We start from the raw sequence: 41212 nt of genomic DNA on the forward strand, positions 1-41212 counted from the left end.
GCGATGGTGGCGGAATTGGTAGACGCGCTAGCTTCAGGTGTTAGTGTTCTTACGGACGTGAGGGTTCAAGTCCCTCCCTTCGCACCACGTTGTCTTACTTTCCTGGCAGTCAATTCCCAATGTTGAATTAAACCAAAAAAATCACGCGCTAAGCGTGTTTTGTCGTTTCTGCCGTTCGAAAACGGCATCAAATAATGTGGAAGTTCACCGTAACGGCCGCAGCGCCCCCGGCCAATGCCAGGCAAGAAGGCAGCAGCAGATAGTGACGCAGACGATGATGGAACAGCATCACTACCGTCAGCAACAGTGCCACAATCATCACCACGCGCCACTGGCTGAAACTCGGCTCCCACAGCGCGAAAATCGGTAAAGCCGCACAGGGCAATAAAACTCCCCAACCGCTGTCTAGCCGCTTACCCATCATCCAGCTCACGCCCCATAAGCCGCAGGCAGCCATCATCGCCATGATCATCGCGCAACCCTCAAATGATAAATATTCGTATTATCATATGACAATATTTCTCATCTTGCAGCGAATTTTTTATCGCGGGATGCGTTGGATGACAGATTTACTGGAAAATGCTAAATTGCCGCCGATAACTATTTCGATAACACGTCAATAACGTGCTCACTATCCGATTTGCGGGAGTATTTCCCACGGGTAGCGCTTTGATATTTCAGGGCTGTAAAGAGTAATAATAATGAAATTACAATCTTATGATGAGTTGAAACACAGCAAATATCGGCTTTCGCTGATGCTCTTTTTGTTTTTAAATGTCGCCGTTTCGCTTTTTTGCCTGTTACCTTTTTTAGGCACAGATAGCCCGGTAAGCTCGCTGCCAGTAGGGATCGTCGCGGCTTTCAGCCTGACATTACTGACCGTTTGTCTGATGATGCCAAAACGGAAATTACCGCTATTAAATCCTGTTGCCATGATATTAGGTGCGCTCTGGGCATGGCACATTAACCACAGGTATCATCAGGTTTTTTATTTTGATGGCAGCTTTTTAATAATCAGCTTGTTAAGCGTATTTTTTGTCAGTGCCATTGCGCTCAGTGATTATTTGATCGCATTTTGTTTACACATTACGCCCCCCGTATTAACCGTATTGTTATTAGATGATGGTCAGCATTTAATGATGATCATTTTTACGATCACGCTGCCGTTGATTGGTTTCTCGCTGCATCATTTAATGCGCCGCCGCTTTGATACTTTTACCCGACGACTGGTTAGCCAGCTATATGAGGAAAAAGAGAGTTTTAGCGATTTGAGTATGCTGGATCCGCTCACTGGTTTGTATAACCGCCGTGGCCTGAAAAATCGCCTCGACACCATCCTGGAAAACCACGCGGGCAGTCATTACGTACTGCTGCTGGATATTGACCACTTCAAAGCCTACAACGACAACTACGGTCATGCGATGGGCGATCAGGCGCTGGCGCGGGTATCGGTTGCCATTCGTGATGCCGTGCGTTCACGCGATGTGGTAACACGGTATGGCGGTGAAGAGTTTCTGGTGCTGATGACCAACGTTAATGCCTCGATTGCGATGAAGCTGGCGGAGCGCATTCGTCAGTACGTAGTGGACCTCGAAATCCCGCATCGCTTTAATGAAAAGGTCTCCACTCATGTCACCATCAGTGCCGGGATCGCGCCTATTTTTGGCGATGAGTTTGACCAGGCGGTGGCAAATGCTGACCGCGCATTATACGTCGCGAAAAATCAGGGGCGTAACACCATACTCGCCTGGGAAGATTTGCCGAGGCTGACGCAAGTCAGTAATGACCTGATGTAACCGGTAGATGAGCGAAGCCATTTATCACGGAGCGGCATCGGATCCTGATAAGTGGCGCCATCCCCCTTCTTCGCTTGATGACATCTTGTTCGCATTGACAGTAACGATTATCATTTGTCTCACGATTCCCGTTATCACTCAGGACCGGCATGACCATCATTACGCGTCAGGATCATCGCTTTAGCGACCATCCTCTGATCTTTATGCAGAGCGACCGCAGCTTAGCGAGCGCACTGGAAGATCTGATGCGTGAGCAACGAAGCTACATGCTGGATAACGTCAAACTCGGCCAGGCCGCTCCCGCAGGGACCTTGACGCTGGCCGAGTGGTCCACTCCGCTGCACTATCGTCGCCTGACACAGCGCTATAGCGATTATCTCTATCGCAATCACCCTGATGTGCAACAGGAAGCCAAACCGCTGCAGTCACTTTGGGCACAATGGTATTTTGGCTTGCTGTTGCCCCCGCTGATGCTGATGTTGCTGCAGGAGCCGCGGGCATTGAAGTGCGCACCCCATCTGATTCATGTGGAATTTCATAAAAACGGCCATCCCTGTGCTTTCTGGATTGATGTGCAAGAAGATGAAGAGGCGCGTTACCTGAGTGCACAGCAGCGCATTGACCGCCTGATTCAGCAATGCCTGATCCCGGCTGTCAACGGCATGACGCAGCACGGTGATATCAACGCCAAACTCATCTGGAACAACATGGGTTATTCGTTTTACTGGTTCCTCGGTGAACTGAAAGGCCAGTTATCCGCGCCCGTCATCACTCAGCTGGAACAGGCATTGTTCTTCACCCAGACGCTGCTGGATGGCAGCGACAATCCGCTTTATCGCACCATGATCCCGCGTCATGGCGAGATGGAACGTCGCAGTTGCTGCCAGCGCTATCGCATTCCGGACGTGGAACGCTGTGGTAACTGCACGTTAAAAGTGGTTTAACCTGCGCGCATTCTGTTACAGATTCTCTTTTTATCCCGTTTACACTTTTCCCCCCTTATGGCAGCTTTTAGGCTCTGTTTTTACCGGAGAAAAAAATGAGCCTGGAGTCGGTACGGCACTTCTTTGCCGAACATGCACCGGATATCGACATCATCGAGATGCCGGAAAGCACCGCCACGGTAGAACTGGCCGCACGCGTCCATGGCGTGATGCCGGGGCAAATCGCCAAAACCCTGTCGTTGAAAGTGAAGGATGCCATTGTGCTGATCGTCACGCGCGGTGATGCCCGCCTCGACAACCGCAAGCTGAAAGCCGCACTCGGCGCTAAGGCCCGCATGTTGAGTGTCGATGAGGTGGTGAACTGGACCGGACACCCGGTAGGCGGCGTCTGCCCCTTTGGACTGGAAAATCCGCTGACCGTTTATTGTGATGTGACCCTGCGCGGTTTTGATGAAGTGCTGCCCGCGGCAGGTTCGATTCACAGTGCAGTGCGCATTTCGCCGCAGCGCATGGCTGAGCTGACTGCGGCGAAATGGGTCGACGTCTGCGAGGCGCTTTAACGCTGTTCGCGCGCCACGGCACCGGATATTTCAATACCCCGCGTCTCTCGCCCGAAGGCGACAAACACGCAAATCAGCACCGCCACCGTACCGGCAACGATTGCCATCCCCAGGCCGTAGTTGCCGCCGTGAGCCTCGGCAATGCGTGACTGCAAGGTCGCATTGACCGAGGCAATCAGATTACCCAACTGATAAACAAAGCCCGGCAGTACCGCACGTGCATTCGCAGGCACCAGTTCGGTAAGATAGGTCGGCACCACGCCCCACGCGCCCTGCACCATAAACTGCATCAGGAACGCGCCGATGCCAATCATCCAGGATCCGCTGGAGAACGCCCACAGCGGCAACACCGGCAGCGCAAGGAAGGAGGCAAGGATAATCGCTTTCTTACGGCCAATGCGTTCTGACAACGCACCAAAGGTAATCCCGCCCAGCATCGCCGCAATGTTGTAGCTGATGGCGATGATGCTCACGGTGTGCGGATCAAACTGATGCTGCACTTTCAGGAAAGTCGGATAGAGATCCTGGGTGCCATGGCTAAAGAAGTTAAAGCACGCCATCAGCAGCACCATGTAGATGCAGATTTTCCAGTGCTGACGAATAATCGGCAGCAGCGCCGTGCTCTCTTTACGCTCGCGTGCAGCCAGCCAGACCGGGGATTCCGGCACTTTAAAATAGATAAATGGCAGCAGCAGAATCGGCAATGCGCCAATCAGGAACATGCCGCGCCAGCCTACCGACTCGAAAAACAGCCCAAAAATGATCGAGGCCAGCAAGTAGCCACAAGGGTAGCCCGCCTGGAAGATGCCGGACATCAGCCCACGCGAGCGATCCGGAATGGTTTCCATTGCCAGTGACGATGCCACGCCCCAGATGCCGCCCATCGCCACGCCGTAAATCACGCGGAAGGCGAGGAAGGCGGTGAAGTTCGGTGACCATGCAGAGAGCAGCTCAAACAGTGAGAACATCACGATATTGAGCATCAGAATCGGGCGGCGGCCATACTTCTCAGCCAGACGGCCAAAAATCAGCGCGCCAATTGGTCGAACCGCCAGCGTGAGCATAATGGCAACAGAAACATCGGAGACGCTGGTGTTGAAATACTGGGCAAGATCGCTGAGTACAAACACCAGGATAAAGAAGTCGAACGCATCCAGCGTCCAGCTGGCGAAACTGGCAAACGCCACGTTTCGCTGGGTCGCAGTCCAGTTGAACATAGGGGTATCCTGTCTGATTAGCTTCCGGTTCATTGACCAGAATTTATTGGAACGTTATCCGGCGAATGATTTCGCTGGTTATTATTGTGTTAACTATTTGTATATAGCATGTCAGAAAGGGGGGCTGCGGCGGGGAATTGTCAGGGAGTGATTCGCGGTGTAAGGAAGCGTGTCATCGAGTGAAACATTGCACCGCCGTACAGCAGTGCCATCTGAAAGGGCAAATTCCTGGCGGTATGGCAGGAAGACGGGTGCGGCTCAGTGTGCCGCACCCATCTATGGGCATTCAGCGCTGCAGTTGATTAAACGCCTTCTCAATCATCTCCAGCAGCAACGGATTGTTGACGTTCTGCATCACGTGCACCAATGCCCCGGTCTGCTCCGGCACGCCAATGTCCAGGCGCAGTGGCGACCGATACCGCCAGCTCTTGCCGCGCGTTGCGCCAGCGCGTAACTCAATATCGACAAAGTAATCCACCCCATCCGCCACGCGCTGATTCAATAGCCAGGCAATCACCAGCGCATCGGGGATCCAGCAGCCTGGCAGATGGCGGGTGCGAATCGAGTAATCAATCCACGGGCGCAACGTTTCACGGACAAATTGCGGTAACGGATGATCGTTGGTCGTCAGACGATTAAGATCCTGATGGGTCATCAATGTTTGTGTCGTGGCGTCCATCGGCACCAGCGTGATGGCTGCACCGCTGTGCAGCACCTGATGCGCCGCTTCGGGATCCAGACCAAAGTTGGTGTCTTTGATGTAATCATCTAAAGCGAACACACCGCCCATAATCACAATTTCTGCCACGGATTCAGCCATCTGTGGATAACGCTGCAACGCCTGCGCCACGTTAGTCAGCGGACCGATCGCCACCAGAGTAAATTCGCCGGGATTATCGCAAATCAGCTGGCCCATCACACCTGCGGCATCATTGCCATCTGCCGCGAGCAACTGCGGCTTACGCACGCCCCGCCACAGTTCAGCGAGGTTCGCATCCTTGACGCCATCGAGGCGTGCGCGCCAGGGGGCGGGGTCTTCGCGGAGTGCCTGCAACGCGCCCTGCACTACGGGAATATTCAGCCCTAATCGCTGGAGTAAATCTTTGGCAACCTGCGCCCCTACCGCACTCGGCGTATTGCCAGTGACGGTGGTGATCAGTTCAACCGACAGCGAAGGTGATGCCAACGCCAGTGCCAGCGCCAGGCCGTCATCGGTGTTCGCCCCTGCAATTCCATTTCCCGGATCACAATCAATAATCAGTCTTTTCATAATGTTATAGGTTTATTTTTTTTGAGTAAGCAGGCAGCCACAGGACTCACCGATTTCAAGATAGTGAGGGAACTCTGCCAGTTGGGCTTCGCCATCCCCATTTTTCAGCATGGCGATAGCGCTGCGTGCCATTTCCCGCAGCGGTTGACGTACGGTCGTCAATGTCGGGACATGGAACGCGGATTGATCGGTGCCGTTAAAGCACACCAGGGCGACATCCTGCGGCACGCGCAAACCGTGTTCAGAGAGCGCACGGATACAGCCAATCGCCTGGCCCTCATTGCTGGTAAACAGCGCGCGCGGCACCTGTCCGCTGGCAATCATACGTTTTGTAGCGTCATAGCCGCCTTGTCGCGAGTAGCTGGCAGGGAAAATCAGGGCTTCATCTGCCTGCAGGCCTTTCTCTGCCATGGCATCGCGCCAGCCCTGAATACGATCCTGGGCATTCAACATCTCCAGCGGACCGCTGATCATGCCAACCTGTTGATAACCGTGGCTGAGCAGATGTTCAGTCACCTGACGCGAGGCCTCGCGCTCATTGACCCGCAACATGCTCACGCCAGGACGGGGGGCAACGCGATCCAGCATCACCAGCGGTGTGCCACTGGCCTGAATCACATCAATGTATGGGTGGCGATCGACACTGGTATAAAACAGGCCATCCACCTGACGATTCAGCAAGCCCTGAATCAGTTCCAGCTCACGCTTGCGATCATCTCCGGCATCCCCCAGCAGCATCACGTGGCCGTGATCCAGCGACTCCTGCAGCAGCATATGCGCCATCGAAGCCACGAAGGGGTTGCTGATATTCGGCACCACCAGGCCAAAGGTTTTGGTGCTGCCGGATGCCAATGCTCGCGCCACCGCATTCGGTCGATAGCCCGTCTGTTTAATTGCTTCCAGCACGCGCAGCCGCGTGGCTTCCGCCACCGGGCGCGGTCCGTTGTTAATCACGTAGCTCACCACTGCCACTGAGGTGCCGGCGGCTTTCGCCACATCGCTACGTGTTACATTTCCGCCTGGGGATTTCGCCAATGCTCTTGCCTCTGCATGAATGCCATTGGCCGGAATAACCGGCCAATGGCACTGTTTCACTTACAGCGTGTTGCGCGTCAGATCGCATCTTCCGGTAGATTCAGATCGCGCCCACGCGTTTCCGGTGCCACCAACGTGGTCAGAAAACCGATGGTCGCCATCGCCGAGAAGTACACGGCAATCGCCCACCAGTGTCCGGTGAACGATAACAGCGCCGCAGCCACCAAAGGTGCTGTCCCTCCAGAAAGGATAGACCCCAGCTCTTTTGCCACCGCCATCTTGGTGTAACGGTGTTTGACACCAAACATTTCCACACCCCACGCGGCCTGCACCCCAAAAATACCGAGCGAGGCCAGCGCCATGCCTACGACCATCACCGGGATCACAATCGCCGGGTCCCGGCTGTCCATCAGGCTGAATGCCGGCCAGGCGTAAATCATCAGCAGCAGACAGAAACCACGATAGGTGATACGGCGGCCAAAGCGGTCAGACATCCAACCGGCAAACGGAATAATCAGGAAACCCAGCAGCGAGGCAATAAACACCGCCGTCGTTGGCACCGACTTATCGAGCATTAGCACTTTCGCGACATAACCGACGATAAAGCCCTGCGCCAGATAAGAAGGACCGTTTTCGCCGATACGTAAGCCGACCATCGTCCAGAACGCACGGCTGCGCTGCCAGAAACTGCGGGTATCAATCTCGGCGGCGGCATGCTGCAATGTGGCGCTACGCTCTGCCTGCAGTTGCGCCTGCTGGCGCTCAAACACCGGGGTTTCACGCAGATGGCGACGCAGCCACAACGCGACCACGGCAATCAGCACGCTGCTGAGGAACGGAATACGCCAGCCCCAATCCAGCAGGGTTTGTTTATCCATCTGAATCACCGCCAGCCATACCAGCGAAGCGATCAGCGTGCCACTATTCGAGCCGAGGGCAATCACGGAAGAGACCAGACCGCGACGCGCAACCGGGGCATATTCGCCCAGCATCACGGTGCCACCAGACAGTTCCGCACCGGCGCCCAACCCTTGGGTAAAGCGCAACAGCACCAGACAAGCGGGTGCCCAGACGCCGATCGTGGCGTAAGAAGGGATGAGACCAATCAAGGTTGTCGATGCGCCCATCAGGATGATGGTGGCGATCATCACGGTCTTGCGACCTTTGCGGTCACCGATCCAGCCAAACAGCAGCGCACCAATTGGACGTGCAATAAACCCGACGGACCAGGTGGCAAAACTGGAGAGCAGCGCCATAGCGGGTGTGGCATTGGGGAAAAACACATCGCCAAAGATGATGCCTGCTGCCAGGCCATAGAGTGCGAAATCCGCATACTCCATTGCCGTGCCGAGCCAGCAAGAGAAGGTGGCGCGCCAGAAATCTTTGCGGCCAGAAGAGGTTTCCAGCCGCATGTCAGCAGCTGAAGAGGTGCTCAGTGAAGTTTGTTGCGAAACGGACTGATGTACCGTCATGACCTTTTCCCTGAAATAGGTGAAAACAGCAAACGCCCTTCCGTGGGACGGTTCCCTTGCAACAAGCGGAACTCCCCGGTGAAGACGTTCAGTAGGCAAACCTGGATGAAAGTCAAAAGAACTCCCTGGTGTTGGAATTCACTCATTCGCCTGTTCTCGTCGATGTTTTTTTCATCGATCGCATTAATAAGGCAAATGTAACCACGTCATCTCAAGGCCAACTTTGTCTCTGGCACCGTGAGTTATCACTGTGGACACAGTCTATCTACGCGCGTAGATAAATCAAGTGATAAAAGTGAAAATAATTAATTTATCTTCACTATAGCTCGGGATTAGAAAGCAAAAATGGCGTTAATTCATAACATTACAGCTCATTCAAACCAACAGCAGCGCATTAACCTCAATGCAATTAACGAGCGTTGCTTATCATTAGCTGAGTTGTGGCTGATCCTTCATCGCGCTTTTTTTCGCACAAATCAGTTAAGCTTTAATGACAATTGCGAATTAATCTTAAAACCCTTTCGCCAGTGCGGTTCAGCTATCACCTGCATTACACTGGGTAAAAATCACACAGGGCGCCTATGACCATCATCCTCATGCGACACGGTAAACCTGACCATCCGGTCAGCGGGCGCTTTACTGCGCGAGCGCTGGCCGACTGGTGTGAAGGCTATGACCTGGCCGACATTTGCGACTCGCCGCCGCCGCGCAGTATGGCCATCGCTCGAATGGCCCGCGTGATCGCCTCCAGCCCGCTACCCCGCGCGCGTTCATCGCTCACGCGTCTCGGCCTGCAACCGCATGAGGTGGATGAGGTTTTCAGTGAAGTGGCCATGCCGCTGCTGCCGTTCGAACGCCTGCACCTGCCGCTGACTGTTTGGCTCGCTCTTTTGCGCCTGTTATGGTTATGCGGTTACGCCGGGCATGTGGAATCGTTGACTCATGCCCGAGCACGGGCGCGTCAGGCGGCAGCTAAGTTGGTCACGCTATCAAAACCGGGAACGGTGTTACTGGTGGGGCACGGCATCATGAACAAAATGATCGCCCGGGAATTGCGTAAACGCGGCTGGCAGGCGGAAAAACATGCCAGCAGCCGCCACTGGAGCAGCGCGATTTACCACCGCCCGTTTATTTAACCCTGTTACGTCCAATCAAACGTCGCGATCAGGTGCCTGACGAACGTTGCCACAAGGAGATCCCCCGCAGTCAGTTCAACTGGAAGTAACTCAGCACCTCACAGCCTTTTCCGACGTTCGGGGTCGCTATCACTTTCATTTGCAGCAAATCAATCACGCTTAATGATCCATCGCCTTCATTGGCAATCAACAGCGTTCGATTATCAGCACTAAAACAGCCATCCATCGGTTTGTTGCCGACCGGAACATCCCCCAACGGATTGAGTAAATCATCAAACAGTGTGATGAGCGGCTCCTGATCGCCAATTGCTACCAATCGCTCACCGTTGGCGCTAAAACGTACCACCTGGCAGGGCTGTTGATGGGCCGTGAGTTTAATGCGCTGGCGAATACGATGGCTTTGGCGATCGACCACATACAGTAACGGCGCGTCGGCCGCGCTAGCGACCAGATAAGGATGCTTCGGCGAGGCCGCGATACCGGAGATCGGCCCCGGCAGCAGAATGTTGTCAATGATGCGCCCTTCTGCCTCGCACAGATCCACCACCGTGATGCTGGCGTCTTCTTCGTTCTCTGTGAACAATTTACGCCCGCTGGGTGAGAGCGTCAGACGATGCGCATTGTGCGATGGCAGCTTAATCATTTTTTCCAACCTATCGGTAACGGGATCGATGACTGCCACGGCCGCACTGTTTTCACAGCAGAGGTAGACTTTGCCATCGCGGCCCAATTGGCCACTGTGGGGCGACTGCAACGGAGATAAGTCGATAAAACCGCTGATCTGGCGTTTGCGTAGATCGATCACCGCCACTTTGTGACCGGGGTGGGGATTGTCTCCATGAATGCCATCACCATAGATCGGCACATAGGCTTTATCTTGCTCAGGCAACATCAGTAGCTCATGCGGACGCGGCGGAAACGCATTCAGCTCCTGTTGCACGGCAAAGGTGTCGGGATCGAGAAACAGAACCCGATTCCCCTGCTTATCGACCGCCAGTAATCCACGGTTGTGTGGCTGCATAGTGCCTCCTTTGTGTTAACCACCTCGTCTAAGCGTAGTTAACCTGCATCAGGAAGGGGCAAATCCCTGCCAGGCCAGCGAAAAATGTAGCCGCTTTAAACCATTTGAATGCGGGGATTTTTTATCTAAGCCGCAGCCAGCGCCAAGGCCAAGTTATTTTATTAGGAATAGTCCTAATGATGATTAATTATAAAATCAGTCGGCCATTCAATTATTTCCGGGAAATTTTACCCTTAACGGATCCTTCATTTTCCGTTTTATCTGAAAGAAAAAAAAAGTCATAGCCTCTAAGGCCAGAATGCTTTATTAAGCTGATGTGAGTACTTTTTACACACAGCCGTGAGGAAACATAAGAGCGCATAAGCTGCCAGCATCAGGGAATCCTTGCCACCATAATCACAATAATCAGGTGCACCATGAATAAAAAACGTCTCCAGCCAGCGCTCGCGCTCTGGCAGAACTGGAAAAGAATCGCTTTTACCAGCCAGACATTACTGCAGAAAAAACAGCATACTGCGCTCTGCGCGCCGGAGTACGATCCTCGCGAAGAGGACAATATCGTGTTGTTTTCTGGCGAAAAGTCGCTGCCAGAAATACCGAAAAAAGTGTGGATGTATTGGGATAATGAATATTTACCGAAATCCATGATGTTAAATATTCAAAAGCTGCGCAAAGATAATCCTGATCACGATATCTATTTGCTCAATCGATTAACGGTAAAAGAAGTTTTACCTGATTTTATTTTCACCTCAACATTATTAAGCGAACAGCAAAAAAGCGAAGTCATTCGTCTGGAACTGCTGTTGCGCTACGGCGGTATTGCCATTGATTGCAGCACGCTGTTATTTGAAGATCTCTCATGGGTACATCGTGCTCATCAAGAGCGCTGCATGGATGTGATTGGTTATTATCGTGAAAACTCCACCGTCAATTATCTGGCGCCAGTGATTGAAAACTGGTTTCTGGCGGCGGCTCCGAATAACCCGTTTATTCGTGAATGGCAGAAGCAATACGCACCCATCAAACATCTGGGTGAGCAGAATTATTTCAACGAGCTCAACAAGCGCGATGACTTTTCACTCCTGACCCAGAAAATTGATCAACCTCAGCAGCAGTTGGGTTCACTGGCACAACAGGCGGCGATGCGGGAATATCGTCGGGTGAATCTCTATCTGCGCAAGTGTGAAGCCAACGCTTACTATTATCAGCGTTTGAGCGGCTGGAAAAGCGAGGCGTTTGCACATGCCATCCTGTTCAACCAGCGTCCTATGACACCACCACCGGTGATTAAGCTCAGCGGTAACGAACAGATGCACCTCGACTTCAACCTGCGTTTAGGCAATTACAACCGCAGCAGCCTGCTGGGTGAGATGATGCAGCCGCATGCGGCGATGGCGTTGGCTTCACCCATCAACAAAGCGCGCGCGTAGCCAGTGGATAAAGGTGGTCACCGCCCGTGGCACCTGTGCCGCATACGGGCGTACCACCCACAGCCGATCGGCAAAAGCATCCACGGTTTGCCACTGCGGCAGAACCTGTTGCAACGTGCCTGCTGCCAGCGCCGCCGCGGCGCTGAAATCGGGCAGCATGGCAATGCCCAGCCCTTGCAACGCGGCATCGCGGATTGATTCGCTGTTATTGGTGGCAAAATTACCCTGAATTTTCACCTGCACGGATTCACTGCCGCCACTCACCGGGCGGAAACGCCATTGTGGCGATTCCAGACCACGCGGGTAGTAGAGGCAGTTATGTTGCTGCAACGATTCTGGCACCTGAGGCACACCGTTTTGCGCCAGATAAGCCGGCGAGGCCACTAACAGCGCGCGCGTCTCACACAGCGGCAACGCCACATGGGTTTCGGGCAATGTCTGGCTGTGGCGGATGGCGAGATCAAATCCTTCACTGCCTAACGACACTAAGCGATCGGTAACATCCAACTGCAGCCGCACCTGCGGATACTCTCGCAAAAAATCACCGATAATCGGCACCAGCTGCTGACGTGCAAATGCCACCGGCGCGCTGACACGCACCAGGCCGCGAACTGGCCCGGCTTCATCACGTACGCTGAAAAAGCTTTGAGCGATGCGCGCGAAAGGATCGCGCAACTCATCCACCAGCTTCTCGCCCGCCGAGGTCAGACGCACGCTGCGCGTGGTGCGCTGCACCAGTGACACCCCCGCCATCTCTTCCAACTCTTTAATCTTTTGGCTCATGGCCGCTTTGCTGACATCTAATCGTTCAGCTGCACGAGTAAAACTGCCCAGTTCAGCCAGCACCGTTAGCCAGTGCAAATGCACCCAGAGCGCATCAGTTTTGATTTCTTTCATATGGATTGTTCAAAATAATAAATAATCATTTCAACCAGCGCGCTTTTTCTTTCCTGCAGCAAGCGGCAGCATAAAGCCACATCCTACTCTTATCTTGTGAGCAAAAACGAGGGTTTATTTATGCCGTTACTGACTTTTGATGTGATTCAGGGCCGTTCTGAATCAGAAATTCGTACCTTGCTGGACGCCGCGCACCGCGCGGTATTAACCGCGTTCAAAGTACCCGCGCGGGATCGCTATCAGATTGTTCATGAGAATAAACGCTATCAAATGGTGTTTCAGGATACTGGGCTGGGTTTCGAGCGGACCGATAACCTGGTGATGGTGCGCGTGTACACCAGCCCAAGAAGCGAAGAACAGAAAACGCTCTTCATGGCAGAGTTAGCGCGCGAGTTGCAGGAAAATTGTGGCGTGCAGGGCAACGATCTGATGATCAGTTTTATCACTAACAGCAAAGGCGACTGGAGCTTTGCCGACGGCGAAGCGCAGTATCTGACTGGTAAGCTCTAATCCCTCCTCGCCCCTCGCTGGCAGCGACGCGCGCGTTGCTGCCAGGTCAAACCATAGTCAATATAAACCTGCCTTAAACGGATCGGAACCCGCCGCACAATTCTGTGTGGTTATGTTGCAGCACTGTGACAGCCCATATAAATTGACGCATAACCCCCAAAGAGGGCCGAGGGCGCAGGGATGGCGTCACTAATTTATGTGAGGATCAAACCTTGTCCGAGTTGGTTTCGGTTGTACTCTTTTTAGCGGCAATCGCCGTTTACTCCTGTAAAGCCGGGCGAAATAAATTTTGGTTTATCCTGATCTTAGTGCTGCTCACGCTGTTTATCGTGCTCAATGCCACGCTGTTTGCCAGCAACTATTTTACCGGCGATGGCATCACCGATGCGGTGCTGTATACCCTGACCAACAGCCTGACAGGTGCCGGCGTCAGTAAATATGTGGTGCCCGCCATTGGATTAATCATTGGCCTGTTTTTGCTGTTTTGCCTACTTTCCTGGCTGCTACGCCGCCGTAGACGGCCGCATCATTTAGGCTGGAGTTTACTGGCTATCGCCTGCGCGGCAGGTTCGGTGCAAACCACACCTGCTTTTCGTCAGGTGAAAGATCTTATTGCCTCGCACTCACGTCTGGCCGACTCTGATTTCGATAACTATTATAAGACGCCCAATAAAACCATTCCCGAACCCAAACTTAACCTGGTGTACATCTACGGTGAGAGCCTTGAACGCACCTATTTTGATCAAGATGCTTTCCCCGGACTCGCGCCGGAACTGAGTCGCGAAAAAGACCAGAGCATCGATTTCAGTGAAACCGAACAGTTGCCAGGCACCGATTACACCATCGCGGGGATGGTGGCTTCGCAATGCGGTATTCCCCTGTTTGCGCCTTTTGATGGCAACGCCTCGGCCTCGCTTTCCAGCTTCTACCCACAGAATATTTGCCTCGGCGATATCCTGAAGAACTCCGGTTATGAAAACTGGTTTATTCAGGGCGCGGATTTACGCTTTGCGGGCAAGGACACCTTCCTGCTGTCACACGGCTTTTCGCCCGCACATATGTATGGTTCAGAAGAGTTAAAGAGCCGGGTTGCCGATCCTGGCTACCGCAACAACTGGGGTTTTTACGATGACACGGTGATGGACGAAGTGTTTGAGAAGTATGAAGAACTTTCACGTCAGCAAAAGCGTTTTGCCTTATTTACCCTGACGGTGGACACCCATCATCCTGACGGCTTTATCTCGCGCAGCTGTCAGCGTAAAAGTTACAGCTACGATGGAAAACCCAATCAATCCTTCAGCGCTGTGGCATGCTCACAAGAGCATGTCGCGCGTTTGATTGCGCGTATCAAAGCGTCGCCATGGTTTAAAAACACCATCATCGTGGTCAGTTCGGATCATCTGGCCATGAATAACACTGCGCATCAGTATCTGATTAAGCAGCCGCGCCGCGATCTGTTTATGGTGATTCGTGGTGACGAGCCACAGGCGGAAGTGCTGGATGGCAAACGCAGCACCCTGGATAACGGTGCGACGGTGCTGGATATTCTGGGTGGTGATAAGGCAATTGGACTCGGCCGCAGCGGCCTCTCTTCAACATCTTTATCGGCTCAGTTTGAAGACATGGCGCAGAAGGTGACGGCATGGAAAGCCGATATCATTCAGCTGTGGAAATTCCCCAGTAAGATGGATGTCTTCACCATCGATCAGCCCAAAAACACCTTCAGCTTCTCGGGATCAACCTTCAAATTGCCGATTCTGTTCCGCGTCGGGCAGGATCGCGTCGAGCCACTGCCAGAAGGCGAATATTCTGCTCCACTGCGCTACCAGCTCGCGGACTTTACCGCCTCGGATAAATTCGTCTGGGTCGATCGCTGCTTCAAGATGGGCCGCTTATGGCAGCCTGATTTGGCCCTCTCTACCGATCTCTGTGTCGCCATGGGCCAGATGGGCGCAAAACCGACGGTAACGCGCATCGATAAACCGCAGTGGAAGGGCAAAGCGCAATTCCCGAAAGTCGAGGTGAGTGCCGCGACTTATCAACTTAACGAGCAGCAGATTCGCGTGGAAGATAATGCGATTCGCTATAACGCCGACAGCTTCCTGCTGACCGTGCCTGGCGCCCCCACTGGCGTGAAAGGTTTCACCGGGATTTCACGGCCCGAGAGCTGGGGAAGATGGTCGAATGCCAATCTGGCACCGGAAGTGAACATCGAATATGTCGATCCGTTGCCCGCCCGTTTTGATCTGGTGATCACCGCACGCGCCTATGGCCCTAATGCGCATCGGCCCATCCCGGTGCGCGTCGGTGATGAGGAGCAGAGACTGAATCTCGGTGATGAATTCTCTACCACCACGCTGCACTTCAGTAACCCCAACGGCAGCCACAATTTGGTTATCGCACCGCCGGAGCCCCAGCCCTCCAACGATGGCAACATCACGGGCCAGGACCCGCGTAAATTGGGTATCGGTATGGTAGAGATAAAAATAATTCCACAGCCGTAACGCGAACTATTTCTTTCACAAACCAAGGCCTGCCTGTGCGCAGGCCTTTTTATTAGCCATTCACGTTACTCATTGTAAGCATTGATTTTTTCCGAGGTAGCGCGCAAAATCCATATTGTCACATTGAGAAACTATCACCCTCTGGATACGCTTGCTTCTTCATGGAACGACACCAGAGGAAATAAGGATGATATTGACAATGCTTAACACTCATAAAGCCTATAAAGCCTTGCAGGACGCGGGCGTTGCGGACAAGCAGGCCGAAGTCATGGTGGATATTTTTGCTGACATGCAGCAAGAAAATGCCTTAACCAAATTCGACTTGTCGCAAGCAACGGAAATCTTAGTACGAGAACAAAGAGCGACTAATCAGCGCATTGATTCTCTTGAAGGGCGTGTTGACAAGTTCGAAACGGAGGTCAATCAGCGATTTGACAAAATCGATGCAAGGTTTGACAAAATCGATGTGAAATTTGAAAAGATCGATGAAAGATTCGACAAAATCGATGTGAAATTTCAAAAGATCGATGAAAGATTCGACAAAATCGATATGAAATTTGAAAAGATCGATGAAAGATTTGAAAAGATCGATGCAAAATTTGAAAAAATAGATGAAAAGTTTGAAATGATCGACCAGCGGTTTGAGAAAATCGATGAAAAACTCAGCCAGCACGATGCTAAATTTAACGAATTAGATCAACGCATGCAGATTGGTTTTACCGAGCTAAAACAAGACAATGTCTGGATGAGACGCATAATGTTCACTATCGCCACCACAATGATCGCGTTTACCACCAAATATCTGTTAAGCAACTGAGCCGGGTATCCCGCCCGGCTGTCAACATGCTATTAACACTGCGCCTGCAACTTTGCGCGCTGCGTTCCATCCTCATTGAAATTGTCTGCTGCCAGCCAGCGCTCAAAGGCCTGTTTCAACTGCGGCCACTCTCCATCAATAATGGAGAACCAGCAGGTGTCACGGCTGCGGCCTTTGTACACGATTGCCTGACGAAAAGTGCCTTCAAATTGGAAACCTAACCGCAATGCTGCCTGGCGTGAGGGCTGGTTGCAGCTATCGCACTTCCATTCGTAGCGACGATAACCCAATTGCTCCAGTGCGTAGCGCATCAACAAATAGTGCGCTTCCGTTGCCATACGGGTTTGCTTGAGCAGCGGCGAAAAAGCCACATGCCCGATTTCGATTGAACCGTGCGTGGTATCGATGCGCATCAGCGCCAACGTTCCGACGGCACGCTGAGTCTGCAGGTCAATCACCGCGAAATGCATCGGATCGCGACCCTGCTCGATCTTGCTGGCATAGGCCAGATAAGCATCCTCATCGGTGAAAGGCTCAGCAAACATATAGGTCCAGTCACGCCCGTCGCTGGCCTGCGCATAGGCAGCATAGAGTTCGCGGCCATGGCGTTCAGCACTGAGTGGTTCCAGTCGGCAGTAGTGGCCGGTAAAGGTCTCATAAGCGGGCCAACTGCGCGATTGCCACTCTGGCAAAGGTGCGCCTACCGGTTGTCCGTACTGGTTAGTGTGTTGCGTCATCGCTCTATTCCTTTGTCAGAGAATACCTGTTGCACAGCGTGCCAGTTCGCTGGCATGTTAAAAAGCACCACATTCAGTGAAATTTATGGATCCACGAAGAATCATAATGAATGAGAGTGAATTGCACAGCCTGCTACTGGCACCGTTACTTCCCGAGGGCGCACTTACGCTACAGCAGCAGCTGTTACAACGCATTAAACAAGCCATTCTGACAGGCGCACTCTCCGCAGGAACGCCTTTGCCCTCAACACGTCAACTGGCTGCCGACCTTAAGGTGTCACGCAATACCGTAACCGGCGTCTGGGCACAGCTTCAGGCCGAAGGCTTTTTGATTAGCGATCGTCAGGGCAGCCGCATCAGTCCTTTCGCGCAACCGCCATCCTCCCCTAATCACGACGTCAGCGCCAGTGACCTTCTGTTACCGCCAAGAGTGGCGCAGCTTCGCTCCAACCACCGCCCCCTAAGCCAGGAGATGGCGCTGCGGCCCGGTGTTCCCGCGCTGGCACACTTCCCGCTGGCCCAGTGGCGACGAACGCTTAATCGCGTGATGCAGCATCAGCCACAGCAGCTCCTCGGCTACGGTGATCCGCTCGGCGAGCCTGCTCTGCGTGCCGCACTGGCCCAACATCTGGCACTGGCGCGCGGCGTCCGCTGCACACCGGAGCAAATCGTCATTACCGAAGGCGCGCAGCAGGCGCTGACGTTGTGCGTGTCTCTTCTAAGCCAGCGCGGCGACATAGGTTGGGTGGAAGAGCCGGGCTATCGCGGAGCAAAAGCCGCCATGCGCCTTGGGGATATGCGCGTTGAGCCTATTCAGGTGGATGCACAAGGCCTGGCTCCGCAAACCCGTGACTGGCAACAGCGCCCGCCGCGGCTGATCTACAACACCCCAACTCATCAATATCCTACAGGCGCGGTGATGAGCGCGCCTCGTCGTATGGCTCTTCTCGCCACAGCGCGCCAACATCAGTCATGGATTATAGAAGACGACTACGACAGTGATTTCCGTTACAGCGGCGAACCGATCGCTGCGATGCAAGGCATGATGCAGCCATCATCGGTGATTTATGTGGGATCGTTCAGTAAAACGCTGTTTCCGGCACTTCGCATTGGATTTATGGTGCTGCCGCCCCAGCTATTGGCCCTGTTACGTCCGGCCTTGCATGAGTTACTGCGCGGGGGAAATCGCCCCGAACAGCAAGCGCTGGCCCAGTTTATTCACAGCGGGGACTACAGCCGTCATCTGAGCAAAATGCGTCGCCTCTATCGGCAGCGTCAAACCAGCTTGCGCGAAGCACTGTTGCTAACCCTGGGGACGCAGACGTCGTTGCTGGGCGGCGAGTGCGGCATGCATCTGGTATTGCGCCTGGCTGATACACAACAAGATGCAGAAGTGGTGGAGAGGCTGATGGCCAGCGGCTATGCGCCCGGTGCACTGTCGGGGTTTTATCTGGGAGAGGAAAAGCAACAAGGGTTGGTGCTCGGGTATGGCAACAGCAGTACCAGTCAAATCATTGCCGGCGTCGCGCGCATCGCGCAATGTCTGGACGTGAAGTAGCGGCGGCCTGATAGCCGCCGCGACAAAGGATTAACCTTTGAAGAAGATGTCGCCAGATTTACCCATCACAATCTTGCCGCTGTCGTCGGTGATCAGGATGTAGTTGGCATTGATATAAGCCCAGTGTGTACCAGGCTGCGGTGCTGGCAGGTGGCGTGGCTGCCACTCCACAATGGTGTACTGCTTTTTACGATACTCATCGGGTACCACATCACCGACTTTGTACTCTTTGTAGTCGATAATGATGGTATTCAGATCGTAATTATTTTGCCCGGCAGGGGCATCTTGCATCCCGTTCTGCGATGGGCGAATCGGTGCCACATCACCGCTGGATTCGGCTGGTTCATTGCTGGCCGGGGCATCCACTGCCGGAGCCTGAGTTTGTGCGTCGGGTGCGGTCTGCTGCACCTGAGGTGGCGGTGGTACGTTATCCGTTTGCTCGCCTTCAGCCAGTGCGGCTGGAGTCAGGCTCAAAGCGCCCAGAAAAATTCCTGCAGAAAGAAGGGTGACGTGTGTCCTGCGCATTGGTGATTTCCACTCTGGTTAATTATTAACTGTCCAATCTACTGACAAGTGCAGCACGCACAAGGTTCCCCCGGCGCGTTTTGCGCGTCAAATTTCGCTGCACAGCATACCTCAGCAAAAGCGACTTTTGGCGCAGTAAAATTGCAAGCAACCATGTTCGCTACTCTGCCTGATTCTTCTGTGCCAGATCCATCAACAGAGCAATACCCAGATAGTTGCTCCAGTTAAAGGCGTTCTGCAGCACCACAATGGCATTGCCATTTTGCTTATCAAATCCGATAAAGCTGGAGTAACCGCCAATGTAACCCACCTGGTAAGTGATTTTCTGATCACCATAGGTGTCTGTTACCCAGGCAATATTCTGAGACTGATTGCCATGTTGCTCGTAACCGTGATTGACCTGCGCAAAAGCCGCATTGATGGGTGCGCTGGCGTCATTGTGCAGATGCGCATCCAGATAGCGGATTAAATCACGTGCGTTGCTATACAAACTGGCGGCGGCCACCATGTTATTGCTGAATGCCCAATCCGGCGTCAACTCACCACGCGGAATCAGCTTTGGCTGGTCGCCCGCATGGCCCAGCGCACGCATCGGATAGCCACGCAGGCTTTGTGGTTTGAAGCTGCTGCTGGTCATGCCCAGGGGTTGGAACAGATTGCGTTGCGCCAGGCTTTCGATGCCCTGATGCAGACGATGCTTCAGAATATAGCCGAGCAGCGCATAGCCCAGATTGGAGTACTGCGCCGCGGGTTTTGCTGGTGCGTCAAAATCAGCCAGATAGCTCAGCACTGCATCGCTATCGAGGTTGCCGTAAAAATTCTCACCGCTGCGCAGATACGCCATAAATTTCATAAACATCGGTAAATCCATATCCTGACGCGGCAAGCCAGAGGTGTGCGTGACCAGTTGCAGCAGCGTGATGCGTTTTGCATCTTCACTGAGCGGCACCTCCGGCGGCAGCAGCGTAGCAAGCGTATCCTTCCAGCGCAGCTCACCGCGATCCACCAGCTCAATGATCACCTCCGCCGTTATGCCTTTGCTGAGCGATCCAAGCGCAAACAACGTATCGGGTGTGATCGGATAACGGTGTACCGCATCAGTGACGCCAAAACTATAAAACTGCGCAGGCTGGCGCTGATGGATAATTGCAATGCTGATGCCCGACACCTGCTTTTGCTGCATGTAATGCCGCACGATGTCATCGACGTTTTCATTGAAGGTCGCATGGGAGAGATAGACTTTATCGCCGACCGGCGCAGAAGTTTGTGACAGCGTGCCACAGGCGTTCAATAGCAAACTGAAGCACAACAGCAGCGATCGCGGAATGATGCAGCGCATCACCGATTATTCCTGGTGAAAGTTTTCATAGCAATTGATTTATAAGATATTTTTTATTTTTAGCAAAAAGTGCGATGGGTGTTTGTGGCGAAATATAACACAGAAGAGGTGAATCGCCACCTGCCAGAAACAGGTGGCGAGGCGGGATTATGGGTTGACCGGAATCACCGAACCTTGATAGTGCTGGTTGATAAATTCAGCAGTTTGCTTTGACTCCAGATCTTTGGCTAATTCGAGAATCCGCGGATCATGGGCCAGTTTTGGCGTCGTCACCAGCACGTTCGCATACGGATTATCTTTTGGCTGCTCCAGCGCCAGCGCATCTTTCGATGGCACTAACCCCGCCTGCAACGCGTAGTTACCGTTAATGATCGCCAGTTGCGCATCATCCAGTGCACGCGGCAGCTGTGGCGCTTCGATTTCAATGATCTTGAGGTGATGCGGATTGTCACTGATGTCTGCCGTCGTCACCAGTGAACTGGCGTTGCTGCCCTTGAGCTTAATCAGACCGCTATCCTGCAGCAGATACAGCGCACGGCTGAGGTTCGTGACATTATTGGGCACCGCGACCTGCGCGCCATCAGGCAGATCTTTCAGGGATTTCACTTTATGCGAGTAAATACCCAACGGCTCAATATGCACCGTCGCCACCACTGCAAATTTCTCCCCCAACGCTTTTTCTTGATCGCGCAAATAAGGCACATGCTGGAAGTAGTTTGCATCCACATCGCCGCGCGCTAACAGTTCATTGGCGTTAAGATTTCCGTTGAGCTCAATCACCTTCAGATCGAGCTTTTTATCGGTTTGTTTGATGTGGTTGAGGATTTCGCTGTGCGGCACCGGATCGGCCGCCACACGCAAGGCAGCTGCCGAAGCATAAGTGCTGAATACCGAGAGCAGTACCAGGGTTGCTATCACCTTTTTAGTCATGTGCTTTCCTTACTTTTATTATGATTGAACCGTGTTCTGGGCGTCGGCGTAGTAACGCGCTGCCACGTCGCGATGCGATCGCAAACGCCCTTTGAGATAGTTCCAGCCCACTTCACGCAGCAAGGGATTGGCGGGATCGCTGGTCGGCCCGTGCGCTTCTGCCGCCAGCTGCGGCGGTAATTGATAAATCGGCACTTCGGCATCCAGCTGTGCACCGAGGAAAAAGGCGATGGAAACACGCTCTTTGCGTGCAGGTGGCGATACCACACGGTGAACCGTGGCACGCAGATAACCATTGGTCGCAATCTCCAGCAATTCGCCGATATTCACCACAAATGCGCCCGGTTTCGGCAATGCATCCACCCAGTGACCCGGCATCACTTCAACCTGTAAGCCGGGCTGCTCATCCTGTAGCAGAAACGTCAGGAAGCCTGAATCTTTGTGCGCGCCGACGCCCTGCTGGCTGGCATCGCTGGCCTGGCCGGGATAACGAATCAGTTTCACATGCTCGTTGGGATGCGTGCCGTACAGTGCATCAAATGCATCTGGCGGCAGCGACAACGATTTGGCAAACGCACGCAACAGGCGCAGTGCAATCCCGGTCATCGCCTGCTGCCAGGCGTGGATCACTGGCCTGAGTTGCGGCAGCGTCTCTGGCCATAGATATGGCCCCTGCAGACGCTTCCAGGCGGGATCGCCCGCTTGTAACGCTAACGCCACACGTTCCGCGCCAATATCAAACTGCTCGCGCTGGTCGCGTTGCTCACGGGTATATTCCACGCCAGCCCGGTTGTAGCCGCGGAAATGCGGTGAGTGGATCATCGAGACACGCTGCTTCTCCTCATCCGGCAGGGCAAAAAACGCCTGGGTGATGCTTTGCACGTTCTGCAGCAACTGTGGATTGATGCCATGATTGATCAGGTAGAAAAAACCGACATCGCGCGCCGTGGTGCGCAGTTCGGCGAGATAAGGCGACTGATCAGCATCCGGGAGTTCCAGCAGTGCCAAATCCAGCACCGGCAATGTTTCTGCCATACAATTTGGTCCTTAACGCAGTAAAGTTCTGCGTTTACGCTGCCACTCGCGTTCCATTCCAGCCAATACTGTTGCGCAATATGTTATGGCGAATGATTTTTAGGAAAGCTTCAGCAATCTATATGCAAAAAGCGGTAAATCCGTGCCGCTTACCGCTATAATCGCGCCGTCAAAATTTTGCCTACCCGCACCGCACAGGAGATGCCGTATGAACCAAGGCCCGTTAACCGAGAAAGAACTGAACTGGCTGGAAGATATGCTGGAGAAATACGGCAATGAACAGTCGGTGGTGGATACTTCCGAGCTGGATGGCATGCTGACGGCTCTGCTCTCCGGCCCGAACGATATCGAACCGAGTGAGTGGCTGGTGGCGCTGTGGGGCGACAAGAAACACATTCCCAAATGGGCCAACGAGCGTGAAATGGATCGCTTTATAGCGCTGATTTTCCAGCACTTCAACGACATTGCTGAGCGTCTGGCTGATTTTCCGGATCAGTTTGATCCCCTGTTTGGCATGCAGGAGATGGAAGGTCAGGAGTTCACTGTGGTGGAAGACTGGTGTTATGGCTATCTGCGCGGCGTAGCGTTAGATCAAGATTGGGATCAACTGCCTGAAAGCCTGCAACCGGCGATGGCCGCCATCACGCTGCACGGCAGTGAAGCGGAATTGGCAAAGCGTGAAGCGTTCTCGCCAGAGGAGTTTGAGGCCAGCATTGACGCCATTCGCCCGGCGGCGCTGGAGTTGCATGAATACTGGCAGGAACAGCGCATGGCACAGCCCGATCCGGAACCCCAACTGCCACACTTCGCGGGCGAGAAAACCGGCCGTAACGATCCCTGCCCGTGCGGCAGCGGCAAGAAGTACAAGCAGTGTTGCGGTAAATAACGCCTCATCACCGTGAGAGGGCGCCAGGTCGCGCCCTCTCCTCAATCTACTTTCAATGCTGCAACTTCACTGAACCCAACTCAGGGCGTGTAGGGCGATTAGGCCCTTGTGCCGGCTTCACAAAATCTCACAACGCATTAAGAGGCGGGCTTCACCTCAGTGACCAGGGTCGGCAATTGCCATGCACCGCCAGCGCGAATCGCACGACACATGCCGGTGGTAGCATCACTGCTCTGCACGAAATCCTTGCCATCCCATACCCAGGCCGCTGTACTCCAGCAGTCGCCAATACCGCGGCCTTTCTGCGCCTCGGAAATCACGCCCTGGCTGTAATCGGAACCGGAATCGGTGATCAGCTGCGGTTTACCCTGAAATGCACGATCCATCAGCCAATAGCCATAGCCTTCGTTATAGGCACCGCGCCAGCACAGCGCGGCAATCAGCACATGCGTATCATCCACTGGCGTTAACGTGAGCGGCTCAGCGCCCTCTTCAGGTTGATCATCCGTAGGGTCCAGATTATCGCAGCTGTCGTCATCGGTCAGCGAAGCAATCAGCTTCGGCTTGAGCAACGCCAGTTCATCCGCACTCAACGGACGAGGCGCGGCTTTCTCAACTTTGACCTGCTGAATCACCGGCATTGCGACCGCCGCAGGAACACTGTTTTCAGGCTTATTGCCCTTGCGCACCAGCGCGCCAGGCGTACTCAGACGACCCTGTGCATCGTCCATCTTCAGCAGCGTGGCAAAGGCACCATTGCTGGAAAGCTCGAACGGCTCTTCGCCGCCGCGAAACTCCACTTTGCTACTGCCTTTGATGGCATTAATCAGCGCCAGCGTTTGCGCATCGGTCAGCGTCCACTCATCGTTCTCGACTTTGGTGACCTCGCCCTGCGCGTGATCATCAATCCACAGCGCCAGTGCATCCACTTGCCTGGAGTCATCATCGCCAGTATCGGCCAGCACCACGCGTCCATGGGTCGGTGCATTGGGCCCGCCCTCACGTGTGAGCAGGACTGAACCACCCGCGCCCTCTTCAGCGCTGTAACCCGCAGCGCGGCAGGTTAAGGTATTGTCGCAGGCGAGTTCCCAGTCTTTATGGCTGAAGGAGACGCCATCTTCATCTGCCAGCAATGGCACGCTCAAACTGGTGAGCAGCGCGAACGCCAGCAGCAATCGGGTTTTCATGCCATCACTCCATAACGGTAAAGGTGGCTAGTGTGATGATTTTTAGTGCGCGGGAGAAGTGAATTTTTTGCGCTGATAGGTTTTCCATGATCCTGCGTGATAATGACGCCACACCAGTGAATCGGATGCCCCGCAAGAAAATAAAACTCACTATTTCCTCTTTTTTTTTTAATAAGTGAACGGCAACTGGCGCGCTGATATTAGAGCAGAAAAGGAGTCTGAAGTGGCATGACCGCTGGGTTGATGGAAACATCGGCGTTAACGTCTCACGTAATGAGCCACATTGGCTTGAGTGGAACGCGTTATTTGGTCAGGTATTGAACGACTCAAAGCTTGCGCACATACTCTCATCACATTCATTGAACGCCCGATGCCTTATGACAATTGCCAATATTAATCCTGCCATGCTCAGTTGGTCCCGCGAACGGGCAGGTTTTACCCTGGATAAATTGGCACAAAAGTGCGGCATCAGCCTGGAACGTCTACAGGAATGGGAAAGTGGCCAGCAACCCTTAACATTCAATCAGGCAATGGCGTTTGCTGGCAAAGTACATGTTCCCTTTGGCTACCTTTTCCTGCCCCATCCTCCCGAAGAACAACTGCCCATCCCAGACTTGCGCACAATTGGCAGCAAAGGGCCACTGCGCCCAAGTGCTGAATTGATCGACCTGTTGAAAGTTATGCTGATGCGCCAGGAATGGTACAGAGAGTACTTACAGCAACAGTTAATTGCGGCACCCAATATTAGTGGGCGTTTTACCGTCGGCAGTTCAGCTAACGCGATAGTTGAGGATATGCGCCACAAGCTTAATCTACCGGCGCACCCAACACGCGGTACCTGGGAGAGCTATTACAATGAATTGATAAAGCGTATCGAAGATCTCGGTATTCTGGTAATGCGAGCGCCTTATCTCAATCATCATACGCGTCCTTTCAACGTGGATGAGTTTAGAGGATTCGCCATTGCGGATGATTTTGCTCCCATTATTTTCATAAATCATGCAGATACACCCGGCGCTCGACTATTTACGTTAATTCATGAGCTTGGTCATATCTGGATTGGACAATCCGGTGTTTCTGATGGAGGCACATCAACTCACAGACAGGAAGAAATCCTGTGCAATGCCGTTGCTGCCGAATTCCTGGTTCCGGCGAGTGAATTCCTCTCTTTATGGAATACCTATAAGGAAAACTGGCGCGAAAATCTTGCCCCGCTGGAAGGGCATTTTCATGTCAGTTGTTGGGTCATCGCCCGCAGAGCTTTGACACTTCAGTTGATTTCCCATGAGGATTATCAGCAATTTATCCAAGAGCAGAAACTTGCCCATCAACAGCGCAGTAAAAATGATAGCGGCGGTCCCAGTTATTTCAGAACGAAGAAGGCACAAATAAGCCCCTCTTTTTCTCGTGCTGTCTTAAGCCAGGCACTGAGTGGTCAAATGTTATTACGTGAAGCCAGCGATTTGCTGGATGGTATGCAGCCTTCCAGGCTATCAAAATTTGCAGAGGAGATGGGGCTTTGAAATATTTGCTGGATGCAAACACTTATATCATGGCGAAAAACTTTTATTACGGAATGGATATTTGCCCCGGCTATTGGGAATGGCTGGATAGACAGTTTGCATTCAACATTGTCGGCAGCGTAGACATGATCGCCCGCGAATTACGAGACGGAAATGATGAGCTATCAGACTGGGTAAAAGCGAGGCCTGCACATTTCATTGCTAATGATGATCATGATACCCAGCTGATTTTTTAGCAAATAGAGGAAGGTGTAATGAAAGCCGATTTCAATCCAGGGTCACGCGATTTATTTCTGGCAAAAGCTGACCCATGGATTATCGCAAAAAGTAAAAGCATCGGGGCTACCGTTATCACGCATGAACTTCCTCTGCCTGCCAACGCACGCAAAGTGAAAGTGCCCAATATCTGCCGCCAATTTGGTGTTCCTTGCATGACCACATTTGAGTTTTTAAGAAAGCTCAACGCGCGTTTCGTGCTGGAACGGCACGATTATTAACCGCAACTGCACGTGAAGTGATCGCGGGGCGTTGGTATTACTCATACAGCCAACGCCCTGCTTTGGCGGATTCAATCAGCATACCCAGGGTAAAGTCCGGCACCACCGGGACTTCTCGCTTATTGAAGGGATTCAGGATCTGCGCCAGTGACGGTTCTTCCGGATAGTAGGTATCAATCATAAATCCGCCGCGATCCACCTCGAATTCGCTGAAGAACTCGTCCATTAATGCCTGCGCTTCTTCGCGCTCGAAGTTAAGATCGGTATCGATATCGATCTGTGGCGTCAGCGTTTTTTGTTTAAACAGATAGACGCCGTCGTAGCGACGTACTAATTCGTAGATACGCTGGTCGATTTCGTCGGTCATGATCCACCTCCTGTTAAACGAGCGGCTATTCTGCCATGCAATCTCATCCGCCTGGTAGCGTAAAAGATAGCGCGGTGCCGCTACGCTAACGCATCGGTCACAGCATCCATGGCATCCAACTCCTCACGGCTTAGCAGTTTCTCAATATTCACCAAAATCATCATACGATTATCCACCACACCCAGACCCAACAAATAACGGCTGGAAAGCGCTGCCGAGACATCTGGCGTGGGTTTGATCTGCTCGTGATCCAGTGACAACACGTCCACCACGCCATCCACGACAATACCGACAATGCGGTCGCTGAGATTCAGCACAATCACGACGGTGTTCTCATTCTGGTGAACCACCTGGAGGCTGAACCGCACGCGCAAATCTACAATCGGCACGATGACACCGCGCAGGTTGGTCACACCGGTGAGAAAGTCCGGCGCATTGGGCACGCGCGTCGCCCGGTCGCAGCCACGGATCTCCTGCACTTTGAGAATATCGATGCCGTACTCTTCATCGCCGAGACGAAAAATCAGATACTCCTGCGCTGCCGTATCACTCTGAAGCGCTTTCGATAATGTCATGCTGCTACCTCCTGTTGGCTGACACGCAGACGGTCAGCGTTTTCCTGTGGATGCGCTAAGGTTGCCAGCTCAACCACATCCAGAATCAGCGCCACGCTGCCATCACCGAGAATGGTGGCAGCAGACACGCCGGTCACTTTGCGATAGTTTTGTTCGAGGTTTTTCACTACCACCTGCTGCTGGCCAATCAGTTGATCGACCCACAGCGCGTAGCGGCAGCCGGCACTCTGCACAATCACCACGATGCCGTTATCACTCGGGGCTTGCCCGCTTACCGAAAAACGCTGACGCAGCATCACCAGCGGCAAATACTCGCCGCGCACCTGCAGCAAACGTTCGTCACCCACATAGCGGTACAGCATCTCCTCCTGCGGCATCAGCGATTCCATCACCGCACCCAGCGGCAACACATAAATCTCCTCGGCCACTCTGACCAACATGCCGTCGAGGATCGCCAGCGTCAGCGGCAACAGGATGCGCACTGTGGTGCCCTTGCCCTGCCGCGATTGCACTTCCACATGGCCGCCCATCGCCAGAATATTTCGCCGCACCACATCCATACCCACGCCGCGCCCGGAGACATCGGTGACACTTTCTGCGGTGGAGAATCCGGCGGCGAAGATGAGCATCCACACTTCGTCATCGCTGAGCGTGTCGCTAATGCTCATGCCCTGCGAGCGCGCTTTGGCGAGAATTTTTTCCCTGTTCAAGCCCGCGCCATCATCCGTTACTTCGATCACGATATTGCCGCCGTGATGTTCAGCGGAGAGCGTCAGATTGCCGGTGCCCGGTTTGCCCTGGGCAATGCGCTGTGCTTTGGCTTCAATGCCGTGGTCGAGACTATTGCGCACCAGGTGAGTCAGCGGATCGATAATGCGTTCAATCAGGCTTTTATCCAGCTCGGCGGAACCGCCTTTCAGCGTCAGCTCAATCTCTTTGTCGAGACGCGAACCGAGATCGTGCACCAGACGAGGAAAACGGCTAAAAACGTAGTCCATCGGCATCATACGAATCGACATCACCGACTCTTGCAGTTCACGCGTGTTGCGCTCCATTTGCGCCACGCAGTTGAGCAACGCGTCATGATTGGCGTTATCCAATGTTTGGGTGAGCTGAGACAGCATTGCCTGGGTGATGATCAGCTCGCCGACCTGATTAATGATTTGATCGACTTTGCTAACGGCAACACGAATGCTGCTGGATTCCTGGCTGGCCGCACGCGGCGCGGTAGAAGGCGTGGGTGCCGGGGGTATAGACGTGGCCGTAGACGTGGCTGGCGCCGGAGCAGTAGAAGTGCCCGGGGACGCGGTTGGCGCCGGAGCAGTAGAAGTGCCCGGGGACGCGGTTGGCGCCGGAGCAGTAAGCGGCACCGTAGATGTCGGCGCAGAAGGTGCAGCCAATACGGAAGCCGTGGGCTCGGGTTCCGCAGTCAATGTGGGGGCAGCAGGTACGGCGACCACCGGTTCAATAGCGATCTGCGTGTCATTCAGCACAAAACCAAGCACCGCACGAATATCGTCGGCTGGCGTAGCGGTGGCGAGCACCACTTTCAGGCTTTTCGACGTCTGCTCCTGATGGCGCAGCGATCCGAGGTTTTCCAGCTCTTGTCTGAGCAGCGTTTGTTCGCCTTCTTCGACATCACTCAGCGTAATGCATAATTCAGCTTCAGCGGCATCACCTGCTATCGCAGCTGGCTCGGCAGCCTCAAGCGCAATCTGCCGCAGGGCTTCGCAGATGTATTGAAAGCGCGCCTCATCGGGCGGCTGAGACGCGCGGTACGCGGCAAGCTGGTTTTGCATGATGTCTTTGCTCTCCAGCAACAGCTGAACCGTTGCCCGGTTAAGCCTGCGTTCACCGCTGCGCGCCTCATCCAGCAGGTTTTCCAGCAGATGGGTGGTTTTCTGCAGCGCATCAAAACCAAAGGTACCCGCCCCGCCCTTCAGCGAGTGCGCGGCGCGAAAGATGGCATTGAGCTGCTCAATATCGGGCGCGGCAATATCCAGCTGCAACAGGTGCAGTTCCATCTCTGCCAGCAACTCTTCAGCTTCACTGAAAAATATCTGCGAAAAATCATTCAATTCCATCGGAGTGTCCTTCAACAGGCTGAATGGAGGCATCCTGCAATAGGGCATCAGGGTGCTGCGCGAGGGTATTTTCCATCTGGATCTCCTGCTCTTTCATGTGGCTGAGGACAAGAATGCTGATGCGGCGATTACGCGGATCCTCTGGTCTACTTTCTTCCAGCGGCATACGGCTGGCGGTGCCAATCACCCGCAGAAAACGTTCATCCGCCAATCCGCTATGGGTCAGCACGCGTCGCGTGGCGTTGGAACGTCCCGCTGACAGTTCCCAGTTGCTGTATCCACTGACACCGCCCGCGTAGGGCAGCGAATCGGTGTGGCCGGTCAAACTGATCGCATTCGGCAACTCGTTGAGCAGCGGCACCAACGCCTCCAGAATGCCCAACATGTAGGGTTCGGGCTGCTCGCTGCCCAGCTTGAACATCGGGCGCTGTTGCGAATCGGTAATCTGAATCAGCAGACCATCCTGCGTGAGCGTCAGCAGCAGATTTGACTGGAAATTATTCAGTCGGGGATCGGTGGCAATCATCTGCTGCAGTTTCTGTTTTGCCCGCTTCAGGCTCTCCATCTGGCGCTTTAACGCATCCAGCCTGCTTTTATAGACTTCGCCCTGCTGTTTAATCAGATCGTCCCCGCCGCCGGGAATGACGCTGTCGCTGAGGCTGGCTTTGTTGCCCTGCGCCAGCGTGGTTTTTAACGGGGTGCGAAAGTAATCGGCAATCATTTCGCGTTGCTGCGCGGTGGACTGCGACAGTAGCCACATCACTAAAAAGAACGCCATCATCGCGGTGATGAAATCGGCATAAGCGATTTTCCACGTCCCCCCATGATGCGCATGTTTATGCTTTTTACGGCGGCGAACGATGATGACCGGGCTGCCGTCCTTCATGCGCTGGCGTCCGACGGCTTCATTTTGCTGGCGTTCGATTTCACGCTACGCACGTGCTCTTCCAGCTCTTCAAAGGAGGGGCGTTCGCTGGTGAAGATGGTTTTGCGACCAAATTCCACCGCAATCTGCGGCGCATAGCCATTTAGGCTGGAGAGCAGCGTGACTTTGATGCACTGCAAAATTTTGACCTGATCGCTGCTCTTCTGTCGTAGTAGCGTGGCGAGCGGCAATACAAAACCGTACGCCAGCAGGATGCCAAGGAAGGTGCCGACCATGGCGTGGGCGATCAGCACGCCCAGCTCGGAGGCCGGTCGATCGGCGGCGGCCAGCGCATTCACCACCCCCATCACCGCCGCTACGATTCCGAAAGCGGGAAAGCCATCACCCAGCGTGTTCATGCTGTTAGCCGGCACTTCCAGCTCCTCTTCGCAGGTTTCAATCTCTTCATCCATCAGCGCTTCGATTTCATGCGCATTCATGCTGCCGGCGATCATCAGGCGAAAATAATCCAGCACGAAATTTTTTAGCATGGGGTCATTGAGCAGACGCGGATAGGCGCTGAAGATCTCACTGCTTTCCGGTTCTTCAATGTCCTTCTCCAGCGACATCAACCCTTGCATGCGACTCTTCGACAGCAAGAGGAACAGCAAAGCCATCAAATCCATGTAAATCGCTTTGCTGTAGCTGCGGCCAACAAACAGCTTTACCAGCGCTTTGCCCGTGGCCTTCAGCGACTTAATATTGTTGCCCACCAGAAAGGCACCCATACCCGCGCCACCAATGATCAGCAGTTCGATAGGTCGAAACAGCGCGGCCATTTGACCGCCAGCGAGCATAAATCCGCCAAACACTGTTGTTATAACAACAAGATAGCCAAAACTAACTAACAAGATTGCTCCTTGTATTATTGATAGCCCGCGCCAGACTGGCCACGGGCGTATGACTTTCTTGTCACTGAAATAGGGCTAGCGCCTCAGGCAATGACCGGCATAAAAGTGGCGGCGGCCTGAATGTGCCGTTGATTAACGTGGTCAACCTGAGATTTTTTACTGGCGCGTGAGGGTGGGCTGCACAAACTGCAGGTAAAGGGTTTCTTGATGTTCTCGGTGATCACCACATATCCCCCCTGACAGATCCGGCACGCTTTACGGGAAATAATGCCGCACTCAATAAAGCGAACTAACGTCCAGGCGCGCGTCAGACCTAATATGGGCTCCTCATGACTCTGACCGTAACACTGTTCCAGATAGAGCCGATACGTTTTCATCAACACGTTAATCGGCGGACCTTTTTCCGTCACTTTCAAATACAGGTAGATGTTATAAAACATCGACGAGTGAATATTCTGTTCCCACGACATAAACCAGTCTTCGGAGAAAGGCAACATGCCTTTCGGTGGTGGGCATCCACGTAACTCCTTATACAAGCGTAATAGTCGTCGTCGACTTAGAGATGTCTCAGATTCTAAAACCTGCATACGTGCTCCGAGAGAGATCAACTCCATGGCGATTTGAACGTCATGCACTTCCTGCAATAAATTTCTTTCACTCATTCTCGCCCCCTTAATCCACAGCCATAGGTTCTTTATTAATTGAATTAAGCAAATCCGTCGACAAGATAATGCCGGTGTGAATTTTCTGCAGAGCCTCAATCCGCGATTCTTTCGTGAGATTCTCAATCAAGACTTCATCATCAATGCGTAAGCGGCAAATTAATTGATTGGTCGAGGCCAGCTTCATCAATTGGGGTAACGTCAGCGCCTTCAAATTATCAGTGGTAGACTCCGATAATCCAAGGCGAAAACCTGCCGCAAATTTATCCTGTCGAATTAATTGTTGCGCCAGTAGAAGGTAAGATAAATTCATATCGTGGATATGCTGAAGATACTCATCAAAGTCAGACATTGATAACACCTTATATTTATCGTGCAAAGCAGAGGTCATTAAGAGAGGAATATCCATTCCCCATGTGATGCTGATAATCGTGTGGTCGTAGGGTGAACATTTTTGTGACTATCGATCATCCCAACAGCCGACGATTGAGCCGCATCCAGCAATGAAAAAATGATAGCCATCAGAAATTTCCGTAACAACACGTCAGAAAACCCTCACATGAAAAACCCAACTAACCAAATGATTAATAACGATAATAATATTATTAATTGTTATTAATTATCGATGATGTCCTTTTACAACTTTGCAGGTGCTGCATCACTTTAGATTGCTCCATCATAATCCATTCGACTACGCAAACGTTTTATTGCCAGACTGTGAAGTTGACTCACTCGTGTTTCCGTAATGTCGAGAAGTAAAGCAATCTCGCGCATATTGAGATCATAGTGATAATAAAACTGTAAGATGCGCTGCTCCCGCTCAGGAATATAACGTACGTAGTCAGCAATACGCTCAATCAAATCCTCCTGAATAGAGTGATGCAGGGGGTTCAGCAAGGCATGTTCTTCATCAGCTTGTTCCCAAAGATCGGCATAATGCTCTTGCAATTCATCCATGGAAAAAAGTTGGCTGTTGTTATTATCTGCCAGCATCTGTTGAAAATCCCGCAGCGATACGCCCATTCGTTCGGCAATATCTCTTTCACTGGCACTGGCGCCCTGCTCCTGTTCAATTATCTGGATAACCGCAGATATCTCACGCGAATGGGTTCTGACCCGACGCGGCACCCAATCACGTTCTCGCAATTCATCGATTAACGCCCAGCGCACGCGTTGTGTAATCCAGGCGCTGAGCGTGACACCTTTCTTCGCGTCATAACTGTCAACCGCAGCAATAAATCCTATCGCACCTGCCTGAATGAGATCATCGAACTCGACGCTAGCCGGTAATCTTTTTTGCAGGCGTAACACTTCCTGCCGCACCAGATAATGGTAGGTTAGCCACAGTTCGTTTTTATCATTCAGACCGGATGCATTATATAACCTATCCATATTGCCACCCATCTGATAGTCTTGTTATTAATTATCAGCTGAGCGTTATTATTTATATAGCGCAATAAGCTCTTAGTACCTGGGCTATTTAATCTCTTTATTTCACTAATGGATAATACGTTAGAACGATTCCCACTGCGTATTCTCTTTTTCCGATATCAGATCCTGATGGCGGTTATTCACTTTATTGACCAAACGAGCCGGTTGTGCGGAGCCTTCATGAGTTAACACAAACTGTGCCACCAGCTTCTCCAGCGCGTCGGACTGCGCTTCTAATCCACCAGCCGCCATCGCGGCTTCTTCCACCATCGCCGCGTTCTGTTGAGTCACCAGATCCATTTCGTTTACCGCCTGCGAAATCTGGTTGATACCGGTGCTCTGCTCATCTGACGCTGAGGTAATTTCCCCCATAATCTGCGTCACCTGCGCCACCGAGCTGACGATATCCTGCATCACGACGCTGGCCTGTTTCACCTGGCGCGATCCCGTATCCATATTGCTGACGCAGGTGTGGATCAGCTGATTGATCTCTTTGGCTGCATCAGCGCTGCGCCTGGCGAGGTTACGCACCTCTTCAGCCACCACCGCGAAACCACGTCCCTGTTCACCGGCGCGTGCCGCTTCGACTGCGGCATTCAGCGCCAGGATATTGGTTTGATTAGCAATGCTGTCAATCACGCCGTTGATATCGGCGATTTGGCGCGAGCTGACGGTGATCTGCGCCATGATCTGCTCCAGACTTTGCATCACATTGCCGCCCTGCTGCGCATTGTCGCTGGCACTAACCGCCAGCTGGCGCGCGGTGTGGGCGTTGTCGGCATTCTGCCGCACCGTGGTTTTGATCTCCTCCATACTGGCGGCGGTCTGCTGCAACGAGGCTGCCTGCTCCTCGGTACGCGCAGATAGATCGCTGTTGCCCTGGGCAATTTCCTGCGCATTGGTATGAATGTGCTGCACACTCTCACGAATACTGAGAATGGTGCCGGTCAGCGACACGCGCATTTGTTCCAATTCGCTCAGCATAGTGCCGATTTCATTGGCGCTGCCGATCTCGACGCGGCGGCTCAAATCACCTGCCGCCACGCGTTTCAGTACCTCAACCGTGCCTTCCATACGACGCACCAGCGTCTTGCGCAGCCAGATACGCACACTAATCAGTAAGAGTGCCGCCAGAACGGTAACGCTGATCCCAATCACCAGCATGGTGCGGTAATTGCTCGCCGCGTGGCTGACATACTCCTGATTCTGCTTAAAATTAATCTGGTTATAGCCCTCAATGCGTTGATTCAATGTGGTGCGCAACCCCAGTTCACTTTCCAGTGAACCGCGATAACTCTCCTGGCGCTGGAGCTGATCCAGTTTAATCTGCACCACGTCATACACCGCTTTAAAAGCGGTGTTCACCTCTTCAGCGACTTTGGTTTCCTCTTCGCTGTTGAACGGTGAGCTCATAAACTGCTGCATATCTTCTTCAGCGCTTTTCAGGATCAGCGCCGTGGTTTGCAGCAGCGTTGGCGAGGCCGTTTCTCCCTGCGCCTGCAGCAGCATAATGCCGTTGGTGTTAGCCAGTGCTGCACTGATGTTATAGGCAGCATCGCGCATCTGATTATTACTATACGAGGCGATCTGTATTTTATTAAAGTTCTCGTTATTGGAATAAGCGTTAAATAGCGAAAAAGTGACGGTAGAAAAGAGGACGACAGCAAACATCACGATAATCAAGCTGACCGCAGTGTAGATTTTTATTTTATTAAACATAGGATTTACTCTCGCGCTACACGATGATATTGAGAATCAGAAAGGTAAATTTATAATTTATTGAACAAGTTCATTTTTTGCATCGACTGAAAGACCATCATCGACGCATTTAACGCATATTCAGACATCTTAGAATCCATAATTAACGATGTCATGGTGCCGTAATCTGCGCCAATCGCATTTTGTACTTTGACGATGGTGTCATTGATCAAACTCTCACCGCTTAAATCGAGGCTATCAAGTTGCTGCAGATGGGTGCCCAGTTCAGCCTGCGCTTTGCCCAATCGATCCATGCCTTTGTCGACCGCCTGGCTGGCAGCGCTCAGGGCTTTCTCCAGTTCGTCTCTGTCGATAGGATCACGGCTCAACTCCGCCACCGCCTTATCCAGATCGGCAAAGATGTCACCAAATACCGCATCGCCCAGTCGGCTAACCGACATGCCAGTGCCATCTGCTACGGTTTGCTGGCGCGCTTCGCTACCGCCCTGATAATTTCCTGCCGCATCAAAGGGTGCAGTATCACTATGATAACCCGAGAAAATATAGCGTCCCTGACTGTCGCGCGTATTAGCAAGATCAAATAAGGTGCCGCGAATGCCGGATAACTCTTTTCCCAGCGCAGCGCGGTCTTCTGCGGAATAGGTATCGCTTTTCGCCGCGATGATTTTCTCCGTCAGGCTGGTAGTGATGATACTGCCGACGCTGCTGAGAATACTCTCCTCGTGCTCCATGGCACTGCGCGCGCCGGATCGCACGCTGCGGTACAACTCCAGTTTTGCCAGCGCGTCCTGGTTTTTTACCGCGTCGGTGGCACCTTGCGGATCGTCTGATGCGCGTAACAGTGATTTACCTGCCGAGAGGCGCAAGTAAATATTGTTATTCTCACTCACACGCTGCGACATACTTTCCGCATTCTGTTTGAACATATATAAAGTGCTTAATCGCATCGCTGACTCCTTTATTTAATCGATAGCAGCGTGTCAAATAACGTGGTGGCGGTTTGCAATATTTGACTGTTGGCCTGGTAGTACTGCATAAACATCTGCATATTCACCATCTCTTCATTCATATCAACGCCGCTAAGCGACTGTTTGGTGTTGAATTTGTCATCGAGATCTATTTTGGCCGATTCCAGTCCGGAATTAACCGCGCGCGCATTGGAGCCGATGGTGCCAACCAGTTGGGTATAGGCATCGGTGAGCGTATTTTTGCCGATCAGTTTTTCATCCTGAATTTTCAGCATCAGTTCCAGATTTTTGTTATTGGAACTGCCGCCAGCAGGATCATCAGAGGCGGCAAATTTGCTGGCGCTGTCCAGGGCACGGCCAATCCCTTCAGCAGCACCGGCCATCGGATTGAGGCTAAAGCTGTCGCCCGCATTCACGCCAGCAGGTAGATCGATTTCCACGCCGTCAAATGACAGCATGCCGCCCGTCACCGTCGCCGGAACCGTGCGACCATCCGCACCTGTAACATGCCAGTCTGTGCCATCAAAGCTGACGTTATAATCTTCGGCATTCACCGCTTTGTAGTCGGTAACACGGATGGAATCGAGCCGGCCGCTGCCGGTGTTTTGGCTATTAGCGAGGGCTTTGATCTCCGGCAGCGAGAACAGATCCTGACCGGGATTGCCGTCCGCATCGAAGCCCGCATGGTGCTGTTCGTTTAAGCGGCTCGCCATCATAAAAGCGATATGGTTCAACTCATTGCGCGCCACCGCCAGATCGTCATTACGGAACTTAAATAATCCGGCGAGACGGCCTTTGGTGACGCTGGTTTCACTCAGTGGCTCAGGCTTGCCATTGTGACCCACGTAAGAGACCACGGTTTTATTGGGATCGCTGGCTGACGGCGAGGTTTGTAACTTATAGGCGCGATCACCGGCGATAAGGGGGCGCCCATCAGGCAGAGTCACATCCACACGGCCCGAGGCTTTGTCTTCAGTGACCTCAACACCCAGCTGTTCGCTGAGCTTTTCCAGCAAGCCATCGCGTTGGTCCAGCAGATCAGCGGGGGGATTACCGCCCTGCGCCTGCACTCGCTCCAGCTGTTTATTGATATTGGCTAACTGGTCGCTGTAGCTGTTGATGTCCTTCACGCTCTGCTCAATGTGCGTGTTGGTGCTTTTCTCCAGCCCAGTGAGTTTTTTACCGCTGTCGTTAAAGCGCTGCGTTAATACACCCAGCGCACTAAATAGTGCGGAACGCGCTGGCCCATCAGAAGCATCACCGCTCAGCGTGGCCATGGCCTTGAACAGATTGTTAAGTGAAACCGAGACGTTGTCGGATTCGTCGCCGAGCATGTTGTCGATTTCAGACAGTTGCTCCTGTCGCCCTTTCAGCCCGGCCCAGTTGCTGATAGAGCCGCGCAGTTGTGAATTGGCAAATGCGTCATAAGCGCGATCGACGCCATTCACCTGGGCACCGTAACCAAAAAAGCCCAGCGAGGTATTCATGCCGCCTGATTCACCAATCAAAATATTGCGGCGGCTGTAGTTGTCGGACATGCCGTTAGTCAGATTACTGCCCACCACACTCAGGGCCGCCTGACCGGTGCTTAAACCACTTCGGGCTAAATTAAACAGGTTGTTCATCGCTATCCACCGCTTGTCTTTGAGGTTGCTCTCTACCTTTCATCGGTGATTCGCCGATTCTCTAAAACACCGGATTAAAATATTTTCGTCAGATCACTTTGATAGGCGGCAGCAGGTTGTTGCAGCGTGGTCTTAACCTTATTAATCAGCGAGATAAGCTTTTGCGCATAAGCGGGATCGGTGGCATAGCCGCTGGATTGCAGGGCGCTAGCACCCTGCTCCGCTGAGGTGGCGCGCACCACTGACTGGTAGCGCGCGTTGTGGCTTAACAGCGCGGCATAATCGCCCAGCCCCTGCTCGTAAGAGTCATAGACGCGAAATACCGCTTTTACCTGCTGTTTCACGCCATTGATGTATTCGCTGGTGGTAATTTCACTGGTTTTTCCCCGCCAGCCCGCGCTGGCTTTAATGCCAAACAGGTTATGACTCCGGGAACCATCGGCGGCCGGAATTTCACGCTGGCCCCAACCCGACTCCAGTGCCGCCTGCGCCACGATCAAATGCGCATGCAGGCCGGTTTGCTGCGCCACCCGCTGCGCAGCAGGCAGTAAGCGTGCGATAAAGGGATGTGTGCTTTCAGTCTGAGGAGAAAAGGCCAGCGGCGCAGGTAAGCGCAGTGGACCACTGGCGCGGCGCGGCGGCGGGATCGGGGAGCGCATATCGCCACCACCTGATTGCCGTACAATCATTTCGGCAAATCCCAATTGGCCACTGCGGGCGATTTCCTGCGCCACCTGCTGGTCGTGCATCGCAGTAAACATGTCAGAAGCCGCGCTGTGCATTAGTTCATCTTTGAAGGTGGCATCGCGCATGCTCTTCATCATCATCTGCACAAAAATGCCTTCCATCTGCTGTGCAGCAGCCTGCAGCGCTTCAGGTGAGGAGCGCTTTGCTTCGCGCTTGAGCGCATCCAGCGAACGCAGATCAAATGCCGGACGATCGGCGATCATCATTCGAACTCCAGACGCGCGCGCAGGCAGCCCGCATTTTTCATCGCCTGCAGTATCGCCATCAACTCATTGGGCGTAGCGCCTAAGGTATTTAACGCTCGCACCACATTGTTAAGATCGGTGCTGCTGCGTACATTTTGCAGCGCACCGCCGCTATCACGCACCGAGATATCCGTTTGCGGCGTCACCACCGTTTCACCGCCGGCAAACGGCGTGTTGGGTTGGCTGACCACATTACTTTGCGCCACTTCCACCGACAGCGATCCATGCGCCACCGCGCAGCTCTCCAGCGTAACGTGGCGATTGATCACCACCGATCCGGTACGCGAGTTGACCACCACTTTGGCATCCTGCACCGCCACGCGTAGCGGGATGTTCTGGATATTGGCGAGAAAGCGCACGCGGGAAGGGCCATCAGCGGGCGCAAACAGGCGCACCGTGCGCGCATCTTCCGCGATGGCCGCCCCTCCGCTGTAACGCTGATTGATGGCATCGCTGATCTGCTGCGCCAGCGAGAAATCGGAGTGATTCAGCTGCAAGCGCACCACGCTCTGCTGAGCGAAATCATTCGGCACTTCACGTTCAACGGTGGCACCCGCACTGATTCGGCCGCCATTGAGTTGATTGACTTGCACGCGGCTGCCGCCTGCCTGCGCACCCGCGCCGGAGATCAGCACGTTGCCCTGCGCCATGGCGTAGATTTGGTTGTCGGCAGCCTTCAGGGGCGTCATCAGCAAGGTGCCACCGCGCAAGCTTTTGGCGTTGCCCAGTGAAGAGACCAAAATATCCAGTTTTTCACCGGGTCGCGCAAACGGCGGCAGCTCCGCCGTCACCATTACCGCCGCGATATTTTTGAGCTGCATATTGGTGCCGGGCGGCACCGTAATACCCAGCTGCGACAGCATGTTCGTCAGGCTTTGCCCGGTAAACGGTGCCTGCATGGTTTGATCGCCGGTGCCGTCCAATCCCACCACCAGCCCATAGCCCATCAGCGCGTTAGAACGCACGCCCTGCACGGTGGCCAAATCGCGGATACGTTCGGCCTGCGCGGCGGGCAGCACGCTAATGCACAGCAGGCTGACAATAAAAACAACAAAGGCTCTGTTCATGGTGATCTCAGAAAGGGGAAAGGTTGAGAAACAGGCGTTGCAGCCAACCCATGGTTTGGGCTTCATTGATGTAGCCATCGCCGACATATTCGATGCGTGCATCCGCCACCTGCGTGGAAGGCACGGTGTTGCTGCCGCTGATGGTGCGCGGGTTCACCACGCCGGAAAAACGAATGAATTCGGTGCCTTGATTGATGGCGATCTGCTTTTCACCCACTACGCCGAGATTGCCGTTGGGCAGCAGTTGATTCACCGTGACAGTAATGGTGCCAGTGAACGTATTACGCGCCGCCGCACCGCCTTTGCCGCTGAAATCATTCTTGCCTTTGGCATCCAGATCCCACTTGCCGTCACCCAGCCAGCGGTTGAGTTTGTCCGGCACCGACAGCAGCTCCATGCCCGCCGAGCCATTACGATTGGCGTTGGCCGACGCGCTTTTGCTGGCGCTGACGTTTTCCTGCAATAGGATGGTTAAGGTGTCACCCACGTTGCGCGGGCGCCGATCCTCAAACAGCGGCTGATAGCCGTAATTCATGCCCTGCCCCGCCGTAAACAGCGAACCGCCGCTGGCGAACGTTGCCATCGGTAACGGAGCGGCCGAAGTCGGCCCCGCTACTAACGGCTGCTGTAAAATATGTGCACAGCCGCTCGCCAGCAGCGCGGCACTGACAATCACCACACGTCGCATGTTGATTCCTGTGTTGAGCACTACAGCTGCGTGAGGCGTTGCAGCATCTGGTCAGAAGCCGATACCGCTTTGCTGTTGATCTCATAGGCGCGCTGCACCTGGATCATGGTGACCAACTCTTCCGCGACGTTGACGTTGGAGGTCTCAACGTACGTTTGCTTTCGCGAACCGGCATCTTCCATGCCCGGATTCAGCTCGTTCGGTGCGCCAGATGACTGGGTTTCGCGGTACAGATTGCCGCCCACGCTTTCCAGCCCGGCTTCGTTGATAAAGGTCGCCAGGGTTAGTTGGCCGATTTGCTGTGGCTGCGCCTGACCGGGCTGCGTCACGCTGACGATGCCGTCATTGCTGATCGACAGGGTTTTCGCATCCGGCGGGATCACAATCCCCGGCTGCACCGGATGACCCTCCGCATTCACCAACTCACCGTTC

The 41212-nt window shown here is 53.4% G+C and carries 39 protein-coding genes, 1 tRNA gene and 1 pseudogene; 13 read left to right on the top strand and 28 right to left on the bottom strand.

Annotation, left to right across the window (positions count from 1 at the left end; all coding sequences use genetic code 11):
* Positions 1 to 87 (top strand) — tRNA-Leu (locus RT340_RS05755).
* A gap of 100 nt (positions 88 to 187) precedes the next feature.
* On the opposite strand, the gene RT340_RS05760 is transcribed toward RT340_RS05755, so the two are convergent.
* Complete coding sequence (locus tag RT340_RS05760; RefSeq protein WP_034826266.1) at positions 188 to 472, bottom strand: DUF1435 domain-containing protein; 285 nt, start codon at positions 470 to 472, stop codon at positions 188 to 190.
* 229 nt (positions 473 to 701) lie between these two features.
* Here RT340_RS05760 and RT340_RS05765 point away from each other — a divergent pair, with 229 nt between their 5' ends.
* The 3 genes from RT340_RS05765 to RT340_RS05775 all read left to right on the top strand — a co-directional run bounded on the left by RT340_RS05765 (position 702) and on the right by RT340_RS05775 (position 3300).
* The gene (locus tag RT340_RS05765) at positions 702 to 1796 is read left to right on the top strand and encodes a GGDEF domain-containing protein (protein WP_034826268.1); all 1095 of its coding nucleotides are present in this window, start codon (positions 702 to 704) and stop codon (positions 1794 to 1796) included.
* Between the two features lie 149 nt (positions 1797 to 1945).
* The gene (gene fhuF / locus RT340_RS05770; RefSeq protein WP_211729373.1) at positions 1946 to 2740 is read left to right on the top strand and encodes a siderophore-iron reductase FhuF; all 795 of its coding nucleotides are present in this window, start codon (positions 1946 to 1948) and stop codon (positions 2738 to 2740) included.
* A gap of 95 nt (positions 2741 to 2835) precedes the next feature.
* Positions 2836 to 3300 (top strand): YbaK/EbsC family protein, encoded by a 465-nt coding sequence (locus tag RT340_RS05775; RefSeq protein WP_034826269.1) that lies wholly within the window; start codon positions 2836 to 2838, stop codon positions 3298 to 3300.
* Here the strand turns inward: RT340_RS05775 and RT340_RS05780 are convergent.
* The 4 genes from RT340_RS05780 to RT340_RS05795 all read right to left on the bottom strand — a co-directional run bounded on the left by RT340_RS05780 (position 3297) and on the right by RT340_RS05795 (position 8294).
* The gene (locus RT340_RS05780) at positions 3297 to 4550 is read right to left on the bottom strand and encodes an MFS transporter (RefSeq protein ID WP_182057222.1); all 1254 of its coding nucleotides are present in this window, start codon (positions 4548 to 4550) and stop codon (positions 3297 to 3299) included. The genes RT340_RS05775 and RT340_RS05780 overlap by 4 nt on opposite strands.
* A 253-nt stretch (positions 4551 to 4803) precedes the next feature.
* Positions 4804 to 5787, bottom strand: coding sequence for a nucleoside hydrolase (locus RT340_RS05785; protein WP_313374719.1), 984 nt, complete (start codon positions 5785 to 5787; stop codon positions 4804 to 4806).
* Between the two features lie 12 nt (positions 5788 to 5799).
* Positions 5800 to 6822, bottom strand: a complete 1023-nt coding sequence (locus RT340_RS05790; protein WP_211729372.1) for a LacI family DNA-binding transcriptional regulator — start codon at positions 6820 to 6822, stop codon at positions 5800 to 5802.
* Positions 6823 to 6899: 77 nt separating this feature from the next.
* On the bottom strand, positions 6900 to 8294 hold the full coding sequence (locus RT340_RS05795; RefSeq protein ID WP_313374721.1) for an MFS transporter: 1395 nt from the start codon (positions 8292 to 8294) through the stop codon (positions 6900 to 6902).
* Positions 8295 to 8875: 581 nt separating this feature from the next.
* Here RT340_RS05795 and RT340_RS05800 point away from each other — a divergent pair.
* On the top strand, positions 8876 to 9430 hold the full coding sequence (locus RT340_RS05800; RefSeq protein ID WP_313374723.1) for a histidine phosphatase family protein: 555 nt from the start codon (positions 8876 to 8878) through the stop codon (positions 9428 to 9430).
* Between the two features lie 70 nt (positions 9431 to 9500).
* Here the strand turns inward: RT340_RS05800 and RT340_RS05805 are convergent, their stop codons facing one another.
* Positions 9501 to 10451 carry a YncE family protein gene (locus RT340_RS05805; protein ID WP_211729370.1) on the bottom strand — a complete coding sequence of 317 codons (951 nt, stop codon included), beginning with the start codon at positions 10449 to 10451 and terminating at the stop codon, positions 9501 to 9503.
* 416 nt (positions 10452 to 10867) lie between these two features.
* On the opposite strand from RT340_RS05805, the gene RT340_RS05810 reads away from it, so the two are divergent.
* Positions 10868 to 11881, top strand: coding sequence for a glycosyltransferase family 32 protein (locus RT340_RS05810; RefSeq protein ID WP_097118283.1), 1014 nt, complete (start codon positions 10868 to 10870; stop codon positions 11879 to 11881).
* Here the strand turns inward: RT340_RS05810 and RT340_RS05815 are convergent.
* Positions 11855 to 12778, bottom strand: a complete 924-nt coding sequence (locus RT340_RS05815) for a LysR family transcriptional regulator (protein ID WP_045832974.1) — start codon at positions 12776 to 12778, stop codon at positions 11855 to 11857. The genes RT340_RS05810 and RT340_RS05815 overlap by 27 nt on opposite strands.
* Before the next feature lie 120 nt (positions 12779 to 12898).
* On the opposite strand from RT340_RS05815, the gene RT340_RS05820 reads away from it, so the two are divergent.
* From RT340_RS05820 to RT340_RS05830, 3 genes are all read left to right on the top strand, one after another.
* Positions 12899 to 13288 carry a tautomerase family protein gene (locus RT340_RS05820; protein WP_034826287.1) on the top strand — a complete coding sequence of 130 codons (390 nt, stop codon included), beginning with the start codon at positions 12899 to 12901 and terminating at the stop codon, positions 13286 to 13288.
* Between the two features lie 212 nt (positions 13289 to 13500).
* Entirely contained in the window at positions 13501 to 15792 is a 2292-nt protein-coding gene (gene opgB / locus RT340_RS05825) for a phosphatidylglycerol--membrane-oligosaccharide glycerophosphotransferase (RefSeq protein WP_211729368.1), read from the top strand.
* A 199-nt stretch (positions 15793 to 15991) separates the two neighbouring features.
* The gene (locus RT340_RS05830) at positions 15992 to 16609 is read left to right on the top strand and encodes a hypothetical protein (protein WP_313374730.1); all 618 of its coding nucleotides are present in this window, start codon (positions 15992 to 15994) and stop codon (positions 16607 to 16609) included.
* 32 nt (positions 16610 to 16641) lie between these two features.
* On the opposite strand, the gene RT340_RS05835 is transcribed toward RT340_RS05830, so the two are convergent.
* Positions 16642 to 17346, bottom strand: a complete 705-nt coding sequence (locus RT340_RS05835) for a GNAT family N-acetyltransferase (RefSeq protein WP_211729366.1) — start codon at positions 17344 to 17346, stop codon at positions 16642 to 16644.
* 106 nt (positions 17347 to 17452) lie between these two features.
* Between RT340_RS05835 and RT340_RS05840 the strand changes: the two genes are divergently transcribed.
* The gene (locus RT340_RS05840; RefSeq protein WP_313374733.1) at positions 17453 to 18904 is read left to right on the top strand and encodes a PLP-dependent aminotransferase family protein; all 1452 of its coding nucleotides are present in this window, start codon (positions 17453 to 17455) and stop codon (positions 18902 to 18904) included.
* 30 nt (positions 18905 to 18934) lie between these two features.
* Here the strand turns inward: RT340_RS05840 and RT340_RS05845 are convergent, their stop codons facing one another.
* From RT340_RS05845 to RT340_RS05860, 4 genes are all read right to left on the bottom strand, one after another.
* A complete protein-coding gene (locus tag RT340_RS05845; RefSeq protein WP_034826295.1) occupies positions 18935 to 19429 on the bottom strand; it encodes an RcnB family protein in 495 nt (164 codons plus the stop codon).
* Positions 19430 to 19589: 160 nt separating this feature from the next.
* Positions 19590 to 20768, bottom strand: coding sequence for a serine hydrolase domain-containing protein (locus RT340_RS05850; protein ID WP_211729365.1), 1179 nt, complete (start codon positions 20766 to 20768; stop codon positions 19590 to 19592).
* A gap of 147 nt (positions 20769 to 20915) precedes the next feature.
* Positions 20916 to 21698 (bottom strand): MetQ/NlpA family ABC transporter substrate-binding protein, encoded by a 783-nt coding sequence (locus RT340_RS05855; protein WP_211729364.1) that lies wholly within the window; start codon positions 21696 to 21698, stop codon positions 20916 to 20918.
* Between the two features lie 18 nt (positions 21699 to 21716).
* Entirely contained in the window at positions 21717 to 22733 is a 1017-nt protein-coding gene (locus tag RT340_RS05860; protein ID WP_313374738.1) for an isopenicillin N synthase family oxygenase, read from the bottom strand.
* 208 nt (positions 22734 to 22941) lie between these two features.
* On the opposite strand from RT340_RS05860, the gene RT340_RS05865 reads away from it, so the two are divergent.
* On the top strand, positions 22942 to 23619 hold the full coding sequence (locus tag RT340_RS05865; protein WP_097118276.1) for a YecA family protein: 678 nt from the start codon (positions 22942 to 22944) through the stop codon (positions 23617 to 23619).
* Between the two features lie 137 nt (positions 23620 to 23756).
* On the opposite strand, the gene RT340_RS05870 is transcribed toward RT340_RS05865, so the two are convergent.
* On the bottom strand, positions 23757 to 24806 hold the full coding sequence (locus RT340_RS05870) for a DUF1176 domain-containing protein (RefSeq protein ID WP_097118275.1): 1050 nt from the start codon (positions 24804 to 24806) through the stop codon (positions 23757 to 23759).
* 377 nt (positions 24807 to 25183) lie between these two features.
* Here RT340_RS05870 and RT340_RS05875 point away from each other — a divergent pair, with 377 nt between their 5' ends.
* Positions 25184 to 26329 (top strand): helix-turn-helix domain-containing protein, encoded by a 1146-nt coding sequence (locus RT340_RS05875; protein ID WP_160833957.1) that lies wholly within the window; start codon positions 25184 to 25186, stop codon positions 26327 to 26329.
* Positions 26330 to 26334: 5 nt separating this feature from the next.
* Positions 26335 to 26826: pseudogene (locus RT340_RS05880) on the top strand (DUF4411 family protein).
* Positions 26827 to 26863: 37 nt separating this feature from the next.
* On the opposite strand, the gene RT340_RS05885 reads toward RT340_RS05880, so the two are convergent.
* From RT340_RS05885 to RT340_RS05955, 15 genes are all read right to left on the bottom strand, one after another.
* The gene (locus tag RT340_RS05885; protein WP_249221771.1) at positions 26864 to 27193 is read right to left on the bottom strand and encodes a DUF1493 family protein; all 330 of its coding nucleotides are present in this window, start codon (positions 27191 to 27193) and stop codon (positions 26864 to 26866) included.
* An 80-nt stretch (positions 27194 to 27273) separates the two neighbouring features.
* Positions 27274 to 27768, bottom strand: a complete 495-nt coding sequence (locus tag RT340_RS05890; protein WP_034826310.1) for a chemotaxis protein CheW — start codon at positions 27766 to 27768, stop codon at positions 27274 to 27276.
* Positions 27765 to 29852, bottom strand: coding sequence for a chemotaxis protein CheA (gene cheA / locus RT340_RS05895; RefSeq protein ID WP_211729360.1), 2088 nt, complete (start codon positions 29850 to 29852; stop codon positions 27765 to 27767). The genes RT340_RS05890 and cheA overlap by 4 nt, the downstream gene beginning before the upstream one ends.
* On the bottom strand, positions 29839 to 30738 hold the full coding sequence (gene motB / locus RT340_RS05900) for a flagellar motor protein MotB (protein ID WP_097118270.1): 900 nt from the start codon (positions 30736 to 30738) through the stop codon (positions 29839 to 29841). The genes cheA and motB overlap by 14 nt, the downstream gene beginning before the upstream one ends.
* Complete coding sequence (motA, locus tag RT340_RS05905) at positions 30735 to 31628, bottom strand: flagellar motor stator protein MotA (RefSeq protein ID WP_313374746.1); 894 nt, start codon at positions 31626 to 31628, stop codon at positions 30735 to 30737. The genes motB and motA overlap by 4 nt, the downstream gene beginning before the upstream one ends.
* 83 nt (positions 31629 to 31711) lie before the next feature.
* On the bottom strand, positions 31712 to 32290 hold the full coding sequence (gene flhC, locus RT340_RS05910; RefSeq protein WP_211729359.1) for a flagellar transcriptional regulator FlhC: 579 nt from the start codon (positions 32288 to 32290) through the stop codon (positions 31712 to 31714).
* 10 nt (positions 32291 to 32300) lie between these two features.
* Positions 32301 to 32642: a flagellar transcriptional regulator FlhD gene (gene flhD, locus RT340_RS05915; RefSeq protein ID WP_097118267.1), complete on the bottom strand. Its 342-nt coding sequence runs from the start codon at positions 32640 to 32642 to the stop codon at positions 32301 to 32303.
* A 311-nt stretch (positions 32643 to 32953) separates the two neighbouring features.
* Positions 32954 to 33682 (bottom strand): RNA polymerase sigma factor FliA, encoded by a 729-nt coding sequence (gene fliA / locus RT340_RS05920; RefSeq protein ID WP_097118404.1) that lies wholly within the window; start codon positions 33680 to 33682, stop codon positions 32954 to 32956.
* Positions 33683 to 33802: 120 nt separating this feature from the next.
* Positions 33803 to 35440: a methyl-accepting chemotaxis protein gene (locus tag RT340_RS05925; RefSeq protein ID WP_211729358.1), complete on the bottom strand. Its 1638-nt coding sequence runs from the start codon at positions 35438 to 35440 to the stop codon at positions 33803 to 33805.
* A 50-nt stretch (positions 35441 to 35490) separates the two neighbouring features.
* The gene (flgL, locus tag RT340_RS05930; protein ID WP_160833950.1) at positions 35491 to 36387 is read right to left on the bottom strand and encodes a flagellar hook-associated protein FlgL; all 897 of its coding nucleotides are present in this window, start codon (positions 36385 to 36387) and stop codon (positions 35491 to 35493) included.
* Between the two features lie 11 nt (positions 36388 to 36398).
* Positions 36399 to 38033 carry a flagellar hook-associated protein FlgK gene (gene flgK, locus RT340_RS05935; protein WP_097118264.1) on the bottom strand — a complete coding sequence of 545 codons (1635 nt, stop codon included), beginning with the start codon at positions 38031 to 38033 and terminating at the stop codon, positions 36399 to 36401.
* A 74-nt stretch (positions 38034 to 38107) separates the two neighbouring features.
* A complete protein-coding gene (gene flgJ / locus RT340_RS05940; RefSeq protein ID WP_211729375.1) occupies positions 38108 to 38983 on the bottom strand; it encodes a flagellar assembly peptidoglycan hydrolase FlgJ in 876 nt (291 codons plus the stop codon).
* Positions 38983 to 40092 carry a flagellar basal body P-ring protein FlgI gene (locus tag RT340_RS05945; RefSeq protein ID WP_211729357.1) on the bottom strand — a complete coding sequence of 370 codons (1110 nt, stop codon included), beginning with the start codon at positions 40090 to 40092 and terminating at the stop codon, positions 38983 to 38985. The genes flgJ and RT340_RS05945 overlap by 1 nt, the downstream gene beginning before the upstream one ends.
* Positions 40093 to 40099: 7 nt before the next feature.
* A complete protein-coding gene (locus RT340_RS05950; protein ID WP_211729356.1) occupies positions 40100 to 40780 on the bottom strand; it encodes a flagellar basal body L-ring protein FlgH in 681 nt (226 codons plus the stop codon).
* A gap of 20 nt (positions 40781 to 40800) precedes the next feature.
* Positions 40801 to 41212: flagellar hook-basal body complex protein (locus RT340_RS05955; protein ID WP_313374755.1), on the bottom strand; the 412-nt coding region annotated here is incomplete at its 5' end.

Source organism: Pantoea sp. CTOTU50773, assembly GCF_032082325.1.
In the GTDB taxonomy this organism is placed as follows: Bacteria; Pseudomonadota; Gammaproteobacteria; order Enterobacterales; family Enterobacteriaceae; genus Pantoea; species Pantoea communis.

Bases quoted from the DNA above. Each gene is read 5' to 3' on its own strand.
- RT340_RS05850 (WP_211729365.1), bottom strand. From the start codon at position 20,768: ATGCGCTGCATCATTCCGCGATCGCTGCTGTTGTGCTTCAGTTTGCTA.
- RT340_RS05870 (WP_097118275.1), bottom strand. From the start codon at position 24,806: ATGAAAACCCGATTGCTGCTGGCGTTCGCGCTGCTCACCAGTTTGAGC.
- RT340_RS05840 (WP_313374733.1), top strand. From the start codon at position 17,453: ATGAATGAGAGTGAATTGCACAGCCTGCTACTGGCACCGTTACTTCCC.
- RT340_RS05765 (WP_034826268.1), top strand. From the start codon at position 702: ATGAAATTACAATCTTATGATGAGTTGAAACACAGCAAATATCGGCTT.
- flgJ (WP_211729375.1), bottom strand. From the start codon at position 38,983: ATGATCGCCGATCGTCCGGCATTTGATCTGCGTTCGCTGGATGCGCTC.
- RT340_RS05950 (WP_211729356.1), bottom strand. From the start codon at position 40,780: ATGCGACGTGTGGTGATTGTCAGTGCCGCGCTGCTGGCGAGCGGCTGT.
- RT340_RS05855 (WP_211729364.1), bottom strand. From the start codon at position 21,698: ATGACTAAAAAGGTGATAGCAACCCTGGTACTGCTCTCGGTATTCAGC.
- flgK (WP_097118264.1), bottom strand. From the start codon at position 38,033: ATGAACAACCTGTTTAATTTAGCCCGAAGTGGTTTAAGCACCGGTCAG.
- RT340_RS05820 (WP_034826287.1), top strand. From the start codon at position 12,899: ATGCCGTTACTGACTTTTGATGTGATTCAGGGCCGTTCTGAATCAGAA.
- fhuF (WP_211729373.1), top strand. From the start codon at position 1,946: ATGACCATCATTACGCGTCAGGATCATCGCTTTAGCGACCATCCTCTG.
- RT340_RS05785 (WP_313374719.1), bottom strand. From the start codon at position 5,787: ATGAAAAGACTGATTATTGATTGTGATCCGGGAAATGGAATTGCAGGG.
- RT340_RS05815 (WP_045832974.1), bottom strand. From the start codon at position 12,778: ATGAAAGAAATCAAAACTGATGCGCTCTGGGTGCATTTGCACTGGCTA.
- RT340_RS05885 (WP_249221771.1), bottom strand. From the start codon at position 27,193: ATGACCGACGAAATCGACCAGCGTATCTACGAATTAGTACGTCGCTAC.
- flhD (WP_097118267.1), bottom strand. From the start codon at position 32,642: ATGTCTGACTTTGATGAGTATCTTCAGCATATCCACGATATGAATTTA.
- RT340_RS05795 (WP_313374721.1), bottom strand. From the start codon at position 8,294: ATGACGGTACATCAGTCCGTTTCGCAACAAACTTCACTGAGCACCTCT.
- RT340_RS05830 (WP_313374730.1), top strand. From the start codon at position 15,992: ATGCTTAACACTCATAAAGCCTATAAAGCCTTGCAGGACGCGGGCGTT.
- cheA (WP_211729360.1), bottom strand. From the start codon at position 29,852: ATGGAATTGAATGATTTTTCGCAGATATTTTTCAGTGAAGCTGAAGAG.
- RT340_RS05890 (WP_034826310.1), bottom strand. From the start codon at position 27,768: ATGACATTATCGAAAGCGCTTCAGAGTGATACGGCAGCGCAGGAGTAT.
- motB (WP_097118270.1), bottom strand. From the start codon at position 30,738: ATGAAGGACGGCAGCCCGGTCATCATCGTTCGCCGCCGTAAAAAGCAT.
- RT340_RS05845 (WP_034826295.1), bottom strand. From the start codon at position 19,429: ATGCGCAGGACACACGTCACCCTTCTTTCTGCAGGAATTTTTCTGGGC.
- RT340_RS05835 (WP_211729366.1), bottom strand. From the start codon at position 17,346: ATGACGCAACACACTAACCAGTACGGACAACCGGTAGGCGCACCTTTG.
- flhC (WP_211729359.1), bottom strand. From the start codon at position 32,290: ATGAGTGAAAGAAATTTATTGCAGGAAGTGCATGACGTTCAAATCGCC.
- fliA (WP_097118404.1), bottom strand. From the start codon at position 33,682: ATGGATAGGTTATATAATGCATCCGGTCTGAATGATAAAAACGAACTG.
- RT340_RS05860 (WP_313374738.1), bottom strand. From the start codon at position 22,733: ATGGCAGAAACATTGCCGGTGCTGGATTTGGCACTGCTGGAACTCCCG.
- RT340_RS05810 (WP_097118283.1), top strand. From the start codon at position 10,868: ATGAATAAAAAACGTCTCCAGCCAGCGCTCGCGCTCTGGCAGAACTGG.
- RT340_RS05780 (WP_182057222.1), bottom strand. From the start codon at position 4,550: ATGAACCGGAAGCTAATCAGACAGGATACCCCTATGTTCAACTGGACT.
- RT340_RS05805 (WP_211729370.1), bottom strand. From the start codon at position 10,451: ATGCAGCCACACAACCGTGGATTACTGGCGGTCGATAAGCAGGGGAAT.
- RT340_RS05865 (WP_097118276.1), top strand. From the start codon at position 22,942: ATGAACCAAGGCCCGTTAACCGAGAAAGAACTGAACTGGCTGGAAGAT.
- RT340_RS05800 (WP_313374723.1), top strand. From the start codon at position 8,876: ATGACCATCATCCTCATGCGACACGGTAAACCTGACCATCCGGTCAGC.
- RT340_RS05925 (WP_211729358.1), bottom strand. From the start codon at position 35,440: ATGTTTAATAAAATAAAAATCTACACTGCGGTCAGCTTGATTATCGTG.
- RT340_RS05945 (WP_211729357.1), bottom strand. From the start codon at position 40,092: ATGAACAGAGCCTTTGTTGTTTTTATTGTCAGCCTGCTGTGCATTAGC.
- flgL (WP_160833950.1), bottom strand. From the start codon at position 36,387: ATGCGATTAAGCACTTTATATATGTTCAAACAGAATGCGGAAAGTATG.
- RT340_RS05775 (WP_034826269.1), top strand. From the start codon at position 2,836: ATGAGCCTGGAGTCGGTACGGCACTTCTTTGCCGAACATGCACCGGAT.
- RT340_RS05760 (WP_034826266.1), bottom strand. From the start codon at position 472: ATGATCATGGCGATGATGGCTGCCTGCGGCTTATGGGGCGTGAGCTGG.
- RT340_RS05875 (WP_160833957.1), top strand. From the start codon at position 25,184: ATGACAATTGCCAATATTAATCCTGCCATGCTCAGTTGGTCCCGCGAA.